Genomic DNA, 57,671 nt, shown 5'->3' on the forward strand with positions numbered 1-57,671 from the left:
ACGCGCCCTTCTTGGGTGTGACGGGTGATGGAGTGGGCTCTTCTTGGCATTTTTACCGTGGTCCATCAGCTCTCGGCCGGGTTCTGGTGGGTGCCGGGGGGGGGGCGGCGGGGGGGGGGGGCGGCCCGGCACGGGTCACTTCTCGTTGAGGCTCTTGTAGATGCCGGTGTAGAACTCGCGGGCCTCTTCGCCGCCGTTCGCCATGAACGTCGCGACGATGTCGGGGATCGTGGCGAGCTCCGCGCGGCCGTAGGCGATGTCGTTCTGCTGGTCGGAGAGGGTCTGCGCGGCGGACTTGGCGGCGGCGGGGGCCTCGACGCGGACGCCTTCGAAGAGGTTCGGCACGATGTACTGCTGGGCGGCGGCGTTCCACTCGAAGTGCGCCGCGACCACTTCGGGGTCGCCGGTGAGGAACTTCTGGACCTTGCCGGAGAACATCTTGAGGTTGACGGGGGCCTGGACGATCTTGGCGCCGTGCTCGGTGTGGACCGGGGTGCCGTTCGCGTCGTACGCGAAGTCGGTGCCTTCGACGCCGTACTCGATGAGCTCGAACTCCTTGGTGCCGAACGGCGCGGAGCACCAGTTGGCGACGTCCAGGATCTCCTCGACCTGCTCCTTGGAGAGGTCCTTGTTCAGGAAGGTCCAGCCGTCGACGGAGCTGTTCGCCGTGGCGACCGGGGTGCGCCCCTTCGCGCCGAGCAGCGGGAGCGGGGCGACCGTGCCCTCGGCGGAGCCGTTCTTGACCAGGGCGGTGTACTCGTACCAGCGGACGAGGTTGACCTGGGCGAACAGGGCCTGCCCGGCCGCGTGGAGGGCGTTGCCGTCCAGGGTTCCGGTGGGGGCGTCGGGGTGGATGAGCTTCTCGTCCCACAGGGTACGGCGGAACTCCATGAGCTCGGTGAACTCGGGCCGCTCGGAGTCGTGGACGAGCTTCTCCTGCTCCTCGTCCCAGGACCAGCCGTCGGAGCCGACCAGGCCGAACTGCTGCGGCAGGATCCAGTCGACGCCCGGGAACGCCCACCTGCCGTTCGCGTCGTCGGACCAGGCGCGGCAGGCTTCCAGCAGCTCTTCCACCGTGGTCGGCATGGCGATGCCGGCCTCCTCCAGGAGGTCCGTGCGGGCGAGGATGCCGTTGCCGATGCCGCCGTTGAAGGTGGAGGGGATGCCGTAGATGCGCGCGGTCTCGGGGTCGGCCGGGTCCTCGGACCAGACCGACTGCGCCCACGAGGTGGTCGGGAGTCCGGCGAGGAGCGGCCAGCGCTCGGAGATGTCGCCCTTGACGATGTCGGTGAGGTCGTAGAAGGAGTTGACGACGGTCTCGGGGAAGTTGGTGTGGGAGCCGAGCATCCAGTTGAAGAGCAGGATGCCGTCGCCGTACTCGTTGGCGGTGAGCCATTGGACGGACGTGTCGGCGTAGGTGTTGCCGTCCGCCTGGCGGAGGTTGATCGTGGTGCCGCCCCAGCCGTCGCGGAGCGCGGCGAAGTAGGGGTCGTCGTTCGACGGGGCCTCGCCCCAGAACGGCACGGTGATCTCGTAGGTACCGCTGCCCGATGCGACCTCGGTGACGCCCTCGACCGGCTCGGGGTACGAGGTGAACGCCGACGGGTGGTTCGGCGGCTCGCCGACCAGGTCGGGCTCGGCCGGGAGCGGCCATTCCTTGTACTCGGGGAGGAAGTCGAAGCCCTCGGTCTGCTGGGTGGAGCCTTCGCCGGTCTTCAGGTCGGAGCAGGCGGCCGCGAAGGGGAGTCCCGCGGCGCCGATCGCGCCGAGCCCGGCGACCTTGAAGAGCGAGCGGCGTCGCACCGGCTGTGCGGAAGAGGAGTCGGGCACGTCATCGGCCTTTCACTAGTGCTGCCGCGAAGGGTGGCCCGGCAGCGAGGGATCTATAAATTTGGATATGCCTTCAAACAAACGATAGTGAGGTAGGTGCCCCGAGGCAAGACTTCAAGGGCTTAAAGATCAGATGAATCCTGAGCAATATGAGAACGATGCCAAGTCGTTACCTGGAAAACGCTGCCATAACGCATGGGCGACCACGAGATCACCCTGGATACATCTGACCTCTCCTATCGCACTTCGAAGATCCGCGCGGCCGGACCGGCGGGCACTCGGACCACCGGCGCCCCGCCGTCCTCGCGGACCTGCCAGTGCGGCAACGCGAACGGATAGACCTGTTCGAGCCTCCGACCGGCCAGGCCCGGCAGCGCGACCTCGGCGGCCCCGCCGCGCGACCACACCGCCAGCAGCGACCGGGAGTCCGCTTCGAGCTGGAGCGCCACGACCTCGTCGTCCCAGCCGGGCAGCCCGAGCGGCCACGCCGGCGTCGAAGCGGCGATCAGCTGCCGCCAGTCCTTGTGCAGCGCCACCGCTTCATGCACCAGCGCGAACTGCTCCGCGCTGAGCTCGTTGAGGAAGCCCGAGAGGTAGGTCCGGCCCATGACGCCCGCCGTCATCGCGAACGCCGTCTCCTCCAGGCTCATCGACGCCGCCGGGTACGCCCAGTTCCCCGCCTGCTCCGGCAGGACGCTCGCGGGCGCGGCCGCGGCGATCGGCGCGTACAGGCGGAAGTCCTGCTGGTCGCTCGTCGACTGCAGGTGCGCCACCGAGAGGATGCCGTAGTCCATCCGCATCGCGCCCGAACCGCAGTTCTCGAACAGCACGTGCGGGTGCCGGGCCTGGACGCCCTGCAGCCATTCCCGGAAGGCCCGGGAGTGCCCCAGGAGCCCGGCCCCCGGCGCGGTCGCGTCCACATCGGTCCCGACGCCCGGGTTCGTGTTGTAGTCCAGCTTGAAGTACGCCAGACCGAACTCGTCGACGAGCCGGTCCACCGTCTCGTCCAGATGCGCGCGCGCCGCCGGGTGCCGCAGGTCGAGCTGGAAGTGCCCGCCCTCGCTGACGCGCCTGCCGAACCGCTGGAAGAACGCCTCGTCAGGCAGCCGCTTCGCCATCGGCGACTCCGTCCCCACGGCCTCGGGCTCGAGCCACAGGCCCGGCCGCATCCCGTTGGCGCGGATGGCGTCCACGAGCGAGAGCAGGCCGCCGGTGAACCGCCCCTCGGCCTCCCGCCACTCGCCCGCGTTCGTCCACCAGTCGCCCTCCATCGCCGCGAACCAGCCCGCGTCGATGCAGAAGTACTCCGCGCCCGCCGCGGCCGCCGCCGGGATGAGCGGCATCAGCCGCTCCGTCGTCGGCCAGCCCATGAGCGTGTTCATGAAGTCGTTGTAGACCACCGGAAGCCGCAGGTCGACCGCGCGAAGCTCGCGGATCGCCCGCCGGTAGCCGGTGAGCGCCGCGAACGCCGCGTCCCGCCCGCCGTCCGCCACGCACAGCCCCGCAGGCACGCTCTCGAATTCCTCGCCGGGGGCCAGCCGCGCCGCGAACTGGTGGTACAGGTCCGTCGCGCCGTGCACGCCCACGGTCACCGGGTCGCCCGTCTGAGCCACCTCCCAGTGCCAGCCAGCGCTCGTCTCCACCTGCCACGCCAGCGAAGGCCCGCCCGCGTTCACGAGCGCCCCGGTCGGCAGGAACGACCCGCTCGACCAGCTCCCGTGGCTGGTTACCGAGAACAACCCCCGCGAATACTGCTGGTGGAACGCCACATTCAGGTCCGGCAGCAGCTCCGCGAGCGGACGCTGGCGCCAGCGACCCTCGGCCAGCCACTCGCTCTCGCCCCAGAGCAGATCGTGCGCGCCGTCGGGGACCGCCACGAGCGCGGAGCTCACCGAGAGCAGCACGATCTCGTCGGTTCCGGTGTTGCGCACGGTGTGCCGGATCTGGAGGCCGGGCCCGGCAGCCCGGAACGCGCTGGAGACTTCGAGGCCGGACTCGTTGTCGCGCTGGCGGATGCGCAGCTCGCCGCCAGCGGCCTCATGGCCGGCGTACCGGAGCCGCGACCCGGCCGCCGAGTGCAGCAGGGCCTGGTTGTTGCGGTGGCGGTGGTCGCCCGCGGTGATGACGTCGACGATCTCCCAGGGCGCGGCGGCAGACGGCGCGTCCGGTCCGGTCGCCAGGCCGACGAGCCGGACGGGGCAGCCCTCGCGATGGTCGAACCGGAGGTGCAGCCCGGGACGGGCCCACTCGAAGCCCGGTTCACGGTCGCTGGGTGCGGCGGCTTCCATCAGAACACTCCAGTATGGATTGAGAAATCAACATGAATGAACACATCAACCTAGCCCGAAGCCCTCGCGAAATCAAGGCGTTGAGAGGCCCAAAGGCTGGATGAATCTAGGTAAGCGTTGACAAATTTTCGGAAACTATTCGCGCAAATCGCTATAAAACGGTTATTTCTTCCAGGACATCGAGCCTGCTTCGAAAAATTGGTTGGATCTTTCCTTAACCTGCGTAACTGATAGACCGACTAGAAATTTTAGTTTTATCGGCCGACCAAACATTGACAACGGCCCAATGCGCATTGCAGTATTTCCATATCTCGCCCTTCGGCAATCCGGTCCGGCGGCGGGAGCCCGGCATCCACCCGACGCACCAGCCCCGCGGCAGCGCCGCGGACCGTCCCAGGTGCGCAGAAAAAGGGGAAACTCCTTTGATACGCAAGGCAATGAGGCTGCTCCTGGCAGCCCCGGCCGCCCTCTCCCTCATGGCCGTCCCGGCTGCCTCACAGGCCGAGGAGCCTGTGGTGGCGACCCTCGACGCCCAGGAGATCGTGGCGGCGATGCAGCCCGGCTGGAACCTCGGCAACTCCTTCGACTCCGCGTGCTGCGGCCCCGACGAGACCTCCTGGGGCAACCCGCGGACCGACGCGGGGCTGCTGGAGTCCCTGCGCGAGCAGGGCTTCAACTCGATCCGCATCCCCGTCAGCTGGGGCAACAACACCGGCGAAGCGCCGGAGTACCAGGTCGACCAGGTGTACATGGACCGCGTCCAGGAGGTCGTGGACCTGGCCCTCGACGAGGGCTTCTACGTCATGATCAACATCCACCACGACTCGTGGCAGTGGGTCAAGGACCTGCCCGCCAAGCACGACGAGGTCATGGCCCAGTACGACGCGATTTGGACCCAGATCGCCGGCACCTTCCGGGACTACCCGCAGGAACTGGTCTTCGAGCCCATCAACGAGCAGTCGTTCGAGGGTGCCGCGAACGCCGAGGAGCAGTACGCCTACCTCGGTGAGCTGAACGCCTCGTTCCACGAGATCGTGCGCGAGTCCGGCGGCAACAACGCCGACCGGCTGCTCGTGCTGCCGACGCTCTACACCGGAGCCGACCAGGGCGCCATGGACGCCCTTGCCGCGCAGATCGAAGCGCTCGACGACCCGATGCTGGCCGCGACCACGCACAACTACAGCTTCTGGCCCTTCAGCGTCAACATCGCCGGGTACCCCGAGTACAACGAGGAGGTGCAGGACATGCTCGTGGAGAACTTCCAGAGCCAGGTCGACACCTTCGTCTCCCAGGGCATCCCGGTCATCATCGGCGAGTACGGCCTCCTCGACGGCTACGAGACCCGCGTCGAGCGCGGCGAGGTCCTCAAGTTCTTCGAGCACTTCGGCTACCTGGCCCGCACCACCGGCATCACCACGATGTGGTGGGACAACGGCACGCACTACGACCGCTTCCTCCACAAGTGGCGCGACCAGGAGCAGTTCGACTACATCTCCAGCGCCTGGGAGACCCGCTCCGGCACGGCCTCCTCGGACCTCGTGTTCGTCGAAGCCGGGAACAAGGTGCAGGACGAGACGGTCACGCTGAACCTCAACGGCCTGGACTTCAGGGCCCTGTACTTCGGCAACACGAAGCTCAAGGCGGGCAAGGACTACGTGCTGGAAGGCACCACGCTGACGCTGAAGCGGAAGCTCCTGGAGCGCATCCTCGGCGACCGCGAGGTCGGGACCAAGGCGCAGCTCTCGGTGCGCTTCTCCGCTGGCATGCCGTGGAAGCTCAACGTCGTCAATGCGGCCGACACAGTGCTGTCGGACGCCACCGGTACGACTGCGGGCCTTGAGATCCCCGCTTCGTTCAACGGCGACGTGGTCTCCACCATGGAGTCGAAGTACGCGGACGGCACCAACGCCGGGCCCGCCGACTGGACCGCGTTCCAGGAGTACACCTACTCGTACAAGCCCGACTACAAGAACGGCGTGTACAAGCTCACCAAGGTGTTCCTGGAGTCGCTGCGCGACGGCGAGGCGGTCACGCTGACCGTCCACTTCTGGAGCGGCAAGACCCTCCAGTACACCGTGACCCGCACCGGCGACACCGTCACCGGCACCGCGGTCTGAGGGTCTACCCCCGGGACAGGGGCGGCGCGCTCGCGCGCCGCCCCGTTCGCGGGCCCGGGCTCTGGGACAGTGCGTCCGGAGTGTTGACCAAGCGATGCGCGACGCCTACCGTGAAGGTTCACGGAAACCGTCTCAAAGGAGTTGCGATGCGCGAAGAGGCGCAGCAGAGCGAGGCGCGGACTATCGCGCTCGACCGGCCCGCCGAGGGCTTCCACGAGACGTTCCTGCTGGGGAACGGGGCCTTCGGGGCCACGTTCGGCGGCGGCCGGGGAGTGGAGGAGTTCGACCTGAACCTCGACACCGTCTGGTCCGGCGGGCCGGGCGGAGGAGCGAGGCACGAGGCACCGGCCGGTGCGCTGGAACAGCTGCGGGAGGCGGTCGCGGCAGGCGACCACGCCACGGCCGACGCCCTCGCCCGCGAACTGCAGGGACCGGGCTGGACCGAGTCGTACCAGCCGCTCGGACGGCTGCGGTGGACCTGGGGGACAAGCGAAAGCGACCCCGGGCGAGGGTCGGCGGGGGCCGCCGGCAATGCCGGGGTCGGCGGCACGGTCCTCGCGAGGGTCCCGGAAGGTGTGCGCGGCGCTGGGCGGGACGCCCACGGCGGCGGCGCGAACCGATCGACGGAAGCGCCGGTCGTTCTCGGTCGTTATCGCCGGTCGCTTGACCTTGCCTCCGCTACCGCCCTCGTCGAAGTCGGCCCCGAATCCATGGCCGCCTTCGTGAGCGCCCCTGACGGCGTACTCGTCGCCGAAGCGCACGGTAGCGGCTCAGGGGCCGTCGACTTCCTCTCGCCCCACCCCGGCACCGACATCACCCGGTTCACCGCCGACGGCGCCGACTGGCTCGTCGCCACCGGCCGCGCCCCGAGCACCGCCCTGCCGAACTACGTCGACGACCCCGAACCCGTCCGATACGACCCCGAGCACCCAGCGGCGGACGGCACGGTCGCGGCAGGGATGGGCTGGGCCGTCGTCGCGGCCGTGACCGGCCCGCCCGGCTCGCGCCGCCTGATCGCCTCGGCCGCCAGCGGCTTCCGGGGCCACCGCAGACGCCCCAGCGCCGACCTCGCGGCCCTCGCCGTCGAAGCCACCGTCCTCGTCCGCGAAGCGCTCGACACCAACGGGGACACCTTGCGGCAGCGGCACATCGACGACTACACCGCCTACTTCGACCGCGTCCGCCTCGACCTCACCGCCTCCGGCGACCCGGCCGCGTCCGCCGCACAGCGCTACTTCGACTACGGCCGGTACCTCCTCATCTCCTGCAGCCGCCCCGACACGCAGGCCGCGAACCTCCAGGGCATCTGGAACACCGACGTGCGCCCCGGCTGGAGCTGCAACTACACCGCGAACATCAACGTCGAGATGAACTACTGGGGCGCCGAGGCCGCCGGGCTCCCCGAACTCGCCGAACCGCTCTTCGACCTCGCCCGCGACCTCGCCGAAGCGGGCGCGGGCACCGCGACCGACGTCTACGGCGCGAACGGCGCGACCGCCCACCACAACACCGACATCTGGCGGTTCACCGCCGCCGTGCACGGCGAACCCCAATGGGCCAACTGGCAGTTCGGCCTCGCCTGGATCGCCGCGCACCTCGGTGAACGCCTCGACTACGCCTGGTCCGACGAGTTCGCCGAGAAGACCGCCCTGCCGGTCATGCGCGCCGCCACCGCCTTCGTGCTCGACCAGCTCGTCGAAGACCGGGACGGCACCCTCGTCGCCAGCCCCTCGACCTCACCTGAACACCGGTTCCTGGACGGCGCCGATACCGGCTGCGTCACCGCCGGGTCCACTCTCGACCAGGAGCTCACCGCCCAGACCCTCGACCGGTACCTCCGCCTCGAACCCGACGGCGACCTCGCGACCCGCGCCCGCCTCGCGCGGACCTGCCTCAAACTCCCCGGCATCGACCCCGAAGGCCGACTCCGCGAATGGGCGAACCCGCTGCTGCCCAGCGAACTCGACCACCGGCACCTCTCCCACCTCTACGGCGTCCACCCCGGCACCCGGATCACCGAGACCGCCGCGCCCGCCGAGTTCGAGGCCGCCAAGCGAGCCCTCGCCTACCGGCTCGAGCACGGCAGCGGCTACACCGGATGGAGCCAGGCCTGGGTGCTCTGCCTCGCCGCGCGCCTGCGCGACGCGGCACTCGCCGAGCGCTCGATCGGCGTGCTCGTCAACGAGCTCAGCTCACCGTCCCTCATGGACCTCCACCCGCACGGCGGCTGGCCCGCCGGGGTCGTCTTCCAGATCGACGGGAACCTCGGCGCGGTCGCCGGGCTCGCCGAACTGCTCCTCCAGAGCCACGACGGCGCGCTCTCGCTCCTGCCGACCCTCCCCGGCTCCTGGAGCGCCGGAACGGTGTCCGGCCTGCGCGCCCGCGGCGAAGCCGCCGTCGACCTCGCGTGGTCCGGCGGCCGGCTCGACCGCGCGAGCATCCGCTGCGGCAGCGACCGCGACCTCGTGATCGAATTGGAAGCCGACCTTCGCTTTCGCGTCACCGACGACGCGGGCGCCCCCGTCCCGACCGCGCCGGCCGGGCCCGCGCCGTCCGGCCGGACGCGCTGGCGCTGGCCCGCATCGGCGGGCGCGGCCTACGAGGTGCAGGTCGGCCAGGCGATCGACGCGGACGAGTGGAACGTTGAAGGGAAGACCAGTGGCTAAACGGGTGACGATCCTCGATGTCGCAGCCGAGGCCGGGGTGTCGCGGCAGACCGTGACCCGGGCGATGAACGACATGGGCGACATCAACGAGGCGACCCGCCGGAAGGTCCTGGAGGCCGCCGAACGCCTCGGCTACCGCCCGAGCCGCCACGCGCGCAGCCTCGTGACCCGGCAGAAGACCCACGCGGTCGGACTGTTCGTGGCCTCGTTCCGCAACCCGTACTACACCGACATCGCCGGGGACATGCTCGAAGGGGCCGCCGCTCGCGGCTGGCAGCTCATCATGGCCTCCGGCGACTCGGAACTCGAAGCGCTCGCCCTCTTGTCCACGCAGGTCGACGTCGTGATCGGGCATTTCAGCCACCCCGACGAGGAGCTGCTGAAGACCTCGCGCGGCGTGCCCGTGATCCGGCTGGAGGAGGCGAGCGCGCTCCCCGGGGTCCACTCGGTCGAGATCGACCTCAGATCCGGTCTGCGGGACGCGATCCGGGAGCTGCGCGAGCGGGGCTCGCGCAAGTTCGGGATGGTCGAGTCCGCGTACTCGATGCGCCACCACGGGGTCTACGGGCCCTCGCCGCGGCGCGGCTGGTTCGAGGAGGAGGTGGGCGACCAGCTCACCTGCGTCGTACCGGGGGAGGAGTCGATCTCCGGCGGCGGCCGGGCCTTCGCCGACCTGATGACCCTCGCCCCCGACACGGACACGGTGCTGGTCTTCAACGACCTCATGGCGCTCGGCGCGGTGCACAGCGCGCACGTGCTCGACATCGACGTCCCCGGCGACGTGAGGATCGTCGGGATAGACGGCCTGGCCCTCGGCGAGGCGGTCGAGCCGCAGCTGAGCACGATCGCGCTCGACCGGCAGGGGTTGACCACGAACACCCTTGACATCGTGGAGGTCCTGGCCAAGGCCGATTTCGCGAGGATCGACCCGGTCAACCGGGTCGTGCCCTCGAAGATGCTCTGGCGCCAGTCGGCCTAGCGGCCCTGGTCGGGCCGTAAGGCACCGCGACCGAATCGAAATCCTACAGGATATTGACAGGGGCTGATCCGGTCCTTTACCGTGAACCTTCACGGGAATTCCCGTGAAGGTTCACGGTCCGGGCATTGTCGCGAAGGAGCGGTCATGAAATCGAGGCAGCCGAGGCGCCCTCTCAAGGGACGCAAGGCGAGAGCGGGGGTCCGATGACCGCCGTGGCAGAAGCGCCGACCCCGGTAGCGGCCGAGCGGAAGCAGCGGACGCCGCGCCGGAGCAAGACCCTCGGGCGCCGCATCCGCCGCCACTGGCAGCTGTACGTCCTGATCGCGATCCCCTTGGCGCACTTCGTGGTCTTCAAATACATCCCGATGGCGAACTCGGTCATCGCGTTCAAGGACTACAACGTCGTCCAGGGCATCTGGGGCAGCCCCTGGGTCGGGATGGAGCACTTCCAGAACTTCTTCGGCAACCCCCTGTTCTGGAAGCTCATCCGCAACACCCTCATCCTGAGCCTCTACGCGTTCCTCGCGGGCTTCCCGATCCCGATCCTCCTCGCCCTCGCCCTCAACGAGGTACGGCGCCGCTTCTTCAAGCGGACCGTCCAGATGGTCACGTACGCACCGCACTTCATCTCCACGGTCATCGTGGTCTCGATGGCGATCCTGATCTTCTCGCCGCAGATCGGCCTGGTCGGCAAGATAACCGGCTTCTTCGGCCTGCCGGAGACCAACTTCCTCAACGACCCCGGCTTCTTCCGCCACCTCTACGTCTGGAGCGATGTGTGGCAGACCGCCGGGTACGCGGCGATCATCTACATGGCCGCGCTGGCGGGCATCGACCCGAGCCTCTACGAGGCCGCGCGTATCGACGGGGCGAGCCGCCTCCAGAAGATCTGGCACGTCGACCTGCCCGGCATCATGCCCACGGTCGTCATGGTCCTCATCCTCAGCGTCGGCGGCATCATGGCCGTCGGCTTCGAGAAGGCGTTCCTGCTGCAGAACCCGCTGAACCTCTCGCAATCGGAGATCATCTCGACCTACGTGTACAAGATCGGCCTGCTCAACGCCGACTTCAGCATGTCCACGGCCGTAGGGATGTTCAACTCCGTCATCAACCTGGTGCTGCTGCTCGCCGTGCACTTCACGGCCAAGCGGACCACCGGCTCCGGACTCTGGTGAAGGGAACCCCGATGGCACTCACCTCCTACGCCGAGACCGAGACCGACGAGGCCGCGCAGCCGCAGCCCAAGGGCCGCTCCCCGCGCCGCAGGTCCACCCACGTGCAGGACACCCTCGTCGACCGCGTCTTCATGGCAGGCGTCTACCTCCTGCTCACGACCTTCCTGCTCGTGATCCTGGTGCCGCTGGTCAACATCGTCGCCAACTCGCTCTCCAGCCCCGGAGCGGTCAACAGCGGCGAGGTCTTCCTGTGGCCCGTCGACTTCACGCTCGTGGGCTACCAGACCGTCCTGAGCGACCCGGCGATCCTGCGCGGCTTCATGAACTCGTTCATCTACACGGTCGGCGGGACCCTGCTCAGCCTCGCCCTCACCGTCGCGATCGCCTACCCGCTCTCGCGCCGCCAGTTCGTGGGCCGCAAGACGATCATCACCGGCATCCTCTTCACGATGCTGTTCGCAGGCGGCATGATCCCCATGTACCTGGTGGTCCAGTCCCTCGGGATGCTGAACACCCGCTGGGCGCTCATCGTGCCCGGCGCGATCGGGGCCTGGCAGGTCCTCATCGCCATGACCTTCTTCCAGAGCCAGATCCCCGACAGCCTCTACGAGGCCGCCGAACTCGACGGCGCCAGCGACTTCCGCATCCTGTGGTCGGTGGTCCTGCCGCTGTCGAAACCGCTCCTCGCCGTCATCGCGCTCATGTACGCCGTCGGCACCTGGAACTCCTATTTCGACGCGCTGATCTACCTGCGCGACCCCGAACTCCACCCGTTGCAGCTGGTACTGCGGAACATCCTGATCCTCAAGACCCAGACCAGCGGCCTCTCGGCCTCCGAGCAGCTGGAAATGCAGCAGGTCGCAGACCTGATGAAGTACGCCCTCATCGTCGTCTCGACCGTCCCCGTCCTCCTCGTCTACCCGTTCGTCGCGCGCCACTTCACCAAGGGCGTGATGATCGGCGCCGTGAAGGGCTGATCCCTAAGGGACACACCGGCACTGGTCCGACCTCTCAATGAAGAAAGGCACACCTCCAATGCAACGCAAACTACTGGCGGCGACAGCCGCAGCAGCGAGCTTCGCCGTCCTGGCCGGCGCACTCGCCGGCTGCTCGAAGGAACCCGAGACCTCGCCCGACGGCGTCATCACGCTCTTCGCCCCGCAGTGGCCGGATGACGACCTCGACAAGAACGCCTTCACCAAGCACCTCGAAGAGCAGTTCGACGTCGACCTCCAGTTCGAGACCACCACCTACGACGGCGGCCCCGCGGCCGAGAAGCGGCAGATCTCCCTCGCCAGCGGCGACTACCCCGACGCCTACATGCTGGTGCCGTGGGTGACCCAGTTCAGCCGCGCCGAACTCGAGCAGCTCGGCTCCCAGGGCGTCATCGTCCCGCTCGAAGACCTCGTCGCCGAGCACGCCCCGAACATCACCGCGGCCTTCGACAAGGTCCCGGACTACCAGGCGCGCGCCTTCAACAACGACGGCGTCCTCTGGGGCCTGCCGCAGTGGAACGACTGCTTCCACTGCTCGTACAGCTCCAAGCTCTGGATGAACCAGAGCTGGCTCGACGCGGTCGGACTCGCCCAGCCCACCACCCCTGAGGAACTGCGCCACGTCCTGGAGGCCTTCAAGACCCAGGACCCGAACGGGAACGGCCAGGCCGACGAGCTGCCGCTGGTCGGCGCCGTCGGCAACCCGATCCTGCCGTACCTGATGAGCCCCTTTGCCTACTCGGGCGGATTCGACACCACCGGCGGCATCCCCGCCTCGCTCGCGGCCGACGGCGACAACGTCGTCCTCCAGCCCTCCACCGACGCGTGGCGCGACGGCCTCACCTACATCCGCGAACTCTGGGAGGACGGCCTCATCGACGACGGCGCCTTCACCCAGAACGGCGAAGCGCTCGACGTGAAGGTCAACAACCCCGACGCCGTCATGGTCGGCGCGTTCACCGGTCAGCAGCCCCCGGGCAATATGGACCTCGACGACCGCAACTTCCAGTACGACGCCGTCCCGCCCCTCACCGGCCCCAACGGCAACGTCGTCTCCTGGTCCGGCGGCGGCGCCCCGGCCGCGTCCTTCGTGATCACGAACCGCGCCAGCGAAGCCAAGCAGCAGAAGCTGATCGAGATCATGGACTACATCTACACCTACGACGGCCACCTCCTCGGCGAGTTCGGCACCGAAGGCGTCAACTGGGCCAAGCCCGAAGCGGCCGACGTCCCGCTCGACGAGACCGTGCCCGCGCTGTTCAAGACCCTGACCCCGCCCGAGGGCGAAGGCAAGAACACCGCCTGGGGCGCCATGGCCCAGTACTTCAGCGACGCCGAGTTCCGCGGCGGCCAGACCGTCCCGACCGACGTCTACACCAAGGAAGGCTACGAACGCCGCCTGTTCGAGGCGTCCGTGCCCTACTCCGAGGCCGACAAGAGCCAGGCCTTCCCGTACTGGGAGGTCTCGGTCACCGGTGACGAGTCGAAGGAGCTCTCCACGCTCCAGACCAACATCGAGACCTTCCTCGCGCAGGCCAACGCCGAGTTCATCACCGGCATCCGCGACATCCGCGACGACGCCGCCTGGGCCTCATTCCAAGAGGAGCTGAACGGCTTCGGCGGCGACCGCTACGTCGAGATCTACCAGAACGCCTGGGACGCAGCGAAGTAGCGAGTCCCACCGCGACGGGCCGCCCGCGCCACCACCGGGCGGCCCGCCACCCCACCCAGCCCAGAAAGGCACCCACCGCATGATCCGCGAACAGCGCTTCATCAACCACGACTGGACCTTCGCGTACGGCGAACACCCCGGAGCCGAACTGGCGCAACCGGAAGCGGGCTGGTTCGATGTCGGCCTGCCGCACACCTTCGACCTCCCCGACTTCCGAGAACAGCACTTCTACGTCGGCCACGGCTGCTACCGGCGCACCCTCGAGATCAGTCCGGAATGGATCGGCCGGTGGATCGCCCTCGAATTCATGGGCGTCTTCCAGACCTGCGAGGTCTACGTCAACGGCCGCCTCGCGGTCCGCCACGAAGGCGGCTACACCCCCTTCACCGCCGACCTCTCCAACCTCGTCAAAGCCGGCGAGAACGACGTCTTCATCCGCGTCGACAACAAGTGGAACGCCCGCCTCGCCCCCCGCGCGGGCGACTACAGCTTCAACGGTGGCATCCACCGCGACGTCAGCCTCATCGTCGCCGACCAGGTCCGCATCGACTGGTACGGCATCAGTGTCACCACCCCCGAGGCCGGCGCCGACCACGCGAGCGTCGCCGCCGCCGTCACCGTCGTCAACGACGAGCGCCGCCCCGTCACCGCCGCAGTCGCCGCCGTCATCGCCGACCCCGCCCGGCACCCGGTCGCGCGCATCGAGACCGTCTACGTCACGATCCCCGCCCGCTCCACTGTGGTCGTCGACCTCGAAGCGGGCATTGAGGACCCCCTCCTGTGGCACCCCGACCACCCCCACCGCTACAGCCTCACCGCCTCGGTAGCCGTCGACGGCATCGCCCGCGACACCCAGACCACCCGCTTCGGCGTCCGCTGGTTCGAGTTCACCGCCGACAGAGGCTTCTTCCTCAACGGCGAACACCTGGACCTCCACGGCGCCAACGTCCACCAGAACCACGGCGGCTGGGGCGACGCCGTCACCCGCGCCGGCATCCACCGCGACATCAAGCTCATCAAGGACCTGGGGATGAACATCATCCGCGGCTCCCACTACCCCCACCACCCCTACTTCGCCGAGGAATGCGACCGCCAAGGCGTCCTCTTCTGGTCCGAACTCCACTTCTGGGGCATGGGCGGCGAGAGCGTCGAAGGCTACTGGTTCGCCTCCGCCTACCCCGTGGTCGAGGCCGACGAGGCCGACTTCGAGGAGAGCCTGCGCCGGGCCCTGCGCGAAATGGTCCACACCCAGCGCAACCACCCCAGCATCATCACGTGGAGCATCGGCAACGAGGCGTTCTTCAGCGACGAGCACGTAATGGACAAGGCGCGGGCGCTCACCGTCGAGCTCGTGGCGCTGGCGAAGGCGCTGGACCCGTCCCGCCCGATCGCGGTGGGCGGCGTGCAGCGCGGAGGCTTCGATGTGCTCGGCGACATCGCCGGGTACAACGGGGACGGGGCCGAGCTCTTCCACGATCCGGGTATTCCCAACCTCGTCTCGGAATACCACGGCGTGCAAGGGCGCGGCCCCGGTACGTACGAAGTGCAGTGGGAGCACGGCGTCGAGGCCGACTACCCGTGGCGCTCGGGCAAGATCCTGTGGTGCGGCTTCCACTACAAGTCCATTGCGGAGGGTGCGGGTCTGCAGGGGGTCGTGAACTACTTCCGGCTGCCCCGCCGCTCGTACTGGTGGTACCGCAAGCAGCTGCGCGGCATCGAGCCGCCGGTGTTCCCCGAGCCCGGTCGGGCGGTCGCGCTGCGGCTCCGTGCGGACGCGGAGCGGATGCCCACCGACGGCACGGGCGACGTGCAGCTGATCGTCGAGATGCTCGACGAGCACGGGAACCACGTGCTCGACGACCGGCCGGTCACGTTGACGGTGGTCGAGGGCGAGGGGCTGTTCCCTTCGGGCCGTTCGATCACGCTCTCGCCGGAGACGGACAGCGTCTCGGACGGTGCGGGCGCGATCGAGTTCCGCTCGTATGTGCCTGGCCCGCAGCGCATCCGGGCCCGCTCCGAGGGCCTGGCGGACGCCGAGGTCACGGTGATCGCGGAAGGCGAGGAGCGGCCTGCGCGGACGCGGCCGTTCCGCCACGCCGAGCCTGCACCGTCGGTGATGTTCGCGCCTGAAGGCAGCGGCATGACCTCGCTGGTCCAGTACCGCCCAGTCGCGGTGAGCAGCGCCGAGCCGGGGTACGAGGGCGGCCACGCGACGCTCTCGGGCACCGGCCGGTTCTGGCGGGCCGCGACCCGCGAGCCGGGGGAGTGGATCTCCGCGAACCTGGAGTTCGAGTACGACATCAAGCAGGTCGAGATCGCGTTCGCCGAGCCCGCCGCGCACCCGTGGGTGCTGGAGTCCAGCGGCGACGGCCGCGAGTTCACGGTGCTGCACGAGGGCGCTCCGGACGCGGACACGCTGTTCACGGTCGTGGAGTTCGCGAAGCACCCCGCGCGGTACGTGCGGATCTCCTTCCCCGACAAGCCGATCGACGTGGAAGAGATCCGCGTCCACTAGACCTCTGGTGCTGGACGCCGTCACCGGTGTAGATCGCCACCCCGGCAGTTTCCGCAGATGTTGAGATATATATCGAACTCGATGTTTACCTGAAGAAGAAACCCGCCATGCACCGCTCATCGGCAGTCGACGACGACCGCCGCCACTACGACGGCCGCGTGTGGGTCGCGCAGTGGCGGGCGAACAACCAAGGTAAGCGCCTGTTTGGCGGGCACGGTCTCACCCTGTTAAGGGTTCAGGGGCGGCACCCGCACGGGCGCCGCCCCTGAACCCGTTCTCCGAAGTGCTCCTTGCCGGGTCCGCTCAGGGGCGCACCGGCTCCCAGGGGACCGGGGCGCTGAAGCCCGCGCCGAGGAGGCGGGACAGGTTCCAGTAGTCGTCGTCCACGGGTTCGTGGTCGGCGAGGAGCATGCCGGCGGGCGGGAACGCCCGGCCGGGGCGCAGTTGCGCGATCGCGACGAGGTTGCCGCGATCGGCTCCGTCGCCGTCCATTGCGGCCAGTGCGGCGCGCAGCGCCGGTCGGAAGGTGCCCTCCTCCCACAGCCCTTCGATCTCGTCGAGCTCCACGGTGACGAACCGCCCGGGTGCGGCGGCGACGGCCTGCCGAAGCATCGCGGCGTGGTCGTCAAGGGGCCCTTCGGCTTCGAAGAGCCGGTTGAGCACGGGGAGGGCGGCGTCGAGCTGGGCGAGCGCGCGGTCCTTGGCGGCGAGGGGCGCGACGGCTTCGACGACCTCGTCCTCGTCCTCCTCGTCGGTCTCGGTGAACTCGCCGGTGGCCTCGTCGAACTCGTAGAAGACGGCGTCCGGGTCGGCCTCGATCAGGATGGTCTGCGTCCGGAGGTCCGCCGGGCGGAACAGGGCGAGCCACAGGAGCGGGACGCAGCGCACGTCGTAGGCGACGACACCGGTGTCTGGTTCGAAGGCCTCCACTGTGGTGGAGGGGTAGAGGGAGTCCTGATCGGTGGTGCAGAGGTACGAGGAGTTCGGCATGGCCGCAGCCTATCGGGCGCCGCTGACGCCGCGCGGGTTCAGCGGGCGGGCGGGGCGGTGCTGGCGCGCAGGATGAGTTCGGTGGCGATCTCGACGCGGCGCTTGGCCGGGGTGCGGCCCGCCGCGAGGTCGAGGAGGGTCGCGGCGGCGGTGGCGGCCATGTCGCGCAGCGGCTGGCGGACCGAGGTGAGCGGCGGGATCATCCACTTCGCCTTCGGCAGGTCGTCGAAGCCGACGACGCTGAGGTCGTGGGGCACGCGCAGGCCCAGTTCGGCGGCGGCGTGGTAGACGCCGAGCGCCGAGCCGTCGTTGCACGCGAAGATCGCCGTGGGCGGGTCGGGGAGGCGCAGGAGGACGCGGGCGTGGTCGCGGCCGTCCTCGATCTGGAATTCGCCCAGGCAGACCAGCGCCGGGTCGACGGGGACCCCGGCGAGGTCCATCGCGGCGCGGAAGCCGTCGAGGCGGGCGCGGCCCGCGAGGACCCGTTCGGGCCCGGTGATGACGGCGATGCGGCGGTGCCCGAGTTCGAGGAGGTGCCTGGTGGCCTCGAGGCCGCCGTTCCAGTTGCTGGTGCCCACGGACGGGTCGTCGTGGCCGGGCTCGCCGGTGGGGTCGACGGCGACGATCGGGATGTCCCTGGCGCGCAGGCGCTCGCGCTGCTCCTCGGTGACGCCGCAGAAGACGGGGATGACGCCGACGGGGCGGCGGGCCAGGACGTCCTCGACCCAGCCGCGGCCGGGGATGTGGCTGCCGCCGAGCTCGGAGACGACGACGCCGAGGCCGTTCGCTTTAGCGACGGCGCTGACGCCGTTGATGACCTCGACCGGGTAGAGACCGCGGACCTCGTGGAAGACCACCTCGATGAGCGGGGCGGGGCGGGAGGGGCGCTTCTGGCGGCGGTACCCGTGCTCGCGGATGAGCGCTTCGACGGCCTCGCGGGTCTCGGGGGCGACGTCGAGGCGGCCGTTGACGACCTTGGAGACGGTCGCGACGGAGACGCCGGCGTGCTCGGCGAGCTGCGCGATCGTGAACGGGCCGACCTGTGGGGCGGGGTCGGCGGCGGTGTCGGGGGAGGAGGTCATCCGTGGAGTCTAGCTGCGGTTGCGTCGATAGTTTCGCGACGATACCGGTTCCACACTTGACAGGGATCGAGAGTTATCGATAACTTGTACTCGGAAGTTTCGATTTATGGAGCGAAACTTTCGGGCATCACGGGACGGTCGGCGCCGCTGAGCGATACCGAACCGGCCGTCCCTCCACCCACCCCGAAGGAAACCCATGCAGCGCAGGACCGTCCTGAACCTCACCGCCGCCGCGACCGCCACCGTCGCGGCGGGCCTGATCGCCCCGGCCCCGGCCACCGCCCGGCACGCACCCGCCAAGCGGTTCGCGATCGGCTGGCGCGAGTTCGCGTGGAGCCGCGGCACCCGCCGCCTCACCACCCGGATCTTCTACCCGGCCGCCGGCGCCCCCGGCGGGGAGCCCGTGAAGGACGCCCCGCTCGCGCCCGGGAAGTTCCCCGTCTGCGAGTTCAGCCACGGCCTCGGCGGCAACCCCGAGAGCTACGGCGTCATCAGCCGGCCCCTCGTCGAGGCGGGGTTCATCGTCCCCTCGCCCGTGTTCCCCACGACCACGACCGGGGCCGAAGGCAACATCGGCGACGTCTACAACGGCAACCAGTCCAAAGACGTCTCCGAAGTCCTCTCCCGCACCCTCGCCCTCGACGAGAAGGGCTCCGGCGACCCGTTCGAGGGCCGGATGCACCTGCGCAACGGCGTCGGCGCCGCCGGACACTCCCTGGGCGGCATGACCACCCACGGGCTCCTCACCGCCTGGCCCGACCCCCGCGTCACCGCCGCGATCCCGTTCGCCTGCGTCGACATGGGCGACCCGGACGGATCGGTCAGCGCCAAGACCCTGTTCGTCCACGGCGACCTCGACCCGATCTGCAAGTACCCGCTCGCCCGCCAGGCCTACAGCGAACTGGCGTCCCCGAAGGCCTTCATGACCCACACCGGCCAGGGCCACGACGAGTTCATCTGGAACGGACCCACCTACCCCCAGACCGTCGCCACCACCATCGACTGGATGCGCTGGGCCCTGTACGGCGACGACGCCGCCCGCGACCGCCTCGCGACCGACGCCTCCGGCGGCGGCATCGCCTGGGAAGCCGACCTCGGCTGAGGAGCACCATGAACTGGATCGACCACGCCCTCAAATACGAAGCCACCCGCCGCCGCCTGTTCGCCACAGGCGCGGGCCTAGCCGCCGGAGCCTCCTTGTTCTCCCCCTACGCGACCGGCGAAGCCGCAGCGCAGCAGACCACGTACGCGAACCCCGTCGTATGGCAGGACTTCGCCGACGTCGAGGTCGTCCGCGTCGGCGACGTCTTCTACATGACCGCCTCGACCATGCACTACTCCCCGGGCGCGCCGGTCCTGCGCTCCTGGGACCTCGTCAACTGGGAATTCATCGGCCACTCCGTGCCCCGGCTCGACTTCGGCGCGAAGTACGACCTCAACGGCGGCCGCGGCTACGTGCGCGGCATCTGGGCCTCGACGCTCGCCCACCGCCCCAGCGAGAACCGCTTCTACTGGCTCGGGCAGATCGACTTCGCCAAGTCCTATATCTACACCGCGACCAACGCGGCCGGGCCCTGGACCCGCCACGCGGAACTGCCCCGCGCCTACTACGACGCCGGGATGCTCGTCGACACCGACAACACCATGTACGTCGCCTACGGCAACACCCAGATCTCGGTCGCCCAGCTCTCCGCCGACGGCAGGACCGAGGTCCGCAACCAGCAGGTGTTCACCACGCCATCGAACATCGGCACCCTCGAAGGCGCCCGCTTCTACAAGATCAACGGCTCCTACTACATCTTCCTCACCCGCCCCGCCAACGGGCAGTACATTCTCAAATCCTCGTCCCCTTGGGGCCCTTATCAACTCCGGCAGGTCCTGCTCGACATGCCCGGCCCGATCCCCGGCGGCGGCGTCCCCCACCAGGGCGGCCTCGTCTCCACGCCCGGCGGCGCCTGGTACTACATGGCCTTTGTGGACGCCTTCCCTGGCGGCCGCATGCCCGCCCTCGCGCCGATCGACTGGACCCCGGACGGCTGGCCGCAAGTGCGCACGGTGAACGGCGCCTGGGGGCAGACCTACCCGTTCCCGAACCTCCCGCCGCGCCCGGTCGCCCCGCTCACCGGCGCGGACACGTTCACCACCGCCGCGCTCGCGCCCAAGTGGGAGTGGAACCACAACCCCGACAACACGAAATGGACCACCGGCTCGGGCCTCCGGCTCCAGACCGCCACGGTCACCGGCGACCTCTACGCGGCCCGCAACACCCTCACCCACCGCATCCAGGGCCCCGGTTCCACCGCCACCGTCGAACTCGACCTCGCGTCCATGAGGGACGGCGACCGCACCGGCCTGGCGATGCTCCGCGACTCCTCGGCGTGGATCGGCGTGCGGCGCGACAACGGCGTCCTGCGCACGGTCATGTGGGACGGGCTGACCATGGACGCCAACTGGAACACCACCAGTACCGGCACGCAGCGGGCGAGCGCCGACCTGCGCGGCACCCGGGTCTGGCTGCGCGCCAAGGCCGACATCCGCCCGGGCGCGGGCCGCCAGACCCAGTTCTCCTACAGCACCGACGGGTGGAACTTCGCGCCGCTCGGGCCCGCGTTCACGCTCAACAGCAACTGGACGTTCTTCATGGGCTACCGCTTCGCGGTCTTCAACCACGCCACACAGGCCCTCGGCGGCGCGGTCACGGTGCGGCGCTTCGAAGTCGCCGCCTCTTGAGTCCAACCCTCATGCCGGGCCTGGGCGAAACGTTTTCTCTCCGACATTCGCCCAGGCCCGGCCCACACTCCGGGAGTCCATGCCGCCGCCGGAGCGAAACGTTTTCCAAGTGTTAGGTTGCCTCGCATGGAACCCCTGAACTTTCGACACGAAGGCCGAACCATTCGCGGCACCCTCCACCTGCCGGAGCAGACCGGTGCCCCCGCCGTCGTGCTGTGCCACGGCTTCTCGGGCAACCGCACCGAGTTCGGCCACACCTTCGTGCGCCTCGGCAGGCGCCTCGCCGAGCGCGGCATCGCCGCCTACCGCTTCGACTTCGCCGGAGGCGGCGACTCCGACGGCGAGTACGGCGACATCACCGTCTCCGACCAGGTCTCGCAGGCCCTCGCCGCCCTCGACGCGGTCGCCGCGCAGCCCGGCGTCGACCCCGACCGGCTCTCGCTCCTCGGCATGAGCCTCGGCGGCCTCACCGCCTCGCTCGCGGCCGCGAAGCGCGAACTCCGGTCCCTCGCCCTGTGGGCCCCGGCCGCCGTCGCGGTCGACCAGGAGGTCACCCGCATCCGCCAGGCCACGATCGCCGAACACGGCTACGAGGACTTCGGCGGCACCCCGATCTTCAAGCGCTACGCCGACGACGCCGAGACCATCGACCCGTTCGCCGACGCCGCGGGCCACACCGGCCCCGTGCTCCTCGCCGTCGGCAGCGAAGACCACCTCTTCGGCCCCGACGTCTTCGACGGCTACGACGACCTCTACGGCGACCGGCTCGAGAAGCACGTGCTCGAAGGCGTCGGCCACGGCTTCGAAACCGTCCCCGCCCGAGAGCACCTCCTCGAACTCACCGAGGCGTTCCTTCTGCGCCACGCGTAAGCACGTCCTCGCGCCGGGCGCCGCCAGCGGCGGTGCGGGCATAGGGCATGCCCCTTCCCACCCGCATCCACCTCCGACCACCGGTGTAAATAAGACGACTCTCCCACAGGGGTCCGACACCCGGCGCGAGGCGATCGCTAGGCGACGGCCGTGGCCTCCAGTTCGACCAGTTGGCCCGGCACTGCCAGCCGGGCCACGCCGAGCATCGTGGTCGCCGGGGCCGCACCAGCCGCGCCGAGGCGGGCCGCGAGGACGCCGTAATGCGGGAACAGCTCGTCCACGTCCGTCGTGTAGACGTTGAGCCGCACCAGGTCCGCCAGCGACATCCCGGCCGCGCCGAGCACCGCCTCCACGTTGTCGAGGCTCAGCGCGAGCTGCGCGGCCATGTCGCCCTCATGCTGCGGCTTGCCGTCGGCGTCCATCGCCGTCTGCCCCGAGCAGTACAGGGTCCGGGTCGCACCCGAAACCAGCTCGCCCTGGTTGAAGCCCAGCTCGACCGACCACTGCACGGGGTTGACCGCGATTCGTTCCATCGTCACTTCGGTTCCATTCCTTGCGTACCGGACGGCCCATTACCGCCCTGAGGAAGAGCCTCGCAGCGAATCACGACATCTAGTGTCAGGTATTCCAGTACAGTTTCCGCATGCGCGCCGACCGACTGGTCTCACTCGTCCTCCTGCTGCGCCAGCGCGGCCGCATGACCGCCGACGCGTTGGCCGCCGAGCTGGAGGTCTCCACCCGCACCGTGCTGCGCGACATCGAAGCGCTCTCGACGGCGGGCGTCCCGGTCTACGCCGAACGCGGCCGACACGGCGGCTTCGAGCTCCTGCCCGGCTTCCGAACCGAGCTCACCGGTCTCAACCATGAAGAGGCCCTTGCCCTCCTGACGGCCGGGTCGGGTCGGGGCGACCAGGCGTTCGGACTCGAATCGGCACTCGCCTCGGCGATGCGGAAAGTCGTCGACGCCCTGCCCGCGAGCTACCAGGCCACCGTGGGGGACGCGGTCAGCCGGTTCCTCGTGGAACCTGAGACCGACCTGCTCTCGCGCAGGTCCGGGACCGAACATGTCACCGAACCGGTGATGCACGAGGTCCGGCGCGCGGTCCTCGCCGGGCAGCGAATCCGCCTCCACTACGCGGCGGCGGGGGAGGACCCGGAATGGCGCACAGTGGACCCGATCGGCCTGGTCACCGTGCGGGACAAGGCCTATATGCTCGCCACCCGGGACGGCGCGGACCGCACCTACCGCCTCTCGCGCTGCCTCGCGGCCGAGACACTGCCCGAGCCCGCCGAGCGTCCGGACAAAGTGGACCTCGACAGGATCTGGCAGGAGCGGTGCGCCCGGTTCCTCGCCGACGGGCATCTCCACGTCCACGTCCGGGTCGATCCGGCCCGCCGCGAAGACCTCCTGAACACGGCGGTCGCCGTGCGCGCCGAAGCCCCTGAGCCTGACGGGCGGCTGCGCCTCGAGGTCACCTACCAGGACGCCGAGCACGCCGAGTGGGCGCTGTGGCAGCTCGGCACGGACGCGGAAGCCCTCGCGCCGCAGTCATTGCGCGACGCGCTGCGCGAACGCGCCGCCGCGTTCGTCGTCCGCTACCGCTAGACCTGGAGCGGGTTCGGGGTCTCAAGCTCGCCGTTGTCGAGGAGCCAGCGCAGGGATTCGAGGACGGCCGCTTCGGGCTCGTACGCGGGGGCGTACCCCAGCAGGGTCTTGGCCTTCTCGATGGTGAAGCACTGGCTGCGGTCGAGGTGGCCCCAGGAGGCGTCGGCGTGGCCGTCGCCGACGGCCGCGCGGAACTCGTCCCAGGTCACGGTCTCGAGGGTCGCGGTCTGGTCGAACCATGCGGCGGCGATGTCCGCGTAGCCGCGCACGCTGAGGGCGGTGGGGGCGACGATGTTGAAGTCCTCGCCCGCGGCCGCGTCGCGGTTCTCGACGGCGAGTTCGAAGGCCTGGGCGAGGTCGTCGGCGTGGACGTGGTGCATCATCTCGGTGCCGCTGCCGGGCACCTGGAGCGGCCGCCCGCTCGCGATGGTCGACCACACGGCGGGGTCGAGGTTGCCGAGCGGGCCGATCGGGTGCCAGCCGGGCCCGACGATGTGGCCGGGGTGGATCGTGGTGGTGACGAGCCCGCCGGAAGCGGTCTCGGCCTTGAGCATCCGCGCGATGCGGTCCTTCTCGATCCCGTACGTGTCGAGCGGCGCTTCGGCCGAGTCCGAGCCCTCGGCGATCGGCAGCTTGCGGCTCTTGCCGTAGCGCCAGATGGAGCCGCAGTGGACGAGGTGGGCGACGCGGCCGCGCAGGGCCTCGACGAGCGCGGTCGCGGATTCGAGGGTGAAGCAGACGAGGTCGACCACGGCGTCGGGTTCGAGGGCGAGCACGGTCTCGCCGAAGGTGCCGTCGGCGTCCTGGCGCTCGCGGTCGGCGACGACCTGCCGAACGTGCTTCCATTCGGGCGCTTCGGTGTAGGCGCTGCTGGTGCCGCGGCTGATATTGACGACCTCGTGGCCGCCGCGCACGAGGCGGGGGACGAGGTAGGTGCCGATGTGGCCGGAGCCGCCGATGACGACGATCTTCATGGTGGTGCCCCCTTGAGTTCGCGACGCGCCGAAGTGTACCGGTACACGGGCCGGGTCGCCGCGGCCCCGCGCGATACGTCAGGCCGCCGACCCCTCGCGGTCGCGGAGCCCTGAGGATTCGAGGAAGTTGCGCAGGACCATGGCGGCGCCGCCGATGGCGGGGGCCTGGGAGACGTCGTCGGCGAGTTCGACGCGGACGCTGTGGACCTGCCGCATGAACACGGAGCGGTCGAGCACTTCCTGGATCGCGTCCCGGTAGCGCGGGCCGAGGTCGGCGAAGGCGCGCCCGGCGAGCACGACGCGGCCGACGTCGAACATGTTCACGAGTGAGACGGTGCCGACGGCGAGCATCTGCGCCGAGGCGTCGATGAGCGCGGCCGCTTCGGCGTCGTCGGCGAGGGCGGCCCGGCCGATGCGCATGAACGCGTCCAGCTGGTCGCCCTCGAGGTCGAGCCGCCCGGCCAGCCCGGGATGCTGCTTCGCGTTGCGCACCACCGCGTTCGGGCCGCCCACGATCTCGAGGCAGCCGCGGTTGCCGCAGCCGCAGGTCTCGCCGAGGGCGTCGACGGAGATGTGCCCGAGTTCGACGCCGTTGGAGGTCACGCCCCGGTAGGGGAACCCGTCGAGGATGACGCCGGAGCCGATGCCGCCGGACATGAACACGACCGCGAAGCTCGAGGCGGCGCTGCCTTGGGCCTGGACGCCGAGCCCGGCGGCGGTCGCGTCGTTCTCGATCCGCACCGGCAGGCCGGTGGCGGCCGCGAGCTCGGCCGCGAGCGGGTAACCGCGCCAGGCGGGGGCGGGGTAGTCGGTGAGGAGCAGGCCCGCGTCGCGGTCCTGCGGGCCGTGCGTGGCCAGGCCGATGCCGAGCACGCTGTCGCGCGGGACGCCCGAGTCCTCCAGGAGCGCTTCGATCCTCGCGGCGTAGTCGACCAGGACCGCGCCGGGGTCGCGGTCGCCGGAGCCGGGCATGGCCGTCTGCGCGACCACGCGCCCGGCGAGGTCGACGACGACGCCGAGCGCCGTGTACCGGTCGAACTGGAGGCCCACCATGTGCCGGGCGTCGGGCTGGAGTTCGAGCAGGCGCCGGGGCGTGCCCCGGGACGAGCGGGCGGTGCCGACCTCGTGGACCATGCCGAGCGCGATGAGCCGCCGCACGGCGTGGGTCATGGTCGCCTGCGTCAGACCGGTGGCCTCGGCGAGCTCCACGCGGCTGACGGTGGTGCGCTCGCGGACGAGGTCGAGCACCACGGCAAGCGTGGACATGCGCGTGTCCGAGCCGAACGCCCTCAAAGCGACCTCCTGAGCCTGGGTCCCTTCCAAGACCGATCCGCACCACCATACTGGCTCCCCGTGACCGGGCCTATCCGGTTTGGGGCGGATGGTGAAGCGGGACGAAACTTCTTCTTGACACGTTTAATTTAACGCGTTAATAATGAGCGCGGCGCCCGGAGCGGACGCCACCCCTCCCGTCCCGTGGAATCCCCTCCACGGTCCTGAAAGGACAACGATGTCTCCCAACCTCAGAAGGCGCAGCGCCGCGGCGCTGCTCGCGGGTGCCGCCGCGCTCGGCCTGCTCGCCACCGGCTGCTCCTCGGGCGGCTCCTCCGGTGGCGACACCTCCACGCTGATCGCCTACACCGGCCAGGCCGGCGACTACCAGATCAACTTCAACCCCTTCTCGCCCTCGCGGATCGGCGCGCTCGGCACGATCTACGAGCCGCTGTTCTTCAACAACAAGGCCGAGGTCTCCGATCCGGTGCCGCTGCTGGGCACCGAGTCGTCCTGGAACGAGGACGGCACCGTCCTCTCGGTGACCCTCCGCGAGGACGTGCAGTGGAGCGACGGCGAGGCGTTCACCGCCGATGACGTCGCCTTCACGTTCAACATGCTCAAGGCCAACCCCGCCATCAACACCGGCGGCTACGACGGCGAGGTCGCGGCCGTCGACGACACCCACGTCACCCTCACCTTCGCCGAGCCCTCGTTCGTGCGCGGACCCGACCTCCTCAACACGGCGATCGTCCCCGAGCACCTGTGGAAGGACGTCAACCCGGCCGAGGACGTCATGGAGAAGCCCGTCGGCACCGGCGCGTGGCTCCTCGACGACTTCAAGCCGCAGGCGTTCACGTACAAGGCCAACCCCGACTACTGGGGCGGCGAGCCCGCAGTGAAGCAGATCCGCTTCCTCGCGCTCTCGGGCAACCAGGCCGGGGCCGACGCGATCGCCGCGGGCACCATCGACTGGCAGACCGGCCCGATCCCGGACATCCAGAACACCAACAAGAACTTCCCGAACTACGACATGTACTCGCAGGCGCAGAACCAGATGGTCCTCTCCACCTGCTCGAGCGCCGAGATGGGATGCGAAGGGCCGCAGACCGACCCGGCCGTGCGCCAGGCGCTCTACTACGCGATGGACCGCGCGCAGATCAACAGCCTCGCGTTCATGGACACCGCCAGCGACATGTCGCCGACGTTCGCGCTGACCCCGAGCCAGGACTCCTTCGTCGCGGCCTCGGTCGCCGAGAAGACCGTGCCGCTTGACCCCGACACCGCCAAGGCCGCCGAGCTCCTCGAAGCCGCCGGCTGGGCCAAGGGCGACGACGGGATCTACGCCAAGGGCGGCGAGCGCCTGTCGCTCACCATCGAGGTCGTCACGGGCTGGACCGACTACATCACCGCCGTCGACACCATCACCTCGCAGGCGGCCGCGGCCGGGATCGAGATCAAGGCCGCGCAGTCCTCCTGGAACGAGTGGACGGACAAGAAGGGCAAGGGCAACTTCCAGCTCGCCATCGACTCGCTGTGGCAGGGCCCGATCGCCGACCCGTACTACCTCTACAACTACTTCTTCGACTCCACCTCGGGCGCGAAGGTCGGCGAGGCCGCGGGCAACAACTACTCGCGCTACGCCAACCCCGTGGTCGACGAGGCGATCCAGGCGCTCGTGCAGCTGCCGCTGGACGACACCGCCGCCCGGCAGCCGTACTTCGACACCATCCAGGCCGAGATCGTGCGCGACATGCCGTACATCCCGATCCTCACGGGCGGTACGACGAGCGTGTGGAACACCGCGAAGTTCACCGGCTGGCCCTCCGACGACGACCTGTACGCCTTCCCGGCGGTCTGGTCGGCGATGGACGCCGCCGAGATCTTCAAGCACCTCGAGCCGAAGGGGTAGCGGGGCCGTCGCCCCCGAAGGAGAACCGCATGAGCTACTTCCTGCGCAAAATCGGCTTCTACGCCGTCGCCCTGTGGGCCGCGCTGACGCTGAACTTCGCGATCCCCCGCATGCTCCCGGGCAACCCGGTCGACATCCTGCTGGCCAAGCTCCAGCAGCGCGGCGGCCAGATCACTCCCGAGACCAGGAAGGCGTATGCGCTCCTCCTCGGGGGCGACGACACCCAGCCGCTGTGGCGGCAGTACCTCGACTACCTCGGCAACCTCGTCCAAGGCGACCTCGGCGTCTCGGTCAGCTACTACCCGGCGCCCGTAAGCGAGGTGATCGGCCAGTCCCTGCCCTGGACCGTGGTCCTCGTCGGGCTGGCCACGGTCATCGCCGCCGTGCTCGGCGTCGCGCTCGGCGCGTTCGTCGGCTGGAAGCCGGGCACCTGGCTCGACTCCCTCATCCCCGCAACGACACTGCTCGCCGCCGTCCCCTACTTCTGGCTGGCGCTGCTGCTCACCTACCTCCTCGCCCGCGTCCTCGGCTGGTTCCCGCTGCAAGGCGGGTACGACGTGGTCCTCACCCCCGGCTGGAACTGGGAGTTCATCGCCTCCGCGATCGAGTACGGGTTCCTGCCCGCGCTCACCATCGTGCTGGCCTCCATCGGCGGCTGGCTCCTCGGCATGCGCAACATGATGGTCTCCACCTTGAGCGAGGACTACATCCTCACCGCCGAGGCGAAGGGCCTCTCGCCCGGCAAGATCCTGCGCTCCTACGCGTCCCGCAACGCCGTCCTGCCCTCCGTGGCCGGGTTCGCGATCTCGCTCGGCTTCGTCGTCTCCGGCTCGGTCATCACCGAGCAGGTGTTCTCCTACCCCGGTATCGGCGGGCGGCTCCTCGGCGCGGTGTCCAACAACGACTACGCGCTCATGCAGGGGCTCTTCCTCTTCATCACCCTCGCCGTGCTCGGCGCCAACCTCGTGGTCGACCTGCTGTACGGCCTGATCGACCCGCGCACCCGCGCCCGGTCCTGACGGGAGACGCACCATGACGAACCTGAAACCCACCAGCGAGCCCTCGGTCGCCGACAGCGCCGAACTGCTCGCCGAGACCTCCGCAGAGGCCGGACGCAAGCCGCGCGCGGGCTGGCGGATGCTCCTGCCCACCATGACCCCCTGGCTCGCGATCGGCCTCGGCCTCATCGGCGCCATCACCCTGTTCGGCCTCATCGGGCCGTTCCTCGTCGGCGACCCGCGGACCATCCGCGACATGGGCCTCACCCCGCCCTCGGCCGACTTCTGGCTCGGCACCACCCAGACCGGCCAGGACGTCCTCGCCCAGCTCGCCCACGCCACCCGCGGGTCGCTCCAGATCGGCGTCATCGTCGGCCTCCTCGCCACCGCGCTCTCGGCGTTCTTCGGCATCTACGGCGCCTACCGCGGCCGCGCCGTCGACGAGGCGTTCTCCCTGTTCACCAACGTGTTCCTGGTGATCCCCGGCCTCCCGCTGGTCATCGTGATCTCCGGGTTCGTCCCGGCCGAGAGCCGCGGACTGTGGACCATCGCCATCGTCCTGGCCGTCACCAGCTGGGCCGGCTCCGCCCGCGTCCTGCGCGCCCAGACCCTCTCGGTGCGCAACCGCGACTACGTGGCCGCCTCCCAGGTCTCGGGCGAGCGGCCCTGGCGGGTCATCGTCGTCGAGATCCTCCCGAACCTGCTCCCGGTGATCGCCTCCCAGTTCGTGTTCGCCGTCATCGCGGCGATCCTCGGCGAAGCCGGGCTGTCCTTCATCGGCCTCGGCGCCTCCAACTCCTCGACGCTCGGCACCATGCTCTTCTACGCCCAGAACGGGTTCGCGCTCTCACTCGGCGCCTGGTGGTGGTTCGTGCCGCCGGGCCTGATCATCGCCCTGTTCGGCACCGGGCTCTCCCTCGTCAACTTCTCCATCGACGAGATCATCAACCCCAAGCTCAAGAACCTCCGCCTGCACCGCAAACGCGCCCGCCGCGCCGCCCGCCTCGAACGCGAACTCGCCCAGGCGACCCGCCGGGCCGTGCCCGCCCAGCAGACCAAGGAGTCCGCGCGATGACCACCGCCCCACAGCGCCAAGCGGTGCTCACCGTCGAAGACCTCACCGTCGTCTACGAGGCCGAGAAGCCCGTCACCGCCGTCAAGAACGCCGACCTCGTACTCCACAAAGGAGAAATCCTCGGCCTCGCGGGCGAATCCGGCTGCGGCAAGACCACCCTCGCCTACGCCGTCAACCGCCTCCACCGACCGCCCGCCCGCATCGCCAGCGGCCGCATCACCTTCCACGGCGACGACGGCGACACCGACATCCTCGCCCTCGACGACACCGAGTTGCGCGCCTTCCGCTGGGAACGCCTCTCCATGGTCTTCCAAGGCGCCATGAACGCCCTCAACCCCGTCCTCACCGTCCGCGCCCAACTCAAAGACACCCTCCTCGCCCACCGGCCCCGCATGTCCCGCAAAGAGATCCGCCAGCGCTCCGAAGACGTCCTCACCCGCGTCGGCGTCGACCCCGCCCGCCTCGGCTCCTACCCGCACGAACTCTCCGGCGGCATGCGCCAGCGCGTCATGATCGCCATGGCCATGCTCCTGGAACCCCAGATCATGATCATGGACGAACCCACCACCGCCCTCGACGTCGTCGTCCAGCGCGACATCCTCCGCGAGATCGTGCGCCTGCGAGACGAACTCGACTTCGCCGTCGTCTTCATCACCCACGACCTCCCGCTCCTCCTGGAGATCAGCGACCGCATCGCCGTGATGCTCGAAGGCGAGATCGTCGAACTCGAAGCGGCCGACCGCCTCTACCGCGAAGCCCGCCACCCCTACACGCGCAAACTCCTCGGCTCCTTCCCGAGCCTCTCGGGAGAACGCGGCGCGTTCATCAGAACCGGCATCGACGAAACCACTGAAGCAGCGGCGAAGGAGCAGGCATGACCAGCGTCAAAGTCACCGACCTCGTCAAGGACTACACCCTCCGATCAGGACTCAAACGCACCCGCCTGCGCGCCGTCGACCACGTGAGCCTCGACCTCGCCCCCGGCGCCACGGTTGCTCTCGTCGGCGAGTCCGGCTCCGGCAAGTCCACCATCGCCAAGATCCTCACCCGCATGGAACGCCCCACCTCAGGCACCGTCGACGTCCGCCTCGACGACGGCACCCCTGTCGCCAACGGCCACTACAGGCGCGAAGTCCAGATGGTCTTCCAAGACCCCTTCGCCTCCCTCAACCCCTTCCACTCCATCGAGCACCACATCGCCCGGCCCCTGAAGATCCACGGCCGCACCAGGACCCAGGACGAGACGCACGAACGCGTCCTCGACATGCTCGAACGCGTCAACCTCACCCCCGCCGACGCCATCGCACCCCGCCGACCCCACGAGCTCTCCGGCGGCCAGCGCCAACGCGTCGCCATCGCCCGGGCCCTCGCCCCCGGCGCGCAGGTGCTCATCGCCGACGAACCGGTGTCCATGCTGGACGTCTCGATCCGCCTCGGCGTCCTCAACCTCCTGGGCCGCCTGCAAAGAGAAGACCAGCTCGCGGTCCTCTACATCACCCACGACCTCGCGACCGCCCGACACTTCTCCGACGAGATCGTGGTCCTCTACCGCGGCCGCGTCGTCGAACGCGGCCCCTCCGACGCGGTCATCCTCGACCCGCACCACGACTACACGAAACTGCTCGCCCTCGCCGCCCCCGACCCCGAACGGCCCGGCCGCGTGACCTCCGAGTCACCCACCGACCGCGACGCGATCGACAACAGCACCTGCTACGACCACTTCGCGGGCGAGTGGCGCGAAGCCGGCGTCCCGGCCGCGGAAGCGGGCACCGCCGTGACCTGAACCCCCCACGCGCGCTTACGAACCCATCCCTCACGCCTGACCCATCGATACACTGAGGAGTCCCCGTGACCCACCCGCCCCGCTTCCGTGCCCTCCATGAGGGATGGACGCTCACCGCCGCTTCACTCGCCTCCGGCGCTCCCGAGGCGCTGGCCGCGCCGCTCGCTGACGGCATCCCGGCCGTCGTTCCCGGCGAGGCCCACCTGGACCTGCGCCGGGCCGGACTGATCGACGAGCCGTTCGACGGCGACAACGAGGCCGCGCAGCAGTGGATCGGCGACACCGCCTGGCGGTTCGCCACCGAGTTCGACTGGAGCGACGACGGCTCGGCCCGCCACGACCTGGTCGCGCACGGACTGGACACCGTGGCCGTGGTGGCGCTCAACGGCATCGAGGTCGGCAGGACCGAGAACCAGCACCGCGGCTACCGCTGGGACGTGCGCTCAATGCTTCGCGAGGGCGCGAACACGCTCACCGTCACGTTCGCGGCCCCGGTGCCCGAGGCGGCGGCGCGCGCCGAGCGCGACGGCGCGCTGCCGCACACGAACCACCACGACTACAACCAGCTGCGGAAGATGGCCTGCTCCTACGGGTGGGACTGGGGCATCGACGTGGCGGGCGCGGGGATCTGGAAGCCGATCGGGCTCGAATCGTGGTCGGGCGTGCGCGTTGCGGCGGTGCGACCGCTCGTGGACGTCGTCGGCGCCGACGGCATGCTCACGGCCTATGTGGACATAGAACGCGAGACTGATGGGCCGGTGGATGTCCTCGTGAAGGTCACCGGCCCCGACGGCGAGACCTTCACTCAGGCCGCGACCATCGAACCCGGGAAAGCTTCAGCCGGAATCGATCTGACCGTTCCCGAAGCGCAGCTCTGGTGGCCCGTCGGCTACGGCGATCAGCCGCTGTACGGCGTCGAAGTGACCGCGGGCGATGCCGTTTGGACCGGTCGCGTGGGCTTCCGCACCGTCGAGCTTGACACCGATCCTGACGAGGCGGGCGCGCCGTTCCTGTTGAAGGTCAACGGGGAACGCGTCCTCGTGCGCGGCGCGAACTGGATTCCGGACCACGCCTTCCTCACCGAGGTCGACCGCGACCGGTACGCGGCCCGCGTCGCGGACGCCCTCGAAGCGAACATCAACCTGCTGCGCGTGTGGGGCGGCGGCATCTACGAGTCCGACGACCTCTACGACCTCGCCGACGAGCACGGCCTGCTCATGTGGCAGGACTTCCTCTTTGCTTGCGCCGCATACAGTGAGCGCGAGTCGATGCGCGACGAGATCGTGGCCGAGGCCCGCGAGAACGTGATCCGGCTCAGCCCGCACCCGTCGCTCGTCCTCTGGAACGGCAACAACGAGAACACCTGGGGCTCGGTCGACTGGGGCTGGGCGCACCGCCTCGACGGCCGCGCCTGGGGCGACGGCTACTACAGGGACCTGCTGCCGAGCATCGTCTCCGGGTACGACCCGACCCGGCCGTACACGCCCGCGAGCCCATACTCCTTCGGCGACTACCGCCACCCCAACGACGAGCGCTACGGCACCATGCACATCTGGGACGTCTGGAACCGTGTGGACTACCAGGTTTACGCGGATTACCTGCCGCGCTTCGTCTCCGAGTTCGGCTTCCAGGCCCCGCCCGCGTGGTCGACGCTGGTGTCGGTCGTGCACGACGAGCCGCTCGACCCGTTCGGGCACGAGATGCTGGTGCACCAGAAGGCGAACCTCGGGAACGCGAAGCTGGAGCGCGGCTGGCAGGGGCACCTGCCCGACCCGGAGTCCATCGAGGACTGGCACTGGACGACGCAGCTGAACCAGGCGCACGCGATCCGCTTCGGCGTCGAGCACTTCCGGTCGCTGACACCGCACAACACGGGCATGATCATGTGGCAGCTCAACGACAACTGGCCGGTGGTCTCGTGGGCGGCGGTGGACTTCGCGGGGCACCGCAAGCCGCTGTGGCACGCGCTGCGGGACGCGTACGCGCCGCGCTTGGCGACGCTGCAGAAGCGGCCTTCGCAGGCGAGCCGCGAGAACGCATGGGAGGGTGTGAAACCCGATTTCGACGAGCTGAACCTGGTGCTCGTGAACGACACAGGCGAGGCCTATGCGGGTTCGTTCACGGTGACGCGGGAGTCCTTCGATGGGACTGTACTCGCGAAGGGCGTGGTCGAGGCCGTGGTCGGCGCGCGGGATGGCGTGGCGGTCGCGGTCCCAGCCGAGGTGGCGGGGTTCGGTGAGGCGGGCGCCGAGTTCATTCGGGCGGAGGGCGACGGCTTCGCGGCCGCGTTCTACTACGGTGCCGAGGTGATCGATCAGCGGCTCGATGCGAGCCCGTTCGCTGTCGAGGCTGAGGCGGTTGAGGGCGGTTGTGTGCTGCATGTGACGGCGACATCGCTGGTGCGGGACCTGTTCTGCCACGCGGACAAGGTCGACCCGACCGCGCGAGCGGAGCAGGGGATGATCACGCTCCGGGCGGGGGAGTCAGCGCGGATTCGCATCCAAGCGGCCACCGGAGACCCGGCTGCCTACGCGGCGGCCCTGCGGTGCGCGAACGACCTCGGCTGATCGGTTCCGCAATGAGCCATCCACAAACCCCCACCCACCACTGGAGGGGAAAGAAGAGCCCGCCGCCACCATCCCGCCCGGGTACGACAAGACACGCCCGGGAACCGGGGTCGCGGGCAGAAATGTCATCCGAAAGAGTGGTGCCGCGTCGAGTCCTGGGTGTCCGTTGCCGTTGACATTGGCGGCGTGAGGGCCTGATCGAGATCCGCGATCAGGTCCTCCGGGGCTTCGAGGCCGATCGATAGCCGCACGAGGCTCTCCGCCGGTTTCGCCTCCGCGGTGACCGGCCGGTGCGTCAGCGCTGCAGGATGTTGGATCAGCGAGTCCACGCCGCCCAGCGACACCGCGTGCGTGAACAGCCGCACCGCGGACGTCACGTGCGCGGCCTGCTCGAAGCCGCCCCGCAGGTCGACCGCGATCATCGCGCCCGTGCCCCGCATCTGCGGCCCGAGCAGGCCCTTCGGGTCGCCGTCGGACCCCGGGTAGTGCACCCGGGCGACGCCCGGGTGGCGTTCGAGCCACGCGGCTACCTGCTGCGCGCCAGCCTGCTGCGCCCGGACCCGGATCGGCAGCGTCGTCAGTCCTCTGTGGAGCAGATAGGCGCCGAGCGGGTGCAGCAGCCCGCCAGTCACGGCCCGCACCCGCCGCAGCGCCGCCGCCGTCTCCTCACTGCAGGCGATGACACCGGCGACCACGTCGCCGTGCCCGCCGAGGTACTTCGTCGCGCTGTGCAGGACCATCGCGGCCCCGAAATCGACCGGGTTCTGTAGCACCGGCGTGGCGAACGTGTTGTCCACGAGTACCGGAACGCCTTGGGCCGCTTCGACGACCGCGCGGATATCGACCAGTTCGAGCGTCGGGTTCGCCGGGGTCTCCAGCACCACCATCGCCGTATCGGACCGGATCGCGCCCGCGACCTCCTCGGCCGCACAGAACTGGGTCTCCGTGCCCAGCAGCCCCGAAGACAGGAGGTGGTCGGTGCCGCCGTACAGCGGCCGGACCGCCACGATGTGCCGACCGGTCCCGGCCGCGAGGATCGCGGCGGTCATCGCCGCCATGCCCGAGGAGAACGCCACCGCCGCCTCCGCGTGCTCCAACCGCGCCAGCGCCGACTCGAACCGAGCCACCGTCGGGTTCCACAGCCGCGCGTACACCGACCCGCCCTCGGCGGTCGGCTTCCCGCCGTTCGCCATGGCCTCGTAGGAGAGTCCGCCCTCCTCGATGCCCGGCAGCGGGTTGGTCGAGGACAGGTCGATGGGGAGCGCGTGCACGCCGAGCTCCGCGAGGTCCTCGCGGCCGGCGTGGACCGCGACAGTGTCGAAATGTGCACTGTTGAGATGCGCGCTGTCGAATTGCAGCCGAGACGGGATCATGCCCAGAATGTAAGCTGATCCGCAACAACCCGCAATAGATGCTGTGGAAACCAGCATCGTTCGCGGATATGCATGAAGATTCCCTGGAAGGAGCAGGCGTGGCGGACGACCGCTCGAAGAAAACGCAACCGGTGTCGCTCGACGGCACCGACCTCGCCATCCTCGCCGCGCTCGTCGAGGACGGCCGGATGACGAACGCCGCGCTCGCCGCCCGAGCGGGCGTCGCCGAGTCCACCTGCGCCTACCGCCTGCGCGCGCTGCGCGACTCCGGCGTCCTCACCGGCATCGCCGCGCACCTCAACCCCGAGGCCTTCGGCCGTCCGCTCCACGCGATCATCAAGGTGCGCTTGGGAAGCCACAGCCGCGAACACGTGCACCGCCTCTACGACCGCCTGGTCGAACTGCCCGGGGTGATGACCGTCTTCCATGTCGGCGGCGACGACGACTTCCTGCTCCACGTGGCCGTCGCCGGTCCCGAGGCCCTGCGCGACCTCATCCTCGAACACGTCACCGCGCACGCCGTGGTCCGCCAGACGGAGACCCAGCTCGTGTTCGAGGTCCGCGACGGGCGCGGCGTGCTGCCCGGCTGAATCGCCTACAGCGCCGGGATCTCCCGGGTGGTGACCAGGCCGATGTCCCGCATGAACCGCTCGAACGCGATCGCGGCGATGCCGTCCATCCCGCACGTGTCGGAAGCGACGATCGCGAGGTCCGCGGCGGCGTCCCCGGGGGAGTCGTCGAGCACGCGCCGCCGCACGATCGCCAGGACGTGCTCGTGCCAGGCAAGGGCCGAGTCCCAGCCCATGACGACGACGACCTCGGGGTTGAGCAGCGCGACCAGGTCGGTGAGCGCGGCCCCGAGATACTCGGCGCTGCGCTCGATCGCGGCGACGGCATCCGAGTCGCCCGCTTCGAACGCCTTGCCGAGCGCGCCGATGAAATCGAAGTCGGCGGGCACGCGGGCGAGCGCGTGCCCGGGCGCGCGCTCCGCGAGGGTCTGCTGCACGCCGGGGACGCCGACGTACGCCTCGACGCACCCCAGGCGGCCGCACTGGCACTGCCGTCCTTCGAAAGCGAGGAGGCTGTGGCCCCATTCGCCCGCCGCGTCCGTCGCACCGCGCACGACCGCGCCGTCCTGGATGATGCCCGCGCCCACACCGATGCCGAGGCTGACGGCGACCACGTTCCCCGAGCGGCGCCCGGCCCCGAGCCACAACTCCGCGGTCGCGATGGCCTTGAGCGGGTTGTCGACCACGACCGGCAGCCCGAGCCGGTCGCGCAGGCGGTCGAGGTGAAGCCAGATCGCACTCGGCACGGTCTCGGCTTTCACCGGGCGCTGCATGCCGCCGGGCAGCAGGATGCCGATGCCGAGGACGTCGTCGCGGGTCGCCTGCGCTTTGGCGAGCGCGGTGTCGAGGGCGTCGCAGATCCATTCGATCACCTCATCGGCGTCCTCGACGGGCTCGTCAGCGGTCACCTCGACCGTGGCGAGCTGCCCCAGCGCCGCATCGAACACGGTCGTCTCGAGGTACCTGTCTTCCAGGTAGAACCCGACGACGCGGCCCCGGTCCGCGTTGAGCCGCAACCCGGTCGTCGGCCGCCCGACGGTCTTGGCCAGCAGTCCCGTCTCGGCGACGATCCCGAACTTGAGGAGGTCGCCGACCACGGTGGAAACCGTCCCGAGGCTCAGGCCCGTGGCCTCGGCGAGCTCGTTGCGCGTGGACTCGCCCGCCGCGAGCAGCGCGCGCATGACCACGAGCCGCGATTCGCTGCGGATATCGCGTGACGTAAGCCGGGCGACTGGCATGGCGCCTCCTGAATGTTCGGCCTAGAACACTAACAAAGGAATCGATCCCCGCCTGGCGCCGCGAAAACGATGAATCCGCGCCTCGCGCCTCGTCGAAACCTTGAGCAGATAGGAGCCAACGTGCGTACCGAACCCGAACGCGCGGCCTTCGCCCGCCGCCTGGAGAACGGCGGCGCCTGGACCGCCCCGCCCGGACGCACCGCGACCGAGGTCTTCGACCTCTACCGCCGCGAAGCCGCGCTCGGCGACGCGGCCGTCGCCGAGCGGCCCCTCGACGGCGGCCCCGCCTGGTGGCCCGACCGTTTCGGCCCCTGGCATCTCCGCGACCTGCGCGAGGTCATGCTCCATGTCATCACCGAGACCGCCTGCCACGCAGGGCAACTCGACATCGTCCGCGAACTGCGCGACGGCCGCCAGTGGCTCGTCCTCGACTAGCGGCGGGCCTTCAACGCGAGGACGTGCGGGACCGGCTCGTCGCGCGGTTCGCTGACGTGTTCGAGGCGCAGTCCGGCGTCGAGGACGCCATTCAGCAGTTCATGGAGCGGCAAGTGGCGCATGCCGACCCGCTCGCGGATGCCGCCCGGCTTCCACCACGGCGCCGACTCGTGCCGCCCGGACGCCCGGTAGGTCGGGTGGACGATCCGCGCGCCGTCCTCGCGGTTCTCGACGTGCGGGCCGTTGAAGCACGGGTGGACGCCGTAGAACACGAACAGTCCGCCCGGTCGCAGGACCCGCGCGGCCTCCTTGACGACCCTCGCCCACTCGTCGACGTCCGTGGACGCGAACAGCGAGACCACCGTGGGGAACACGGCATCGGCGAACGGCAGCGCCGCCGCGTCCCCTTGGGCCACATGCCGGTCGCGTGCGGCGGCGAGCCGCAGCTGGTCGCCCGACCTGTCCAGGCCCACGACCGAGCGGCCGGTCGAGCAGATGGCCTCGAAGTAGTGCCCGGTCCCGCAGCCCAGATCGAGGCACCAGCCCTCACCCGGGCCGAGCAGCGCGATGAGCGCCTCCCGGTTCGCCGCGGCGGCGGCCGCGTTGTACTCCTGGTACCAGGCCGCCATCCCGTCGTACCGGGCACGCGAGTCCTCAATGTCGTGCATGGCCCTCCTTGCGGCGCTTCGGCAACAGGTCAGGGCCAATGCTAGGGCGAAGGCATGCGGCGAACCGGCCCGGCCGGTTCGCCGCAGCTCCTACGCGGTGGCGCCGACCGATTCCAGGGCCGGGGCTTCGGGTTCGGCGGCGCTCCTGCGGCGCGGCAGGAAGGCCGCGATGAGCATGGCGCCGATCGCCGCTCCCGCCGAGATGCCCATGATGAGCTGGAAGCTGCCCTCCGAGGGCACGGCGACGCCGTGGAAGTCGGTGGTCATGTTCGCCAGGATCACGCCGGAGACGGCGCTGGCGAACGAGGTGCCGATCGAGCGCATCAGCGTGTTGAGGCTGTTGGCCGAGGCGGTCTCGGACGGCGGCGTCGCGTCCATGATCAGGGTCGGCATGGCGCCGTAGGCGAGGCCGATGCCGACGCCGATGAGGGCCGAGACGACCACGAGCTGCCAGATCTCGGCCATGAAGAACATGCCGAGGGCGTAGGCGGCGGCCACGACGACCGCGCCGACCATGAGGGTCGTCTTGGGGCCCTTGGTCTTCGTGATCTTCGCCGATACCGGCGCGAACAGCATCATCGCGACGCCCGACGGCGCCATGACCAGGCCGACGGCGACCATGGACTGGCCCATGCCGTATCCGGTCTCGGCGGGCAGCTGGAGCAGCTGCGGCAGGATCAGCGAGATCGCGAGCGTGGCGAAGCCGAACACGATCCCGGCGAGGTCGGTGAGCAGCACTTGGCGGCGGGCGGTGGTCCGCAGGTCCACCAGCGGTTCGCTCGTCTTGAGCTCGAACCGGCCCCAGGCCAGCAGGATCACGACGGCGGCGGCGAACATGCCGATCGTCAGCGGGTCGGTCCAGCCCCAGCTCGCGCCCTTGGAGACGGCGAGCAGCAGTGCCACGAGTCCGGCCGAGAGGCCGAGGGCGCCGACGAGGTCGAAGCGCCCGCCGCTGCGGACCTTCGATTCGGGGACGACCGCCGACACGAGGGCGATGCAGGCGATGCCGATGCCGGCGGCGGCCCAGAACAGGACGTGCCAGTCGACGTTGTCGGCGAGGAACGCGGCGGCCGGGAGGCCGAGCGCGCCGCCGACGCCGAGTGACGCGCTCATGAGCGCCATCGCGCCGGGCAGGCGTTCCTTGGGCAGTTCGTCGCGCATGATGCTGATGCCCAGCGGGATGACGCCCGCGGCGAGGCCCTGCATGGCGCGGCCGACGATCATGGGCGTGAGGGTGTCGCTCAACGCCACGACCACCGAGCCCGCCGTCAGGAGGCCGAGGCTCACCAGGAGCAGCTTGCGCTTGCCGTACATGTCGCCGAGGCGGCCCATGACGGGCGTGGCGACGGCGGCCGCGAGCAGCGTCGCGGTCACCGCCCACGAGGTGTCGGCGGCCGAGGCCCCGAGCAGGCCCGGCAGCTCGGGCAGCAGCGGGATGATCAGCGTCTGCATGAGTGCGACGGTGATGCCCGCGAACGCCAGGACGGCTACGACCGCGTTGGTTTTGGGTGGTTTCCCGCCTGCGACGGGCGTTTCTTGGACAGTGTTCATCGGTTTCCTTGCGTAGAACTGTCGATGAAGCAATCATAAGTCAAGTGACTGACTTATGAAAGGGTAGGCTTGCATAGTGGTTGAACAGACAGACGAGGGAGGACGCCGCGATGCCCGCCGGCACCAGACGCGCTGAACAGCTCCAGGCGACGAGGGAGGCCCTCCTCGACGCCGCCGAACGGCTCTTCGCCGAGCAGGGGCTCGAAGTCTCGGCCCGCAAGGTCGGCGAGGCGGCCGGGCAGGGCAACAACACCGCCGTCGCGTATCACTTCGGTTCGAAAGAAGGCCTCGTCCGGGCCGTCATCGAGCGGCACTCCGCCGAGATCGAGCGCCGCAGGCAGGCCATGGTCGAGCGCGTCGGCGAGTCCGACGACTTCCGCGACTGGATCGCCTGCCTCGTCCGGCCCATGACCGACCACCTTGCCGCGCTGGGCAACCCGACCTGGTACGCGCGCTTCCGCGAGCAGGCCGCGACCGACCCGGCGTTCCGGGAGATCCTCACGCAGGACTCGCGCGAATGGGCCCCGCTGCAGCGCACGGTCCGCGAGATCGACCGGTGCCTCCCGCCGCTGCCCGCCGAGGTGCGCGCCGAGCGCAGCGCCATGATGCGCCTGCTCCTGGTCCACATGCCCGCCGAGCGCGAACGCCAACTCGCCGAAGGGGAACCGACCGCCAGCGCGGACTGGGAAGGCATGGCCACGCGGCTCATCGACGCGATCGTGGGGATCTGCAGCGCCCCGGTGTCGCCCGAAACCGCTTGAGCGGCAACGAGGCCGGGAGGGTCGCCCCTCCCGGCCTCGTTTCCCTATGCGGTTAGGACCAGTCCTCCAGGACGTCGTCGATCGCGCCGTTGAAGTCGGCGACCTCGGCGTACACGCCCGGGTTGCCGGCCTCGGCGCAGCCGTAGCCCCAGCTGACGATGCCGACGAGGATCAGCTCGCCGTCCTCCTCGGCCATGATCGGGCCGCCGGAGTCGCCCTGGCAGGAGTCGACGCCGCCGTTCTCGAGGTCGCCCGCGCAGAGCATGGTCTGCGCGTCGATCTCGTCGGGGTAGGCGTCCTCGCAGTCGTCGTCGCTGACGAACGGGACTTCGACCCATCGGGCGACCGTCGGGTAGCCGCTGCCGGTCTCGCCCCAGCCCGCGGTCTCGAGGAGGTCGAACTCCTCGGGGTCGGTGCCCAGGGCGATCGGCTCGGCGTCGATCGACTCGTCGAGGAGCAGCAGCGCCCAGTCGTTGGCCCGGTCGATCGGCTCGTTGTAGTCGTGCGCGATGTGGAGGTCCGACACGGCCGTCTCGACGAGGTCGGGGGACTCGAGGTCCACCGAGCCCGAGTAGACCACGATCTCGTCGGGGCCCGAGACGGCCGCGGCGCAGTGCGCGGCCGTGATGACGACGTTCTCGGTGATGACGGAGCCGCCGCAGAACGGGGTGCCGTCGTCGGCGTAGGCGAGGCTGACGAGCCAGGGGTACTGGCCCTCTTCGGCGGGCTGGCCGCCGATGATCATGGCCTCGAAGTCGTCCGCCGCCGGTTCCTCCGCGTTCGCGGCGATGCCGGTCCAGGCGAGTGCCGCGGCGCTGAGGCCCGCGGCGACGCCCGCGCCGAGGCGGACGAGATGCTTTCTGTCCACTGTGAATCCTTTCGGGGTGAAGGTGCGGCTTGGCCGGATCGGCCAGCCGGTGCCCGAAAATATCCGCGATGTCCCGGGACCCCTCCCGGATAGTCTGTGCCGCTTCAGAGGTGCCTGTCGTCGCCGAGCCGCACCACGAGGCGGCCGCGGTAGGTGTCGTCTTCGTGGAGGGTGGTGATGCTGCCCGACTTCGCTCTGAAGAGCGCGTAGCCGAGCGCCTCGACCGGCATCTTGATCCAGGCGGCGACGACGAACGTGAACGCGAAGCCGTGGGTGACGATGACCTGGTGCTCGCAGGGGCGCTGCGTGATCGCGTCGATGAATGCGTAGACGCGGTGCGCGACTTCGGTTCTTGATTCTGAGCCGGGGATCGGGCGGTGCGCCATGCGGTCGCCTTCGGCCGGGGGAGGGGTGAAGAGCTCGTCCCAGCGCGATTGCGGGTGGCCTTCGGCCTCGCCCCAGGAGCTCTCCCGCAGGCGGGCGTCGAGGACCGGGTCGAGTCCGAGCTGCCTGCCGATGGCGTCGGCGGTCTGGCTGGTGCGCTTGAGGTCCGAGGAGTAGAGCTCCACTTGCGAGCCAGCCGGGACGGTGCTCTGCAACGCCTTGGCGATGCGCTCGGCCGCTTCGGCTCCGGCGGGGGTGAGGTCCGAGTCGAACCTGCCGCCGACGAGGCCGTCGACGTGGTGGGTCGCTTCCGGGTGGGTGACGACGTAGAGCGTGCGCACGGTGTTCGGCCTTTCGGTAGGGGGAGGGCCCGACTCTAGACCGGCGGGCGGGCGGGGGTTCGCATAGGATTGGCGCCGACGCAGAGGAGGGCGGGCATGTCGACATCGCGGGGCGCGCGCCAGCCGACGATCAAAGAGGTCGCCTCGCGCGCGGGGGTCAGCCCGATGACGGTGTCCCGCACACTCGCGGGCGGCGTCAACGTGCGGCCCGACCTGCAGGAGCGGGTGATGGCGGCCGTGCGCGAGCTCGGTTACTACCGCAACGAGAACGCGCGGAGCCTGCGGCCCGGCCAGCCCAGCGGCTTGGTGGGCGTCGCGATCACCAACCTCGCCAACCCCTATTACGGGAACTTCGCGCTCGGGGTCGAGGAAGTCGCCGCCGCGCACGGGCGGCGGATCATCCTCGGCAACACGGGTGAGGACGCCGGGCGCGAACGGCAGCTCGTGAGCGACTTCATCGGCCGCCAGGTCGACGGGCTCATCCTGGTCCCGACCAGCGGCGACGCCGAGCATCTGCAACCGGAGCGGCTGGGGCACGTGCCGCTCGTGCTCGCCTCGCGCCGCGTCCCCGGGCTCGAGGTCGACACGGTGCTGCTCGACGACGTGGGCGGCGCCTACCGCGGCACGGTCTCGCTGCTCGACGCCGGGCACACCCGGATCGGGTTCCTCGGCAACCGCAGTTCCGTGTTCACCGGCGAGCGCCGGTACCGGGGCTACGAACAGGCGATGACCGAGCGCGGCGTGCCGGTCGACCCGTCGATCGTCGCCCGGGACCAGCAGGACGTGGACGCGGCGAGCCGGGCCGCGCGGGCGATGCTCGACCGCCCCGAGCCGCCGACGGCGATCTTCAGTGCCAACAACCGCAACACGATCGGCGCGCTGCGCGAGATCGGGCGGCGCATCCGCGACGGCGTCCCCGGGCCGCACCCGGCGATCGTGAGCTTCGACGACTTCGAGCTCTCCGAGCTCATGCCGGTGCCGGTGACGATCATCGACCACGACGCGCGCCTGCTCGGCCGCGAGGCCGCGACGCTCCTGTTCGCGCGTCTCGAAGGCACCGCCGAGGACGCGGCGACCACGGTTGAACTGCCCGTCACCGTGGCCAATCCTTAGGGATTTATCGATGCTGAACTGCGTGTTTGCCAAACTGCGCCCGTTGTTGGTAACGTTACCAATCGCAAGGACGTGAGTAGCCTCCGCGAAGCTTGCGAGCGGTAAACGAGTTGGGAAGGAGGCGGGCGATGGAGCTCTGCATCGACTTCGGCGGGTCCGAGATCAAACTCGGCATCCTCGACCGGGGCGAACCCGTGCGCACCGCGACCGTCCCTACTGGACTGGGCGACCTCGAACGGGCCCGGGACGCGGCGGCCGCGCTGACTGCCGAGTCGCCCGCGCAAGCGGTCGGCATCGCCGTCCCCGGCGTCGTCGACCGCGCGGCCGGGCGCCTCGTCAAGGCCCACGACAAGCACCCGCGCCTCGACGGGCTCGACCTCGTCGCCTGGGCCCGCGAGTCCTTCGGGCTCCCGGCGGTGATCGAGAACGACGCACGCGCCGCGCTCGTCGGCGAGACCGCCACCGGTTCCGCCGCCGGAGCGCGCGATGCGGTCCTCATGACCCTCGGCACCGGCATCGGCACCGCCGCGCTCATCGACGGGACCCTCCTCAGAGGAGCCCACGACCACGCGGGCATCCTCGGCGGCCACCTCACCGTCGACCTGTTCGGAGGCATGTGCAACTGCGGGAACGTCGGCTGCGCCGAGTCCATCGCCGGGGCCTGGGCCCTGCGGCGCGACCTCAAGATCCGCGGCGACGCCGTCACCGACGTGAAGGCGCTGTTCGAAGCCGACGACGAGGCCGCACTCACCTTGCGCGACAGGGCGATCTGCGCCTGGGGCGCCACCGTCGTGTCGCTGTGCCACGCCTACGACCCCGACGTCGTGGTCCTCTCCGGCGGCATCATGCGCGCCGGAGCCCTGATCGCCGCGCCGATCGAGGCGTACGTGCGCGAACACCTGTGGACCAGCTCCCACCGGCCCGCCTTCGTCATCCCCGACCGACCCGACCTCTCGGTGCTGCGCGGCCTCGCCGTCCTCGCAGCATCGCGACGACCCTGAAGGAGCACCAGTGTCCACCGTCCCCACTGGACAGTATGACAAGCAGCCGACCGTGCCGCTCCCGGCCGACGCCCGCGTGCTCACCGGCGCGAGCGCCTGGGTCCGGGCCGCAGAGGCGGCCGCCGCGAAAGCGGGCGAGCGCGCCCCGCGGCTCGTCGTCGACGCCTACCCCGGCGCCGACCTCCCCTTGATCGCCAAACTGATCGCGGACGCGCTGCCGGACTGGAAGGTCGTCGACACCGAGGAGGCCGCCGCGCTCCCGACCGAGGTGATCGACGCGCGCTTCGCTGACAACCTCACCGAGGACCGCGTCTTCGGCGTCCTCTCCCATGCCACTGTGGATGCCTTCTACGACGCCGAGCGCCTCGCGAAACTCGCCGTCGAAGTCGACGGCTCAGACCGTCCCGCCGTGCTCCTCGGCTGGGGCGCCGACCTCGTCGCCAGGCGCCTGACCTCCCCGTACGCGCTCGTCCTCGCCGACATGGCCCGCTGGGAACTCCAGCTCCGCCAGCGCGCCGGGGCCCCCAACTGGCGCGCCCAGAACCCCGGCGAGGACCGGCTGCGCAAGTACAAGCGCGGGTTCTTCGTCGAGTGGCGCGTCGCCGACCGCCACAAGCGCACCCTGTTCGACCGCCTCGACTTCCTGTTGGACGCCAACGCGATCGGCGCCGCCGGGCTCGACTCGCGCGCTCCAGGGATGATCGACGGCGACGCGTTCCGGGCGGGGCTCGCGGGCGCCGCGAAGGCCCCGCTGCGGGTCGTCCCGTTCTTCGATCCCGGCGTCTGGGGCGGCCAGTGGATGAAGCGGAAGCTCGACCTGGACCCGGCCCAGCCGAACTACGCGTGGTGCTTCGACTGCGTGCCCGAGGAGAACTCGCTCCTGCTGGAGGACGCGACGGGTGCGGTCGTCGAGATCCCCTCGCTCGACCTCGTGCTCTCCCAACCGAAGGCGCTCCTCGGCGAGCGCACCTTCGCGCGCTTCGGCGCCGAGTTCCCGATCCGCTTCGACTTCCTCGACACCATGGAGGGCGGCAACCTCTCCCTCCAGGTGCACCCGCTCACCGACTACATCCACCAGACCTTCGGGATGCAGTACACGCAGGACGAGTCGTACTACATGCTCGACGCGGGCGACGACGCCGTGGTCTACCTCGGCACGAAGGACGGCGTCGACCGCGACGCCATGCTCGCGGACCTGCGCGCCGCCGAGACCGGCGAGCGGCCCTTCCCCGCCGAGCAGTACGTGAACGCCTTCCCCGCCAAGAAGCACGACCACTTCCTCATCCCGGCCGGCACCATCCACTCCTCCGGCGCGAACTCGATGGTCCTGGAGATCTCCGCGACCCCGTTCATCTTCACCTTCAAGCTCTGGGACTGGGGCCGCCTCGGCCTCGACGGCGTCCCCCGGCCCGTCCACATCGACCACGGCGAGCACAACCTCGCTTGGGAACGCGGCACCGAGTGGACCGCCCGGAACCTCGTCAACCGCGTCGAGACCGTCGCTGACACCGGCGATGTGGTCGAGGAGCGCACCGGCCTCCACGAACTGGAGTACATCGAGGTCCGCCGCCACTGGTTCGCCGAGCAGGCCGCCCACGACACCGAAGGCACCGTGAACGTCCTCAACCTCGTCGAAGGCGACGAAGTCGAGATCGTCAGCCCCGCAGGCGCTTTCGATCCCTACACGATCCACTACGCCGAGACGTTCATCGTCCCGGCCGCCGTCGGCCCCTACGTCATCCGCCGCACGGCCCGCTCCCGCAGCGAACGCTTCGGCACCGTCAAAGCCTCGGTCCGGGGCACCCGCACCGGCGAGCACTGAACCCCATCCCCTTACAGAACAAAGGAGTTCGCAATGCCATCACGGAAGATCCCCGCCATCGCCGCAGCTGCGGCCGCCTCCCTGCTGCTCGCCTCGTGCGGCAGCGGCGGAGCCGACGACGGCGCCACCACCGGCACGCTCGACTTCTACACCAACAAGGCCGCCTGGGAACCCGACTTCGACGAGCTCAACGCCCAGAGCGAATCTGATGCCGACATCAGCCTGAACACCACCGGCTACTCCGACGCCGCCCAGTACGACGCGTTCATCAAGCAGTCCTTCCGCACCGACAAGAGCCCCGGCCTCTTCACCTGGCAGACCGGCCCCTCCCTGGCCGAACTCGTCGACGAGGGCCTGGTCGCCGAGACCACGGACATCTGGACCAAGGCCTTGGACGAAGGCTGGATCGGCGAGGACCTCAAGGCCGCCTACACCTTCGACGGCAAGCAGTACTGCGTCCCTATGAACGTCGCCTACTGGGTCATGTACTACAACAAGACGATCTTCGACGAGCATGGCATCGCCGAGCCCACCACCTGGGCCGAGCTCGACGCCGCCGCCGAGAAGCTCAGCGGCGCGGGCATCACGCCCTACTACCAGACCAGCACGCTGTTCACCTTCCCCTGGTTCCAGCAGCTCGTCGCGGGCACCGACCCCGAGCTCTACAACGGACTCGCCACGGGCGAGGTCGAGTACACCGACCCGCGCATCGTCGCGATCATGGAGACCTGGCGCGCACAGCAAGACAAAGGCTGGTTCAGCGACCCGGGCTCCACGATCGACCCCGCCGTCGGCCTCAAACAGGGCGACTTCGCGATGATCAACTTCGGGTCGTTCTTCAACGGCTCCCTCGACGGCGCAGGCATGGTCTCGGGCCAGGACTACGACATGTTCGTCATCCCCGCCGTCAACCCCGACCTCGGCACCACCCCCGTGGCCGTCGAGTCCGGGCCGCTCTGCGTCGCCGAGAACTCCACCCAGAAGACCCTCGGCCTCGAGTACTCCGAGTGGTGGATGTCGCCCGACGCGCAGACCGCCTGGAGCGCCGCCCGAGGCGACGTCGCCTTCAACCCGAAGGCCACGGTCGCCGACCCGATGCTCGAAGAGCTCGGCACCACCGTCTCCGGCGACGGCTACGAACGCTACGACCGGTACTACGAGGCCACGCCCACGCCGATCCTCACCGTCGCCCTCGAGCAGTTCGGCGCGTTCATCGCCAACCCCGGCGACCCGCTCCCGTTCCTGGAGACCATCCAGGCCGAGGCCGACGACTACTGGGCAGACCAGGGGTAAGCGCCGCATGACGTCCGACCAGACCACCCCCAGACGCCCGAAGGACCAGTTCGCCTGGCCCGCTACCTGGTTCATCGCGCCCGGCGTGATCCTCGTGGCCGTGCTGCTCTACCTGCCGCTGCTGTGGACCACGTTCCTCAGCCTCACCGAGTACAACGGCCTCGGCGACCCCGAATGGGTCGGCTTCGCGAACTACCTGGAGATGCTCGACGACCCCGAGTTCCTCGGCTCCGTGCTCAACACGCTGCTGTGGGTCGCGGGCACCCTCCTCGTACCCGTAGGGATCGGCCTGGGCGTCGCCCTGCTCACCTGGAACCTCAAGGGCGGCACGTGGCTGCGCCTGCCGTTCCTCATCCCGTACGCCCTCTCCGGCATCGGGGTCGGGGTGATCTGGTCGTTCATCCTGTCCGGCGACGGCGCCCTCGACCAGGCGCTCGCCGCCTTCGGGATCGCGGAGACGCCGCGCTGGCTCGTCGACGCCCCGCTCAACACGGTCGTGATGATCCTCGCGACCGCGTGGCAGGGCGTCGGCGTGAACGCCCTCCTGTTCACGATCGGCCTCCAGTCGATCCCCAAGGAGCCCTTGGAGGCCGCGCGCGTGGACGGAGCGAACGGGCTGCGCCTGTTCAGGAGCATCCTGTGGCCCATGCTGCGCCCGCTCACGGCGGTCGTCGTCGGCCTCTCGATCGTCGCAAGCCTGAAGACCTTCGACATCGTGCAGGGCATGACGAAAGGCGGGCCCGGCCGGGCCTCCGAGACGCTCGCCCTCACGATGTACAAGGAGACGTTCGTGAACAGCGAGTACGGGCTCGGCTCGGCGATCGCGGTGTTCCTGACGGTCGTGACGCTCGCGGCCTCGATCCTCTACCTGCGCCAGCAGCTCTCCAGCAAGCACGGGGTCTAGCCATGTCTCGCATCATCCGCACCAGCGTCCTGGCCGTCCTCGGCGTGTTCTGGCTCCTGCCGGTGTACCTGCTCCTCGTCAACGCCGCGAAGTCACCGGAGTCGTTCACCTCCAAGGAGTCCTGGCTGCCGACCGACTTCTCGCTCTTCGCCAACATCGCCGAGGCGGTGCGCCTCTCCGGGCTCGCCGAGAGCGCCGCGAGCACCCTGCTCTACGCGGTCGTCTCGCCCGCGATCGCGGTGGTCGTGGGCGCGGCGGCCGGGTTCGCGATCGTCGCGCTCCGGCTGCGGCACGGCTTCGCCTGGTTCGTCGTGATCTTCGGCGGCACCGTGTTCCCGCTCCAGATGATCCTGCTGCCGCTGTTCGACGCCTACTCGCGCGTCGGCCTGTTCGACACGCGGCTGGGCATGATCGTGGTCTACACGGCCATCTCGATCCCGTTCTCGGCGTTCGTGATGCGCAACTTCTTCACCGGCATCGCGCACTCCGTCTTCGAGGCGGCCGTGCTCGACGGCGCCACGACCTGGCGGATCTTCGCCCGCGTCTACCTGCCGATGGCGTCGAGCGCGCTCGTCGCGGTCTTCATCCTGCAGGCCACGTTCATATGGAACGACTTCCTGCTCGGCCTGGTCCTCAGCCAGTCCGACACGGTGCGGCCCATCGTCACCAGCCTCGCCGGGATGCAGTCCACCTACGGCGGCGCGCAGATGTCCACGGTCCTCGCGGGCGGCCTGCTCGTCTCACTGCCCACAGTGGTCCTGTTCCTGTTCACGCAGAAGTTCTTCGCCCGCGGCCTCGCCCTCGGGCAGTACTAGGAGCCTCCATGATCCCCGATGTGGACGACCTCGCGGCCGACCCGGTCACGCACCACTACGACGACATGATCGCGCCGAGCGGCCTCACCAACTTCCTCGGCACGGCCCGCGTCGACCACGACCTCACCGCGGTCAGCGCCGTCACCTTCCCCCCGGTCTCGCAGGGTCTTACCCGCACCGCCGCCTGCTTCGTCGACGGCCGCCTCGTCGAGTCCTACGGCGCCCCGATCACCCATGAGTGGCGGCCGGACCGGGTACGCCGCAGCGTCTCACTGCCCGGCCTTGACCTGGTCACCGACACCGTCTGCGCCCCAAATGAAACCGCCGTCGCGATCGATATCCGCGTCACCAACACCGGGGACCGGGCTCGGGCCGTGACGGTCGCGCTCACCCTCGCCGCCGGGGCCGCCCGCTCCGAGGACGCCTGGCTCGACGCGGTGTCCCCGGAGGAACGCAACCGCGCCGCTCTCGGCGACTCCCGCCTGGTCTTCACGAACCGTTCGGGCACGGCCTGGAGCGTCCAAGGCGTCGACACCGCGGGCGAGGTGCGACTCTCCGGCATCGCCCCGGCCGCGGGGGAGCACGAGGTCGGCATCGGCGGCATCGAACGCGGCGGCGAGGTCACCGTCCACCTCGACCTCGCCTCCGGCGCGACCGGTCGCTTCGGCTACGTCCACGCCGTCGGCACCACCGAGGAGGCCGCCAGCGCGGCCTTCGACCGCGTCGCCGCAGATGTCCCCGGAGCAATCGGTGCCGCCGAGGCCTTCTGGAACCGGCAGCTCGACGCCGCGTTCCGGCCCGGCAACACCGAGTTCTCCGGCCACCTGCCGGTACTGGAGACCAGCTCCGAGGCGCTGCGGCGCCTCTACTGGTGGGGCGCGCTCGGGGTGATCTGGTTCCGCCGCGACTTCGCGGGCAACGTGCTCGGCCGCAGCTACGACACCCTCATGCCCAACTACTGGGCCACAACGACGTTCATCTGGGACTACAGCCTCAGCTCGATCACGCACGCGCTCCTCGACCCCGAGCCGATGAAACGCCAACTGCGGCACTGGATCGCCTCGGACATCCACACGCACTTCGGCACCTCCTCGCTCACCGGCGGGCCGGTCGGCCGCTGGTACTCGGTGAACGACTACGCCATGACCCGGCTCGTACACGACTACCTGCGGTTCACCGGCGACACGGAGCTGCTTGACGAGACGCCGGGCGGCCGCCCGGTCCGCGAGCACCTGCGCGACTGGGCGCTGGCCTGGCAGTCGCTGCGCGGATCGGGCCCGCTCGCCGATTACGGCGAGATCGACAACCTCCTCGAATGCGTCAGCTCCTACACGCACGAGGTCGCGAGCCTGAACGCGGCGAACGTGTGGAACCTGCGCACTGTCGCGGAGATCCTTGCGGCCGAAGGCGGTGCGGTAGAAGCCGCAGTCCTCGAAGGTCACGCCGACGAGCTGGTCAAGGCCGTCGCCGACCTGTACCTGCCGGGCACCGGCCATTTCGCGGCCCGCCAGCCGGACGGCACGCGGGTGCCGGTGCGGCACGTCTACGACTTCAGCGTCGTCGGCACCACGATCTGGGCCGACCTCGACGAGTCGGTGCGCGGAGAGATGTGCGAGTTCTACCGGCGGGAGCTCCAGACCGGGGTCTGGCTGCGCTCACTGTCCCCTTGGGACCCTGATGCGAGTTTCAGTCCCCGGCCCGACCACCAGTGGAACGGCGCGTACCCGGCCTGGCCGGCCGATGCGGCGCGTTCGCTCGTCGCGCTCGGCGCCCCTGAAGTCGCGATCGACTGGCTCCCGGGCCTGGCCCGCTCCGCGAACCAGGGCCCGCCCGGCCAGGCCCACTTCACCGAGGAGGCCATGCCGACAGTGAACGGCGGTGCGCGCAAGGCCCCGCCGCAGCTGCCGTACATCATCGACTGGGCGTGCTCGTCGGCCGGAGCCTATGTGGCCCTGGTGATCGAGTCGTTCTTCGGCGTGGACCCGAAGATCGGTTCAGACCGCCTCGACACCGCTCGTGCCTGCATCGCCGACCTCGACCCGAACGCGGTCCTACGTGGACTTCGCATCGGCGACAGGCTGGTCGACGTGCAAGCGGACGGCACCGTCACCGAGGCGGTATGAGCGTGCAGCCCAACATGATCCGGGGCGCTGTCGAAATCGAGACGACCGAGCGCGGACTGGTCCCGCACCGCCTGCCGCAGTGGGCGAGGCGGCAGATCCCGGACCGGTTCATGGTCCAGACGAGCGCCGAGAGCGCCGGGGTCCGGCTCGCGATCCGCACGGCCGCCGACGTGATCGAACTCGACGTGCAGGCCCGGCGGATCGCCTCGGACGCGAAAGCGCCCATGCCGCCGAGCGTCTACGAAGTCACCGAACACGGTTCGCTCGTGGCCAGCGCGACGGCGCCGGTCGGCTCCCGCTTCGTGTTCACCTTCGAGCGGCCCGACGGCGCGATCGTCCCCGGTCCCGATGCGACAGTCCGCTTCGCGGGCCTCGGCACCGGCGCCGAACGCGACCTGGAGCTGTGGCTCCCGTACTACGACCACGTTGAACTGCTGGCACTCCGGGCCGACGCCCCGGTCACCGCTACCCCGGACGACGGCGCGCTTCGCTGGGTCCACCACGGCTCCTCGATCAGCCACGGCTACCGGGCCGACACCACTACGGGCACCTGGCCGGTGGTCGCTGCCCTCGAATCCGGTGCGCGCCTGACGAATCTGGCGTTCAGCGGGAACGCCATGCTCGACCCGTTCACTGCCAGGACCATCCGCGACACCCCCGCCGGCCTCATCAGCCTCAAGCTCGGCATCAACCTCGTCAACGGCGACGTGATGCGCCTGCGCGCGTTCCGGCCCGCGGTCGACGGGTTCCTCGACACGATCCGCGACGGCCACCCGGACACCCCGGTCGCAGTCGTCTCACCGATCTGGTGCGAGCCCGTCGAGAACGCCGCCGGACCCACCACTCAGGACCCGGATCGGGCCGAGGAGTGGTCGGTCGCGGCGGGGACCGAAGCCGAGACCGCCCTCGGCAAGCTCTCGCTGCGCGTCATCCGCGCCGAACTCGAAGCCATAGTGGACCGCCGCCGCGCCGACGGCGACCTTCACCTGCACTACCTCGACGGCCTATCGCTCTACGGTGAACGCGACGCCGCCGCGATGCCCCTGCCCGACAACCTGCACCCCGGCCCGGACGTGCAGCGACTGATCGGCGAACGCTTCGCCGCCCGCGTCCTCACTGAGCATGCGGCCCAGGCGAACCCCACCCCACGTCCATGAACCTGCAAAGGAGCAGACCATGACCCACCGCTCGCTCACCCTCGCCGCGGCCGTCAGCCTCGCGGCCGCCATCCCGATATCCGCCAGCGCGGCCCCGGCCGCCTGCGCCGCGCCCGTCTCCACCGAGATCAACACCGAACTCACTGAGCGCTTCGGCACCTACGGCGACACCGCCGGGCGCTGGACCGGCGCCGACTCCGCGTACTCCGTCGACCTGCCCGACGGCTCGACCGCGTGGATCTACTCCGACACGTTCATGGGCGAGGTCGACGCGAACGGCGGCAGGCCCGCCGACTCGCCGTTCCTCCACAACTCGATCATCGTGGACGACGACGGCGTGCTCACCACCTACACCGGCGGCACCGAGGCCGCGCCCGAATCGCTCGTGAAAGTCGCGGGCGCCGACGAGACGCAGCGCTGGTACTGGTTCGGGGACGCCACGGTCGAGAACGGCGTCCTCCGCGTGATGCTCCTCGAGTTCATCAAGACCGGCAGCGGCGTGTTCGACTTCAAGTTCACCGGCAACGCCGTCGCGAACCTCGCCCCGGACGACATGAGCCTCATCTCCGTCACGGACCTGCCCGACACCGAGATCAACTGGGGCTCGGCGATCTACGAGGACCCCGCGGACGGCTACACCTATATCTTCGGCGTCGAGGACGACCAGGCCCAGAAGTACGCCCACCTCGCCCGCGTCCCCTCCGGGTCCCTGACCACCGGGACCTGGGAGTACTTCAACGCCGGGACCTGGGGCCAGAGCGGTTCCAGCCGCATCCTCGAAGGCGTCTCCAACGAGTTCAGCGTCTCGCGGTTCCAAGGCAAGTTCACCCTGGTCACCGGGGACGCGACCGAACCGCTCAGCGCGAAGATCGTGATGTACCGCGCCAGCGCGCTCGAAGGCCCCTACACGGGCAAGACCGAGCTGTACACGACGCCCGAGACCGGCGGGAACGTCTTCACGTACAACGCGAAGGCCCACCCGAACCTCGGCGACAGCAACACCCTCGTCGTTTCGTACAACGTGAACAGCTTCCAGGGCTCCGACCTGTACGCCGACGCGCGCCTCTACCGGCCGCGTTACGTGAATATCCACTTCTAGTGCTTAACTCCGCAACACCCCCGGGCCAGAGGCCACCGCCTCTGGCCCGGATGCCGCCCTTTCGCGCGCTTGCCGTCCTACGCTGGTCCGGGACGCCAACGGGGGAGGAGCACCGGGATGGACGACGCGTTCGAATACCTGTCGCGGATCAAGGCCACGCCTGAGCAGCTGTGGCAGGCGCTCACCGAACCGGCGTTCACCGAGCGGTACTGGGAGCTCTCGTTCGACACCGACTGGCAGCCCGGCTCGCCGATGACCTGGCGCGAGCGCGGCGGCAGCGTCGCCGACCCGGCGCAGCAGGTCCTCGAGTACGACTATCCGCGCCGCCTGGCCTACACCTGGCACACGTTCACCGTCGAATGGGCCGAACGCGTCGGCGTCAGCGAGGACCTCCGAAAGGTCATCGCGGCCGAACCCCGCTCGAAGGTCGCGTTCGACCTCGAACCCGGCGACCGCACCGTCAGGCTCAAAGTCACCCACGACGGCTTCGAACCCGGCAGCACCGTGCTCAAGATGATCAGCGAAGGCTGGCCCGAACTCGTCTCCAGCCTCAAGACCCTCCTCGAAACCGGCGAGCCGCTGCCCGGTTGACCGCGGTGAATCCCGGGCACCCGCGTCGTCACGACCGATAAGGATTCCCGACCAGAGGAGCAGACCATGGGCAAGCTGATCGTCACCGAGTTCATGTCCGTCGACGGGGTCGCGCAGGCGCCCGGCGCGCCGGAGGAGGACCCCGAAGGCGGCTTCAAGTACGGCGGCTGGCAGGCGCCGCTCATCGACCGCGACGAGGAGCACTTCATCTTCGAGCAGGCCAAGGGCATGGACGCCCTCCTGCTCGGCCGCCGGACGTACGACATCTTCGCGGCCTACTGGCCCACGGCCCCAGCCGAGTTCGACTTCACCGGGCTCATCAACCAGGTTCCCAAGTACGTCGCCTCCCGCACGCTCCGGGCCCCGCTGAGCTGGGACACCGCGAGCCTCCTCGAAGGCGACCTCGCCGAGGCCGTGACCGGCCTGAAGGCCAAGCACGAGCACGTGCACGTCATCGGCAGCCTCGACCTGCTCCAGTCGCTCCTGCGGCTCGGCCTCGTCGACCAGCTCAACCTGTGGGTCTACCCGCTCGTCCTCGGCGAGGGCAAGCGCGTCTTCGCCGACGGCGCCGTGCCCGCGGCACTGCGCCTGACCGCTTCGCGAATCTTCGCCAACGGCACCGTGAAGCTCGAATACGAGACCGCAGGGGAACCGGCCACCGGCGACATGGAAGCCGAACTCAAGCCCTAGCAATGTGAACGCGGCACGCCTATTGCATCGGCGCGGCGGCTGGCCTAAGCTCGTCACGTCCCATTCATCGATATGAATTCCCAATGAATGGGACTGTCCTGCAATGGAAAGCGAGCCGACATGCCGAGCGAGTCCACGTTCCTCGACCGCACCAGCGCCACCGAGACCAGCGCTGTCAACGAACGCCACTTCAGCGCCCTGCAACGGGGCGAAGCGAGCGTCGACCGGATCGCGGGAGTGCGGATCTCGCACGCGATCCTTCCGCTGAAGACCGCCATCAGCGACGCGAAGGTCCTCACCGGCCGACAGAAGCCGATGACCGAGATCGCGTTCCTCTTCGCCGAGATCACCACCGAGTCCGGCCTCGAAGGCGTCGGCTACAGCTACTCCAAGCGCGCCGGCGGCAAGGGCCAGTTCGCGCACGCCCGCGAGATCGCCCCCGACCTGATCGGCGAGGACCCCAACGACATCCAGCGGATCTGGACGAAGCTCGTGTGGTCCGGCGCCTCGGTCGGCCGCTCCGGTCTCTCCACTCAGGCCATCGCCGCGTTCGACATCGCGCTGTGGGACCTCAAGGCCAAGCGCGCCGGGCTGCCGCTCGCGAAACTCCTCGGCGCCCACCGCGACTCCGTGGCCTGCTACAACACCTCCGGCGGGTTCCTGTCCTCGTCGATCGAGGAGGTCCTGGACAACACTTCGGCCGCGATCGCGAGCGGCATCGGCGGCATCAAGATCAAGGTCGGCCAGCCCGACACCCGCATCGACCTGCGCCGCGTCGCCGCCGTCCGCGAGCACCTGGGCGAGGAGTTCCCGCTCATGGTCGACGCCAACCAGCAGTGGGACCGCAGCACCGCGATCCGCATGGGCCGCAAGCTCGAAGAGTTCGAACTGACCTGGATCGAAGAGCCCCTCGACGCCTACGACGCCGAAGGCCACGCCGACCTCGCCCGCGAACTCGCCACCCCGATCGCCACCGGCGAGATGCTCACGAGCGTCGCCGAGCACGCCGACCTCATCCGCCACCGCAGCGTCGACTTCATCCAGCCTGACGCGCCCCGCGTCGGCGGCATCACCCCGTTCCTCAAGATCATGTCGCTCGGCGAGCACGCCCGCGTGCGCATGGCCCCCCACTTCGCGATGGAGATCCACCTCCACCTCTCGGCCGCCTACGAGCACGAGCCGTGGGTCGAGCACTTCGAGTGGCTGGAGCCGCTGTTCAACGAGCGCCTGGAGATCAAGGACGGCCGCATGATCGTCCCGGGCCGCCCCGGCCTCGGCTTCAGCCTCAGCGAGCAGGCCCGCGCGTGGACCGAGGCCTCCGAACGGTTCGGCTCTGCACAGTTCGAGGGCACTGCGTGACACCGCGCGCCGACGGGGGACCGAAGGGCGCGCTCGACCGGGCGCTCGAGATCCTCGAAGTCATCACCATGCGCGGCAAGGCGACCACGGGCGAACTCGTCGAGGCCGTCGGCGTCAGCCGCAGCGCCGTGTACCGTCTCGTCGAACGCCTCCAGGCCGCCGAGTACCTGACCCTCGCCGACGGCCAGTGGCGGCTCGGCCCGGCCGCCGCGAGGATGGCGATGGCGGCCGTACAGAACATGGACGTGCTCACCGTGGCCCCGCCGATGCTGCGCGACCTCGCGAAACGCACCGGTGAGACCGTGAGCCTCGGCGTCTACAGCGGCGACGAGATGGTCTTCGTCTTCCGCGAGATCGGCCACCAGTCCGTGCACGTCCGCTCCGAACTCGGGGCGCGGCGGCCCCTGCACGCCACCTCCGTCGGCAAGGCCTACCTCGCCGGGCTCGCGCCCGACCGCTGCGAGGAGACCATCGAACGACTCCCCATGCAGCTCTTCACGAAAGCCACCGTGACCGACCGCGCCAGCCTCCGCGAAGCGGTGGGCGAGGCCCGCAAGCGCGGCTGGACCGAGGAGCACGGCGAGTTCGACGCGGGCAGCACCTGCTTCGGCGCGCCCGTGTTCGACCAGAGCGGCGCTGTCACGGCCGCCATCAGCATCGCCGGGCCGACCGCCCGCATGGACGCCGCGCGGGACCCGTTCGGGCCGCTCGTCGCCGAGACCGCCGCCGCCCTCTCCCGCCGCCTCGGCCACAGCGACCGGACGAAGCAGCAGACCGCCTAACCCGCAAGGAAACCCACATGACCATCACCAGCACCGACCCGCGCACCGGCACTACCGTCTCCACCGCCGAACCCACTTCGATCGACGAGGTCCGCCGCCTCGCCGCCGCAGCTGCGGCCGCCGCACCCGAACTCGACCGGCGCGGCCGCGTCTTCCGCGCGCGCCTCCTGCGCGCGGTCGCCTCCCGCCTCGAAGAGCGCCGCGAGGCCATCGTCGCCTTGGGCCAGAAGGAGACCGGGCTTCCCGAGGCCCGCCTCAACGGCGAACTCACCCGCACCGCCTACCAGGCCGAGTTCTTCGCGGGCGTCATCGAGGACGGCGGCTACCTCGAAGCGACGATCGACCACGCCGCCGACACCCCGATGGGTCCCGGCCCCGACCTGCGCCGCCTCCTCGTGCCGCTCGGGCCCGTCGCCGTCTTCGGCGCCTCCAACTTCCCGCTCGCCTTCTCCGTCCCCGGCGGCGACACCGTCTCGGCCCTCGCCGCCGGGAACCCGGTCGTCGTCAAAGCGCACGACTCCCACGTGGGACTCTCGCAGCTGTCCTATGAGGCCATCGTCCAGGCCTGCAATGATGTCGAAGCGCCCGAAGGCACCATCGGCATCGTCTTCGGCACCGAGGCGGGCGCGGCCCTCGTC

The 57,671-nt window shown here is 69.8% G+C and carries 47 protein-coding genes (1 of these 47 running past the window's edge); 34 read left to right on the forward strand and 13 right to left on the reverse strand.

The window, feature by feature from the left end; all coding sequences use genetic code 11:
* Window positions 1-135: 135 nt before the first annotated feature.
* A complete protein-coding gene (locus tag ACZ60M_RS10785) occupies window positions 136-1,830 on the reverse strand; it encodes a type 2 periplasmic-binding domain-containing protein (RefSeq protein ID WP_465416892.1) in 1,695 nt (564 codons plus the stop codon).
* A gap of 236 nt (window positions 1,831-2,066) precedes the next feature.
* Window positions 2,067-4,118, reverse strand: a complete 2,052-nt coding sequence (locus tag ACZ60M_RS10790) for a glycoside hydrolase family 36 protein (RefSeq protein ID WP_465416894.1) — start codon at window positions 4,116-4,118, stop codon at window positions 2,067-2,069.
* A gap of 437 nt (window positions 4,119-4,555) precedes the next feature.
* On the opposite strand from ACZ60M_RS10790, the gene ACZ60M_RS10795 reads away from it, so the two are divergent.
* The 7 genes from ACZ60M_RS10795 (at window position 4,556) to ACZ60M_RS10825 (ending at window position 16,237) form a co-directional block, all read left to right on the forward strand.
* On the forward strand, window positions 4,556-6,235 hold the full coding sequence (locus ACZ60M_RS10795; RefSeq protein WP_465416896.1) for a cellulase family glycosylhydrolase: 1,680 nt from the start codon (window positions 4,556-4,558) through the stop codon (window positions 6,233-6,235).
* Between the two features lie 146 nt (window positions 6,236-6,381).
* Entirely contained in the window at window positions 6,382-8,901 is a 2,520-nt protein-coding gene (locus tag ACZ60M_RS10800) for a glycosyl hydrolase family 95 catalytic domain-containing protein (protein WP_465416898.1), read from the forward strand.
* Window positions 8,894-9,880, forward strand: coding sequence for a LacI family DNA-binding transcriptional regulator (locus ACZ60M_RS10805; protein ID WP_465416900.1), 987 nt, complete (start codon window positions 8,894-8,896; stop codon window positions 9,878-9,880). Before ACZ60M_RS10800 ends, ACZ60M_RS10805 begins: the two co-directional genes overlap by 8 nt.
* 203 nt (window positions 9,881-10,083) lie before the next feature.
* Window positions 10,084-11,055 (forward strand): ABC transporter permease, encoded by a 972-nt coding sequence (locus ACZ60M_RS10810; RefSeq protein WP_465416902.1) that lies wholly within the window; start codon window positions 10,084-10,086, stop codon window positions 11,053-11,055.
* 11 nt (window positions 11,056-11,066) lie between these two features.
* On the forward strand, window positions 11,067-12,032 hold the full coding sequence (locus tag ACZ60M_RS10815) for a carbohydrate ABC transporter permease (protein ID WP_465416904.1): 966 nt from the start codon (window positions 11,067-11,069) through the stop codon (window positions 12,030-12,032).
* Window positions 12,033-12,090: 58 nt separating this feature from the next.
* Window positions 12,091-13,722 (forward strand): type 2 periplasmic-binding domain-containing protein, encoded by a 1,632-nt coding sequence (locus ACZ60M_RS10820; protein WP_465416906.1) that lies wholly within the window; start codon window positions 12,091-12,093, stop codon window positions 13,720-13,722.
* A gap of 79 nt (window positions 13,723-13,801) precedes the next feature.
* Window positions 13,802-16,237 (forward strand): glycoside hydrolase family 2 protein, encoded by a 2,436-nt coding sequence (locus ACZ60M_RS10825; protein ID WP_465416908.1) that lies wholly within the window; start codon window positions 13,802-13,804, stop codon window positions 16,235-16,237.
* A 303-nt stretch (window positions 16,238-16,540) separates the two neighbouring features.
* Here the strand turns inward: ACZ60M_RS10825 and ACZ60M_RS10830 are convergent, their stop codons facing one another.
* Complete coding sequence (locus tag ACZ60M_RS10830) at window positions 16,541-17,227, reverse strand: hypothetical protein (RefSeq protein WP_465416910.1); 687 nt, start codon at window positions 17,225-17,227, stop codon at window positions 16,541-16,543.
* 38 nt (window positions 17,228-17,265) lie between these two features.
* A complete protein-coding gene (locus tag ACZ60M_RS10835) occupies window positions 17,266-18,309 on the reverse strand; it encodes a LacI family DNA-binding transcriptional regulator (protein WP_465416912.1) in 1,044 nt (347 codons plus the stop codon).
* Window positions 18,310-18,505: 196 nt separating this feature from the next.
* Between ACZ60M_RS10835 and ACZ60M_RS10840 the strand changes: the two genes are divergently transcribed.
* The 3 genes from ACZ60M_RS10840 to ACZ60M_RS10850 all read left to right on the forward strand — a co-directional run bounded on the left by ACZ60M_RS10840 (window position 18,506) and on the right by ACZ60M_RS10850 (window position 21,909).
* Window positions 18,506-19,411 (forward strand): alpha/beta hydrolase family protein, encoded by a 906-nt coding sequence (locus ACZ60M_RS10840; protein ID WP_465416914.1) that lies wholly within the window; start codon window positions 18,506-18,508, stop codon window positions 19,409-19,411.
* A gap of 8 nt (window positions 19,412-19,419) precedes the next feature.
* The gene (locus tag ACZ60M_RS10845; RefSeq protein WP_465416916.1) at window positions 19,420-21,039 is read left to right on the forward strand and encodes a glycoside hydrolase family 43 protein; all 1,620 of its coding nucleotides are present in this window, start codon (window positions 19,420-19,422) and stop codon (window positions 21,037-21,039) included.
* Between the two features lie 126 nt (window positions 21,040-21,165).
* A complete protein-coding gene (locus ACZ60M_RS10850; RefSeq protein WP_465416917.1) occupies window positions 21,166-21,909 on the forward strand; it encodes an alpha/beta hydrolase family protein in 744 nt (247 codons plus the stop codon).
* A 137-nt stretch (window positions 21,910-22,046) separates the two neighbouring features.
* Here ACZ60M_RS10850 and ACZ60M_RS10855 read toward each other — a convergent pair whose 3' ends face one another.
* Window positions 22,047-22,442, reverse strand: coding sequence for a RidA family protein (locus ACZ60M_RS10855; protein WP_465417067.1), 396 nt, complete (start codon window positions 22,440-22,442; stop codon window positions 22,047-22,049).
* A 110-nt stretch (window positions 22,443-22,552) separates the two neighbouring features.
* Here ACZ60M_RS10855 and ACZ60M_RS10860 point away from each other — a divergent pair, with 110 nt between their 5' ends.
* Entirely contained in the window at window positions 22,553-23,515 is a 963-nt protein-coding gene (locus ACZ60M_RS10860; protein WP_465416919.1) for a helix-turn-helix transcriptional regulator, read from the forward strand.
* On the opposite strand, the gene ACZ60M_RS10865 is transcribed toward ACZ60M_RS10860, so the two are convergent.
* On the reverse strand, window positions 23,512-24,489 hold the full coding sequence (locus tag ACZ60M_RS10865; protein WP_465416921.1) for an NAD-dependent epimerase/dehydratase family protein: 978 nt from the start codon (window positions 24,487-24,489) through the stop codon (window positions 23,512-23,514). The genes ACZ60M_RS10860 and ACZ60M_RS10865 overlap by 4 nt on opposite strands.
* 78 nt (window positions 24,490-24,567) lie before the next feature.
* The gene (locus ACZ60M_RS10870) at window positions 24,568-25,755 is read right to left on the reverse strand and encodes an ROK family protein (protein WP_465416923.1); all 1,188 of its coding nucleotides are present in this window, start codon (window positions 25,753-25,755) and stop codon (window positions 24,568-24,570) included.
* Between the two features lie 244 nt (window positions 25,756-25,999).
* Between ACZ60M_RS10870 and ACZ60M_RS10875 the strand changes: the two genes are divergently transcribed.
* The 6 genes from ACZ60M_RS10875 to ACZ60M_RS10900 all read left to right on the forward strand — a co-directional run bounded on the left by ACZ60M_RS10875 (window position 26,000) and on the right by ACZ60M_RS10900 (window position 34,096).
* The gene (locus ACZ60M_RS10875; RefSeq protein ID WP_465416925.1) at window positions 26,000-27,673 is read left to right on the forward strand and encodes an ABC transporter substrate-binding protein; all 1,674 of its coding nucleotides are present in this window, start codon (window positions 26,000-26,002) and stop codon (window positions 27,671-27,673) included.
* 29 nt (window positions 27,674-27,702) lie between these two features.
* Entirely contained in the window at window positions 27,703-28,692 is a 990-nt protein-coding gene (locus tag ACZ60M_RS10880) for an ABC transporter permease (RefSeq protein ID WP_465416927.1), read from the forward strand.
* 13 nt (window positions 28,693-28,705) lie between these two features.
* Entirely contained in the window at window positions 28,706-29,746 is a 1,041-nt protein-coding gene (locus ACZ60M_RS10885) for an ABC transporter permease (RefSeq protein ID WP_465416929.1), read from the forward strand.
* Window positions 29,743-30,624 (forward strand): ABC transporter ATP-binding protein, encoded by an 882-nt coding sequence (locus ACZ60M_RS10890; RefSeq protein ID WP_465416931.1) that lies wholly within the window; start codon window positions 29,743-29,745, stop codon window positions 30,622-30,624. Before ACZ60M_RS10885 ends, ACZ60M_RS10890 begins: the two co-directional genes overlap by 4 nt.
* On the forward strand, window positions 30,621-31,529 hold the full coding sequence (locus ACZ60M_RS10895) for an ABC transporter ATP-binding protein (RefSeq protein ID WP_465416933.1): 909 nt from the start codon (window positions 30,621-30,623) through the stop codon (window positions 31,527-31,529). The genes ACZ60M_RS10890 and ACZ60M_RS10895 overlap by 4 nt, the downstream gene beginning before the upstream one ends.
* Window positions 31,530-31,594: 65 nt before the next feature.
* Window positions 31,595-34,096 (forward strand): glycoside hydrolase family 2 protein, encoded by a 2,502-nt coding sequence (locus ACZ60M_RS10900; protein WP_465416935.1) that lies wholly within the window; start codon window positions 31,595-31,597, stop codon window positions 34,094-34,096.
* Window positions 34,097-34,221: 125 nt separating this feature from the next.
* On the opposite strand, the gene ACZ60M_RS10905 is transcribed toward ACZ60M_RS10900, so the two are convergent.
* Window positions 34,222-35,469, reverse strand: coding sequence for a trans-sulfuration enzyme family protein (locus ACZ60M_RS10905; protein WP_465416937.1), 1,248 nt, complete (start codon window positions 35,467-35,469; stop codon window positions 34,222-34,224).
* A gap of 98 nt (window positions 35,470-35,567) precedes the next feature.
* Here ACZ60M_RS10905 and ACZ60M_RS10910 point away from each other — a divergent pair, with 98 nt between their 5' ends.
* A complete protein-coding gene (locus ACZ60M_RS10910) occupies window positions 35,568-36,059 on the forward strand; it encodes an Lrp/AsnC family transcriptional regulator (RefSeq protein WP_465416939.1) in 492 nt (163 codons plus the stop codon).
* A gap of 5 nt (window positions 36,060-36,064) precedes the next feature.
* Here the strand turns inward: ACZ60M_RS10910 and ACZ60M_RS10915 are convergent, their stop codons facing one another.
* Window positions 36,065-37,276, reverse strand: coding sequence for an ROK family transcriptional regulator (locus ACZ60M_RS10915; RefSeq protein WP_465416941.1), 1,212 nt, complete (start codon window positions 37,274-37,276; stop codon window positions 36,065-36,067).
* A gap of 120 nt (window positions 37,277-37,396) precedes the next feature.
* On the opposite strand from ACZ60M_RS10915, the gene ACZ60M_RS10920 reads away from it, so the two are divergent.
* A complete protein-coding gene (locus ACZ60M_RS10920) occupies window positions 37,397-37,711 on the forward strand; it encodes a mycothiol transferase (RefSeq protein WP_465416943.1) in 315 nt (104 codons plus the stop codon).
* Here the strand turns inward: ACZ60M_RS10920 and ACZ60M_RS10925 are convergent.
* Window positions 37,708-38,379, reverse strand: coding sequence for a class I SAM-dependent methyltransferase (locus ACZ60M_RS10925; protein ID WP_465416945.1), 672 nt, complete (start codon window positions 38,377-38,379; stop codon window positions 37,708-37,710). The two genes, ACZ60M_RS10920 and ACZ60M_RS10925, sit on opposite strands and share 4 nt — an antisense overlap.
* A gap of 90 nt (window positions 38,380-38,469) precedes the next feature.
* Window positions 38,470-39,930 carry an MFS transporter gene (locus ACZ60M_RS10930; protein ID WP_465416947.1) on the reverse strand — a complete coding sequence of 487 codons (1,461 nt, stop codon included), beginning with the start codon at window positions 39,928-39,930 and terminating at the stop codon, window positions 38,470-38,472.
* A gap of 80 nt (window positions 39,931-40,010) precedes the next feature.
* On the opposite strand from ACZ60M_RS10930, the gene ACZ60M_RS10935 reads away from it, so the two are divergent.
* The gene (locus tag ACZ60M_RS10935) at window positions 40,011-40,691 is read left to right on the forward strand and encodes a TetR/AcrR family transcriptional regulator (protein WP_465416949.1); all 681 of its coding nucleotides are present in this window, start codon (window positions 40,011-40,013) and stop codon (window positions 40,689-40,691) included.
* A 52-nt stretch (window positions 40,692-40,743) separates the two neighbouring features.
* Here the strand turns inward: ACZ60M_RS10935 and ACZ60M_RS10940 are convergent, their stop codons facing one another.
* Window positions 40,744-41,559, reverse strand: a complete 816-nt coding sequence (locus ACZ60M_RS10940; protein ID WP_465416951.1) for a serine protease — start codon at window positions 41,557-41,559, stop codon at window positions 40,744-40,746.
* 104 nt (window positions 41,560-41,663) lie between these two features.
* On the reverse strand, window positions 41,664-42,284 hold the full coding sequence (locus ACZ60M_RS10945) for a histidine phosphatase family protein (protein ID WP_465416953.1): 621 nt from the start codon (window positions 42,282-42,284) through the stop codon (window positions 41,664-41,666).
* A gap of 96 nt (window positions 42,285-42,380) precedes the next feature.
* On the opposite strand from ACZ60M_RS10945, the gene ACZ60M_RS10950 reads away from it, so the two are divergent.
* From ACZ60M_RS10950 to ACZ60M_RS11015, 14 genes are all read left to right on the forward strand, one after another.
* On the forward strand, window positions 42,381-43,397 hold the full coding sequence (locus tag ACZ60M_RS10950; RefSeq protein WP_465416955.1) for a LacI family DNA-binding transcriptional regulator: 1,017 nt from the start codon (window positions 42,381-42,383) through the stop codon (window positions 43,395-43,397).
* 128 nt (window positions 43,398-43,525) lie between these two features.
* Entirely contained in the window at window positions 43,526-44,398 is an 873-nt protein-coding gene (locus ACZ60M_RS10955; protein ID WP_465416957.1) for an ROK family protein, read from the forward strand.
* A gap of 10 nt (window positions 44,399-44,408) precedes the next feature.
* Window positions 44,409-46,220, forward strand: a complete 1,812-nt coding sequence (locus tag ACZ60M_RS10960) for a class I mannose-6-phosphate isomerase (protein ID WP_465416959.1) — start codon at window positions 44,409-44,411, stop codon at window positions 46,218-46,220.
* A gap of 33 nt (window positions 46,221-46,253) precedes the next feature.
* A complete protein-coding gene (locus tag ACZ60M_RS10965; RefSeq protein WP_465416961.1) occupies window positions 46,254-47,513 on the forward strand; it encodes an ABC transporter substrate-binding protein in 1,260 nt (419 codons plus the stop codon).
* Between the two features lie 7 nt (window positions 47,514-47,520).
* Window positions 47,521-48,417: a carbohydrate ABC transporter permease gene (locus ACZ60M_RS10970; protein ID WP_465416963.1), complete on the forward strand. Its 897-nt coding sequence runs from the start codon at window positions 47,521-47,523 to the stop codon at window positions 48,415-48,417.
* A gap of 2 nt (window positions 48,418-48,419) precedes the next feature.
* On the forward strand, window positions 48,420-49,232 hold the full coding sequence (locus tag ACZ60M_RS10975) for a carbohydrate ABC transporter permease (RefSeq protein WP_465416965.1): 813 nt from the start codon (window positions 48,420-48,422) through the stop codon (window positions 49,230-49,232).
* 8 nt (window positions 49,233-49,240) lie between these two features.
* The gene (locus ACZ60M_RS10980) at window positions 49,241-51,355 is read left to right on the forward strand and encodes a glucosidase family protein (RefSeq protein ID WP_465416966.1); all 2,115 of its coding nucleotides are present in this window, start codon (window positions 49,241-49,243) and stop codon (window positions 51,353-51,355) included.
* Window positions 51,352-52,512: an SGNH/GDSL hydrolase family protein gene (locus ACZ60M_RS10985; protein ID WP_465416968.1), complete on the forward strand. Its 1,161-nt coding sequence runs from the start codon at window positions 51,352-51,354 to the stop codon at window positions 52,510-52,512. Before ACZ60M_RS10980 ends, ACZ60M_RS10985 begins: the two co-directional genes overlap by 4 nt.
* A gap of 19 nt (window positions 52,513-52,531) precedes the next feature.
* Window positions 52,532-53,611 carry a DUF4185 domain-containing protein gene (locus ACZ60M_RS10990; RefSeq protein ID WP_465416970.1) on the forward strand — a complete coding sequence of 360 codons (1,080 nt, stop codon included), beginning with the start codon at window positions 52,532-52,534 and terminating at the stop codon, window positions 53,609-53,611.
* Window positions 53,612-53,728: 117 nt separating this feature from the next.
* Window positions 53,729-54,202: an SRPBCC family protein gene (locus ACZ60M_RS10995; protein ID WP_465416972.1), complete on the forward strand. Its 474-nt coding sequence runs from the start codon at window positions 53,729-53,731 to the stop codon at window positions 54,200-54,202.
* Between the two features lie 66 nt (window positions 54,203-54,268).
* Window positions 54,269-54,892, forward strand: coding sequence for a dihydrofolate reductase family protein (locus ACZ60M_RS11000; RefSeq protein ID WP_465416974.1), 624 nt, complete (start codon window positions 54,269-54,271; stop codon window positions 54,890-54,892).
* 120 nt (window positions 54,893-55,012) lie between these two features.
* On the forward strand, window positions 55,013-56,251 hold the full coding sequence (locus tag ACZ60M_RS11005) for an L-talarate/galactarate dehydratase (RefSeq protein WP_465416976.1): 1,239 nt from the start codon (window positions 55,013-55,015) through the stop codon (window positions 56,249-56,251).
* On the forward strand, window positions 56,248-57,033 hold the full coding sequence (locus ACZ60M_RS11010; RefSeq protein ID WP_465416978.1) for an IclR family transcriptional regulator: 786 nt from the start codon (window positions 56,248-56,250) through the stop codon (window positions 57,031-57,033). The genes ACZ60M_RS11005 and ACZ60M_RS11010 overlap by 4 nt, the downstream gene beginning before the upstream one ends.
* 17 nt (window positions 57,034-57,050) lie before the next feature.
* Window positions 57,051-57,671: the 5' end (the start) of an aldehyde dehydrogenase (NADP(+)) gene (locus ACZ60M_RS11015; protein ID WP_465416980.1), read on the forward strand. The gene runs 876 nt beyond the window's last position; 621 of the gene's 1,497 nt are visible here — the first part of the coding sequence; the start codon lies at window positions 57,051-57,053; the stop codon falls past the right edge of the window.

Source organism: Glycomyces sp. NPDC050141 (genome assembly GCF_055586545.1).

Coding starts and splice junctions, on each gene's coding strand:
- ACZ60M_RS10790 (WP_465416894.1), bottom strand. CDS start 4,118: ATGGAAGCCGCCGCACCCAGCGACCGTGAACCGGGCTTCGAGTGGGCC.
- ACZ60M_RS10795 (WP_465416896.1), top strand. CDS start 4,556: ATGAGGCTGCTCCTGGCAGCCCCGGCCGCCCTCTCCCTCATGGCCGTC.
- ACZ60M_RS10800 (WP_465416898.1), top strand. CDS start 6,382: ATGCGCGAAGAGGCGCAGCAGAGCGAGGCGCGGACTATCGCGCTCGAC.
- ACZ60M_RS10810 (WP_465416902.1), top strand. CDS start 10,084: ATGACCGCCGTGGCAGAAGCGCCGACCCCGGTAGCGGCCGAGCGGAAG.
- ACZ60M_RS10815 (WP_465416904.1), top strand. CDS start 11,067: ATGGCACTCACCTCCTACGCCGAGACCGAGACCGACGAGGCCGCGCAG.
- ACZ60M_RS10820 (WP_465416906.1), top strand. CDS start 12,091: ATGCAACGCAAACTACTGGCGGCGACAGCCGCAGCAGCGAGCTTCGCC.
- ACZ60M_RS10825 (WP_465416908.1), top strand. CDS start 13,802: ATGATCCGCGAACAGCGCTTCATCAACCACGACTGGACCTTCGCGTAC.
- ACZ60M_RS10830 (WP_465416910.1), bottom strand. CDS start 17,227: ATGCCGAACTCCTCGTACCTCTGCACCACCGATCAGGACTCCCTCTAC.
- ACZ60M_RS10835 (WP_465416912.1), bottom strand. CDS start 18,309: ATGACCTCCTCCCCCGACACCGCCGCCGACCCCGCCCCACAGGTCGGC.
- ACZ60M_RS10840 (WP_465416914.1), top strand. CDS start 18,506: ATGCAGCGCAGGACCGTCCTGAACCTCACCGCCGCCGCGACCGCCACC.
- ACZ60M_RS10845 (WP_465416916.1), top strand. CDS start 19,420: ATGAACTGGATCGACCACGCCCTCAAATACGAAGCCACCCGCCGCCGC.
- ACZ60M_RS10850 (WP_465416917.1), top strand. CDS start 21,166: ATGGAACCCCTGAACTTTCGACACGAAGGCCGAACCATTCGCGGCACC.
- ACZ60M_RS10855 (WP_465417067.1), bottom strand. CDS start 22,442: ATGGAACGAATCGCGGTCAACCCCGTGCAGTGGTCGGTCGAGCTGGGC.
- ACZ60M_RS10860 (WP_465416919.1), top strand. CDS start 22,553: ATGCGCGCCGACCGACTGGTCTCACTCGTCCTCCTGCTGCGCCAGCGC.
- ACZ60M_RS10865 (WP_465416921.1), bottom strand. CDS start 24,489: ATGAAGATCGTCGTCATCGGCGGCTCCGGCCACATCGGCACCTACCTC.
- ACZ60M_RS10870 (WP_465416923.1), bottom strand. CDS start 25,755: ATGTCCACGCTTGCCGTGGTGCTCGACCTCGTCCGCGAGCGCACCACC.
- ACZ60M_RS10875 (WP_465416925.1), top strand. CDS start 26,000: ATGTCTCCCAACCTCAGAAGGCGCAGCGCCGCGGCGCTGCTCGCGGGT.
- ACZ60M_RS10880 (WP_465416927.1), top strand. CDS start 27,703: ATGAGCTACTTCCTGCGCAAAATCGGCTTCTACGCCGTCGCCCTGTGG.
- ACZ60M_RS10885 (WP_465416929.1), top strand. CDS start 28,706: ATGACGAACCTGAAACCCACCAGCGAGCCCTCGGTCGCCGACAGCGCC.
- ACZ60M_RS10890 (WP_465416931.1), top strand. CDS start 29,743: ATGACCACCGCCCCACAGCGCCAAGCGGTGCTCACCGTCGAAGACCTC.
- ACZ60M_RS10895 (WP_465416933.1), top strand. CDS start 30,621: ATGACCAGCGTCAAAGTCACCGACCTCGTCAAGGACTACACCCTCCGA.
- ACZ60M_RS10905 (WP_465416937.1), bottom strand. CDS start 35,469: ATGATCCCGTCTCGGCTGCAATTCGACAGCGCGCATCTCAACAGTGCA.
- ACZ60M_RS10915 (WP_465416941.1), bottom strand. CDS start 37,276: ATGCCAGTCGCCCGGCTTACGTCACGCGATATCCGCAGCGAATCGCGG.
- ACZ60M_RS10925 (WP_465416945.1), bottom strand. CDS start 38,379: ATGCACGACATTGAGGACTCGCGTGCCCGGTACGACGGGATGGCGGCC.
- ACZ60M_RS10930 (WP_465416947.1), bottom strand. CDS start 39,930: ATGAACACTGTCCAAGAAACGCCCGTCGCAGGCGGGAAACCACCCAAA.
- ACZ60M_RS10950 (WP_465416955.1), top strand. CDS start 42,381: ATGTCGACATCGCGGGGCGCGCGCCAGCCGACGATCAAAGAGGTCGCC.
- ACZ60M_RS10955 (WP_465416957.1), top strand. CDS start 43,526: ATGGAGCTCTGCATCGACTTCGGCGGGTCCGAGATCAAACTCGGCATC.
- ACZ60M_RS10965 (WP_465416961.1), top strand. CDS start 46,254: ATGCCATCACGGAAGATCCCCGCCATCGCCGCAGCTGCGGCCGCCTCC.
- ACZ60M_RS10970 (WP_465416963.1), top strand. CDS start 47,521: ATGACGTCCGACCAGACCACCCCCAGACGCCCGAAGGACCAGTTCGCC.
- ACZ60M_RS10975 (WP_465416965.1), top strand. CDS start 48,420: ATGTCTCGCATCATCCGCACCAGCGTCCTGGCCGTCCTCGGCGTGTTC.
- ACZ60M_RS10980 (WP_465416966.1), top strand. CDS start 49,241: ATGATCCCCGATGTGGACGACCTCGCGGCCGACCCGGTCACGCACCAC.
- ACZ60M_RS10985 (WP_465416968.1), top strand. CDS start 51,352: ATGAGCGTGCAGCCCAACATGATCCGGGGCGCTGTCGAAATCGAGACG.
- ACZ60M_RS10990 (WP_465416970.1), top strand. CDS start 52,532: ATGACCCACCGCTCGCTCACCCTCGCCGCGGCCGTCAGCCTCGCGGCC.
- ACZ60M_RS10995 (WP_465416972.1), top strand. CDS start 53,729: ATGGACGACGCGTTCGAATACCTGTCGCGGATCAAGGCCACGCCTGAG.
- ACZ60M_RS11000 (WP_465416974.1), top strand. CDS start 54,269: ATGGGCAAGCTGATCGTCACCGAGTTCATGTCCGTCGACGGGGTCGCG.
- ACZ60M_RS11005 (WP_465416976.1), top strand. CDS start 55,013: ATGCCGAGCGAGTCCACGTTCCTCGACCGCACCAGCGCCACCGAGACC.